55 protein-coding genes (1 of these 55 running past the window's edge) are annotated in these 57,671 nt (G+C 33.4%); 32 read left to right on the forward strand and 23 right to left on the reverse strand.

The features are described from left to right. Positions 1-256: 256 nt before the first annotated feature. The 3 genes from H6589_07610 (at position 257) to H6589_07620 (ending at position 8,823) form a co-directional block, all read left to right on the forward strand. Positions 257-4,288 carry a T9SS type A sorting domain-containing protein gene (locus tag H6589_07610; protein MCB9174460.1) on the forward strand — a complete coding sequence of 1,344 codons (4,032 nt, stop codon included), beginning with the start codon at positions 257-259 and terminating at the stop codon, positions 4,286-4,288. A gap of 108 nt (positions 4,289-4,396) precedes the next feature. Next, entirely contained in the window at positions 4,397-7,435 is a 3,039-nt protein-coding gene (locus H6589_07615; GenBank protein MCB9174461.1) for an amidohydrolase family protein, read from the forward strand. Between the two features lie 89 nt (positions 7,436-7,524). Continuing rightward, positions 7,525-8,823 (forward strand): amidohydrolase family protein, encoded by a 1,299-nt coding sequence (locus H6589_07620; GenBank protein ID MCB9174462.1) that lies wholly within the window; start codon positions 7,525-7,527, stop codon positions 8,821-8,823. 57 nt (positions 8,824-8,880) lie between these two features. On the opposite strand, the gene H6589_07625 is transcribed toward H6589_07620, so the two are convergent. The 4 genes from H6589_07625 to H6589_07640 form a co-directional block, all read right to left on the reverse strand. Then, positions 8,881-9,636, reverse strand: a complete 756-nt coding sequence (locus H6589_07625; protein MCB9174463.1) for a hypothetical protein — start codon at positions 9,634-9,636, stop codon at positions 8,881-8,883. A gap of 137 nt (positions 9,637-9,773) precedes the next feature. Beyond that, entirely contained in the window at positions 9,774-10,361 is a 588-nt protein-coding gene (locus H6589_07630) for a YceI family protein (protein ID MCB9174464.1), read from the reverse strand. Between the two features lie 177 nt (positions 10,362-10,538). Next, a complete protein-coding gene (locus H6589_07635) occupies positions 10,539-10,856 on the reverse strand; it encodes a hypothetical protein (protein ID MCB9174465.1) in 318 nt (105 codons plus the stop codon). 38 nt (positions 10,857-10,894) lie between these two features. Continuing rightward, the gene (locus tag H6589_07640; protein MCB9174466.1) at positions 10,895-11,434 is read right to left on the reverse strand and encodes a CvpA family protein; all 540 of its coding nucleotides are present in this window, start codon (positions 11,432-11,434) and stop codon (positions 10,895-10,897) included. Between the two features lie 99 nt (positions 11,435-11,533). On the opposite strand from H6589_07640, the gene H6589_07645 reads away from it, so the two are divergent. Continuing rightward, on the forward strand, positions 11,534-11,866 hold the full coding sequence (locus tag H6589_07645; GenBank protein ID MCB9174467.1) for a hypothetical protein: 333 nt from the start codon (positions 11,534-11,536) through the stop codon (positions 11,864-11,866). Between the two features lie 2 nt (positions 11,867-11,868). On the opposite strand, the gene H6589_07650 is transcribed toward H6589_07645, so the two are convergent. Continuing rightward, positions 11,869-12,291, reverse strand: coding sequence for a hypothetical protein (locus tag H6589_07650; protein ID MCB9174468.1), 423 nt, complete (start codon positions 12,289-12,291; stop codon positions 11,869-11,871). A gap of 81 nt (positions 12,292-12,372) precedes the next feature. Here H6589_07650 and H6589_07655 point away from each other — a divergent pair, with 81 nt between their 5' ends. The 6 genes from H6589_07655 to H6589_07680 are packed head-to-tail and all read left to right on the forward strand — an operon-like array spanning position 12,373 to position 18,481. Then, positions 12,373-13,062, forward strand: coding sequence for a peptidylprolyl isomerase (locus H6589_07655; GenBank protein ID MCB9174469.1), 690 nt, complete (start codon positions 12,373-12,375; stop codon positions 13,060-13,062). A gap of 54 nt (positions 13,063-13,116) precedes the next feature. Then, positions 13,117-14,139 (forward strand): phenylalanine--tRNA ligase subunit alpha, encoded by a 1,023-nt coding sequence (gene pheS / locus H6589_07660; protein ID MCB9174470.1) that lies wholly within the window; start codon positions 13,117-13,119, stop codon positions 14,137-14,139. Between the two features lie 7 nt (positions 14,140-14,146). After that, positions 14,147-15,979: a sensor histidine kinase gene (locus H6589_07665; GenBank protein MCB9174471.1), complete on the forward strand. Its 1,833-nt coding sequence runs from the start codon at positions 14,147-14,149 to the stop codon at positions 15,977-15,979. Positions 15,980-16,022: 43 nt separating this feature from the next. After that, positions 16,023-16,676 (forward strand): response regulator transcription factor, encoded by a 654-nt coding sequence (locus H6589_07670; GenBank protein ID MCB9174472.1) that lies wholly within the window; start codon positions 16,023-16,025, stop codon positions 16,674-16,676. 55 nt (positions 16,677-16,731) lie between these two features. Beyond that, on the forward strand, positions 16,732-17,691 hold the full coding sequence (locus H6589_07675; GenBank protein MCB9174473.1) for a DUF4271 domain-containing protein: 960 nt from the start codon (positions 16,732-16,734) through the stop codon (positions 17,689-17,691). Positions 17,692-17,731: 40 nt separating this feature from the next. Further along, positions 17,732-18,481, forward strand: a complete 750-nt coding sequence (locus H6589_07680) for a uroporphyrinogen-III synthase (protein MCB9174474.1) — start codon at positions 17,732-17,734, stop codon at positions 18,479-18,481. Between the two features lie 7 nt (positions 18,482-18,488). Here the strand turns inward: H6589_07680 and dusB are convergent, their stop codons facing one another. Then, positions 18,489-19,475 (reverse strand): tRNA dihydrouridine synthase DusB, encoded by a 987-nt coding sequence (gene dusB / locus H6589_07685; protein MCB9174475.1) that lies wholly within the window; start codon positions 19,473-19,475, stop codon positions 18,489-18,491. A 103-nt stretch (positions 19,476-19,578) separates the two neighbouring features. Here dusB and H6589_07690 point away from each other — a divergent pair, with 103 nt between their 5' ends. Next, on the forward strand, positions 19,579-20,061 hold the full coding sequence (locus tag H6589_07690; GenBank protein MCB9174476.1) for a hypothetical protein: 483 nt from the start codon (positions 19,579-19,581) through the stop codon (positions 20,059-20,061). A 1-nt stretch (position 20,062) separates the two neighbouring features. Here the strand turns inward: H6589_07690 and H6589_07695 are convergent, their stop codons facing one another. Both H6589_07695 and cysC read right to left on the reverse strand, forming a co-directional pair. Continuing rightward, positions 20,063-20,359, reverse strand: coding sequence for a TM2 domain-containing protein (locus tag H6589_07695; GenBank protein MCB9174477.1), 297 nt, complete (start codon positions 20,357-20,359; stop codon positions 20,063-20,065). Between the two features lie 68 nt (positions 20,360-20,427). Next, the gene (gene cysC / locus H6589_07700; GenBank protein ID MCB9174478.1) at positions 20,428-21,036 is read right to left on the reverse strand and encodes an adenylyl-sulfate kinase; all 609 of its coding nucleotides are present in this window, start codon (positions 21,034-21,036) and stop codon (positions 20,428-20,430) included. Between the two features lie 111 nt (positions 21,037-21,147). Here cysC and deoC point away from each other — a divergent pair, with 111 nt between their 5' ends. From deoC to cysQ, 5 genes are all read left to right on the forward strand, one after another. Beyond that, a complete protein-coding gene (gene deoC, locus H6589_07705) occupies positions 21,148-22,059 on the forward strand; it encodes a deoxyribose-phosphate aldolase (protein ID MCB9174479.1) in 912 nt (303 codons plus the stop codon). 3 nt (positions 22,060-22,062) lie between these two features. Beyond that, positions 22,063-23,529 carry an aldehyde dehydrogenase family protein gene (locus H6589_07710; protein MCB9174480.1) on the forward strand — a complete coding sequence of 489 codons (1,467 nt, stop codon included), beginning with the start codon at positions 22,063-22,065 and terminating at the stop codon, positions 23,527-23,529. Between the two features lie 110 nt (positions 23,530-23,639). Next, positions 23,640-24,008, forward strand: a complete 369-nt coding sequence (locus H6589_07715; protein MCB9174481.1) for a four helix bundle protein — start codon at positions 23,640-23,642, stop codon at positions 24,006-24,008. 48 nt (positions 24,009-24,056) lie between these two features. Beyond that, the gene (locus tag H6589_07720) at positions 24,057-24,935 is read left to right on the forward strand and encodes an aldehyde dehydrogenase family protein (GenBank protein ID MCB9174482.1); all 879 of its coding nucleotides are present in this window, start codon (positions 24,057-24,059) and stop codon (positions 24,933-24,935) included. Between the two features lie 144 nt (positions 24,936-25,079). Then, positions 25,080-25,862 carry a 3'(2'),5'-bisphosphate nucleotidase CysQ gene (cysQ, locus tag H6589_07725; GenBank protein ID MCB9174483.1) on the forward strand — a complete coding sequence of 261 codons (783 nt, stop codon included), beginning with the start codon at positions 25,080-25,082 and terminating at the stop codon, positions 25,860-25,862. 157 nt (positions 25,863-26,019) lie between these two features. On the opposite strand, the gene H6589_07730 is transcribed toward cysQ, so the two are convergent. The 9 genes from H6589_07730 to H6589_07770 all read right to left on the reverse strand — a co-directional run bounded on the left by H6589_07730 (position 26,020) and on the right by H6589_07770 (position 31,620). Continuing rightward, entirely contained in the window at positions 26,020-26,673 is a 654-nt protein-coding gene (locus H6589_07730; protein MCB9174484.1) for a YdeI/OmpD-associated family protein, read from the reverse strand. Positions 26,674-26,697: 24 nt separating this feature from the next. Continuing rightward, the gene (locus H6589_07735) at positions 26,698-27,183 is read right to left on the reverse strand and encodes a hypothetical protein (GenBank protein ID MCB9174485.1); all 486 of its coding nucleotides are present in this window, start codon (positions 27,181-27,183) and stop codon (positions 26,698-26,700) included. A 13-nt stretch (positions 27,184-27,196) separates the two neighbouring features. Then, entirely contained in the window at positions 27,197-27,619 is a 423-nt protein-coding gene (locus tag H6589_07740; GenBank protein MCB9174486.1) for a hypothetical protein, read from the reverse strand. A gap of 44 nt (positions 27,620-27,663) precedes the next feature. Continuing rightward, positions 27,664-27,876: a hypothetical protein gene (locus H6589_07745; protein ID MCB9174487.1), complete on the reverse strand. Its 213-nt coding sequence runs from the start codon at positions 27,874-27,876 to the stop codon at positions 27,664-27,666. A 48-nt stretch (positions 27,877-27,924) separates the two neighbouring features. Then, positions 27,925-28,497, reverse strand: coding sequence for a pentapeptide repeat-containing protein (locus tag H6589_07750; protein ID MCB9174488.1), 573 nt, complete (start codon positions 28,495-28,497; stop codon positions 27,925-27,927). Positions 28,498-28,520: 23 nt separating this feature from the next. Beyond that, positions 28,521-29,033: an acyl-CoA thioesterase gene (locus H6589_07755; protein MCB9174489.1), complete on the reverse strand. Its 513-nt coding sequence runs from the start codon at positions 29,031-29,033 to the stop codon at positions 28,521-28,523. 28 nt (positions 29,034-29,061) lie between these two features. Next, positions 29,062-30,324, reverse strand: coding sequence for a M20/M25/M40 family metallo-hydrolase (locus H6589_07760; GenBank protein ID MCB9174490.1), 1,263 nt, complete (start codon positions 30,322-30,324; stop codon positions 29,062-29,064). Positions 30,325-30,511: 187 nt separating this feature from the next. Beyond that, positions 30,512-31,156 (reverse strand): hypothetical protein, encoded by a 645-nt coding sequence (locus H6589_07765; GenBank protein ID MCB9174491.1) that lies wholly within the window; start codon positions 31,154-31,156, stop codon positions 30,512-30,514. Between the two features lie 83 nt (positions 31,157-31,239). After that, complete coding sequence (locus tag H6589_07770) at positions 31,240-31,620, reverse strand: VOC family protein (protein ID MCB9174492.1); 381 nt, start codon at positions 31,618-31,620, stop codon at positions 31,240-31,242. Positions 31,621-31,834: 214 nt separating this feature from the next. On the opposite strand from H6589_07770, the gene H6589_07775 reads away from it, so the two are divergent. The 4 genes from H6589_07775 (at position 31,835) to H6589_07790 (ending at position 38,012) form a co-directional block, all read left to right on the forward strand. Then, positions 31,835-32,419: a thymidine kinase gene (locus H6589_07775; GenBank protein MCB9174493.1), complete on the forward strand. Its 585-nt coding sequence runs from the start codon at positions 31,835-31,837 to the stop codon at positions 32,417-32,419. Positions 32,420-32,475: 56 nt separating this feature from the next. Then, positions 32,476-33,534, forward strand: coding sequence for an alanine racemase (gene alr, locus H6589_07780; GenBank protein MCB9174494.1), 1,059 nt, complete (start codon positions 32,476-32,478; stop codon positions 33,532-33,534). A gap of 111 nt (positions 33,535-33,645) precedes the next feature. After that, positions 33,646-36,648 carry a T9SS type A sorting domain-containing protein gene (locus H6589_07785; protein MCB9174495.1) on the forward strand — a complete coding sequence of 1,001 codons (3,003 nt, stop codon included), beginning with the start codon at positions 33,646-33,648 and terminating at the stop codon, positions 36,646-36,648. A 92-nt stretch (positions 36,649-36,740) separates the two neighbouring features. Continuing rightward, on the forward strand, positions 36,741-38,012 hold the full coding sequence (locus H6589_07790) for a hypothetical protein (protein ID MCB9174496.1): 1,272 nt from the start codon (positions 36,741-36,743) through the stop codon (positions 38,010-38,012). On the opposite strand, the gene H6589_07795 is transcribed toward H6589_07790, so the two are convergent. Beyond that, positions 37,950-40,091 carry a YfhO family protein gene (locus tag H6589_07795; protein ID MCB9174497.1) on the reverse strand — a complete coding sequence of 714 codons (2,142 nt, stop codon included), beginning with the start codon at positions 40,089-40,091 and terminating at the stop codon, positions 37,950-37,952. The two genes, H6589_07790 and H6589_07795, sit on opposite strands and share 63 nt — an antisense overlap. 16 nt (positions 40,092-40,107) lie before the next feature. Further along, positions 40,108-40,851: a glycosyltransferase gene (locus tag H6589_07800; protein ID MCB9174498.1), complete on the reverse strand. Its 744-nt coding sequence runs from the start codon at positions 40,849-40,851 to the stop codon at positions 40,108-40,110. 79 nt (positions 40,852-40,930) lie between these two features. On the opposite strand from H6589_07800, the gene dprA reads away from it, so the two are divergent. After that, complete coding sequence (gene dprA / locus H6589_07805) at positions 40,931-42,040, forward strand: DNA-protecting protein DprA (protein ID MCB9174499.1); 1,110 nt, start codon at positions 40,931-40,933, stop codon at positions 42,038-42,040. Here dprA and H6589_07810 read toward each other — a convergent pair. Both H6589_07810 and H6589_07815 read right to left on the reverse strand, forming a co-directional pair. Beyond that, the gene (locus tag H6589_07810) at positions 42,037-42,915 is read right to left on the reverse strand and encodes a hypothetical protein (protein MCB9174500.1); all 879 of its coding nucleotides are present in this window, start codon (positions 42,913-42,915) and stop codon (positions 42,037-42,039) included. The two genes, dprA and H6589_07810, sit on opposite strands and share 4 nt — an antisense overlap. A 6-nt stretch (positions 42,916-42,921) precedes the next feature. Further along, entirely contained in the window at positions 42,922-44,076 is a 1,155-nt protein-coding gene (locus tag H6589_07815; protein ID MCB9174501.1) for an SAM-dependent methyltransferase, read from the reverse strand. Between the two features lie 113 nt (positions 44,077-44,189). On the opposite strand from H6589_07815, the gene H6589_07820 reads away from it, so the two are divergent. The 10 genes from H6589_07820 (at position 44,190) to H6589_07865 (ending at position 54,655) form a co-directional block, all read left to right on the forward strand. Further along, on the forward strand, positions 44,190-44,960 hold the full coding sequence (locus H6589_07820; GenBank protein ID MCB9174502.1) for a DUF475 domain-containing protein: 771 nt from the start codon (positions 44,190-44,192) through the stop codon (positions 44,958-44,960). Positions 44,961-45,016: 56 nt separating this feature from the next. After that, positions 45,017-45,421 (forward strand): hypothetical protein, encoded by a 405-nt coding sequence (locus tag H6589_07825; protein MCB9174503.1) that lies wholly within the window; start codon positions 45,017-45,019, stop codon positions 45,419-45,421. A 54-nt stretch (positions 45,422-45,475) separates the two neighbouring features. After that, complete coding sequence (locus H6589_07830; GenBank protein ID MCB9174504.1) at positions 45,476-49,768, forward strand: CusA/CzcA family heavy metal efflux RND transporter; 4,293 nt, start codon at positions 45,476-45,478, stop codon at positions 49,766-49,768. A 10-nt stretch (positions 49,769-49,778) separates the two neighbouring features. After that, positions 49,779-50,630 (forward strand): efflux RND transporter periplasmic adaptor subunit, encoded by an 852-nt coding sequence (locus tag H6589_07835; GenBank protein ID MCB9174505.1) that lies wholly within the window; start codon positions 49,779-49,781, stop codon positions 50,628-50,630. 89 nt (positions 50,631-50,719) lie between these two features. After that, entirely contained in the window at positions 50,720-51,487 is a 768-nt protein-coding gene (locus H6589_07840; protein ID MCB9174506.1) for a hypothetical protein, read from the forward strand. After that, a complete protein-coding gene (locus tag H6589_07845) occupies positions 51,484-51,966 on the forward strand; it encodes a hypothetical protein (protein MCB9174507.1) in 483 nt (160 codons plus the stop codon). Before H6589_07840 ends, H6589_07845 begins: the two co-directional genes overlap by 4 nt. 3 nt (positions 51,967-51,969) lie before the next feature. After that, a complete protein-coding gene (locus H6589_07850; GenBank protein MCB9174508.1) occupies positions 51,970-52,461 on the forward strand; it encodes an N-acetyltransferase in 492 nt (163 codons plus the stop codon). A gap of 60 nt (positions 52,462-52,521) precedes the next feature. After that, a complete protein-coding gene (locus H6589_07855; GenBank protein ID MCB9174509.1) occupies positions 52,522-53,469 on the forward strand; it encodes a T9SS type A sorting domain-containing protein in 948 nt (315 codons plus the stop codon). A 13-nt stretch (positions 53,470-53,482) separates the two neighbouring features. Beyond that, positions 53,483-54,103 (forward strand): LysE family transporter, encoded by a 621-nt coding sequence (locus H6589_07860; protein MCB9174510.1) that lies wholly within the window; start codon positions 53,483-53,485, stop codon positions 54,101-54,103. A 9-nt stretch (positions 54,104-54,112) separates the two neighbouring features. Next, the gene (locus H6589_07865) at positions 54,113-54,655 is read left to right on the forward strand and encodes a glutathione peroxidase (protein ID MCB9174511.1); all 543 of its coding nucleotides are present in this window, start codon (positions 54,113-54,115) and stop codon (positions 54,653-54,655) included. Here the strand turns inward: H6589_07865 and mgtE are convergent, their stop codons facing one another. Then, positions 54,656-56,020, reverse strand: coding sequence for a magnesium transporter (gene mgtE, locus H6589_07870; GenBank protein ID MCB9174512.1), 1,365 nt, complete (start codon positions 56,018-56,020; stop codon positions 54,656-54,658). Between the two features lie 67 nt (positions 56,021-56,087). After that, the gene (rsmA, locus tag H6589_07875) at positions 56,088-56,912 is read right to left on the reverse strand and encodes a 16S rRNA (adenine(1518)-N(6)/adenine(1519)-N(6))-dimethyltransferase RsmA (GenBank protein MCB9174513.1); all 825 of its coding nucleotides are present in this window, start codon (positions 56,910-56,912) and stop codon (positions 56,088-56,090) included. 89 nt (positions 56,913-57,001) lie between these two features. On the opposite strand from rsmA, the gene H6589_07880 reads away from it, so the two are divergent. After that, on the forward strand, positions 57,002-57,671 hold the 5' portion of the coding sequence (locus H6589_07880) for a hypothetical protein (protein MCB9174514.1). 602 nt of this gene lie beyond the right edge of the window; the window shows 670 of its 1,272 coding nt (coding positions 1-670); the start codon lies at positions 57,002-57,004; the stop codon falls past the right edge of the window.

The following is a 57,671-nucleotide window of genomic DNA, read 5'->3' on the forward strand; positions in this document are numbered from 1 at the left end:
AAAAGGGCTTTATGTAGTGCAAATAAAAGGCAATAAAAGTTCGACTACTTTAAAAGTCATCAAACAATAGCGTTTATTGTAACGTCATTAGTTTTTATTAGCTTCATTCCTGCGTAGGCAGGAAACCTGCATTCCTATGAAAATAGGAAACCAGTTGATATTTTTAGAACTGGATTCCTTGTCTTCACTGCGTTTCGCAAGGAATGACGTAAACGAGGAACAATAAACGCAAAACATTCATTTAAAACTTAACAACATGAAAAAATTTATACCCCATTGTCTTACGGCAATGAAGACCACAGCATTACTTATGCTGTTGATGGTGTTTTTGCTAAATAGCAACACCATAAAAGCACAATATACCGACGAGTGTTTCGTAGATTCTACCATGTTTCCGCCTTTAGATTCTACAGCACGATTAACTGCTTACAGCCCCAATGGAAGCGACTTTACCCCGCATGGCGAAATGAAAGTACTCATTATTTATGCAGGATTTACCAATGATAGAGAAACTAATCCAGATACATCTCTTGTATGGCCATACGTTGACCCAGCAGGGATACTCCCAAACGGAAAAACTTTCCCGAAAAATACTGGTGATTTGTTTTACGACGATTACAGCGATTTTTCGCCAAGCAATACTGATAAAAGCATTTCCAATTTTTATTACCAGATGAGTTTACCCAGTGGTAATCCCTTAAAAATGATAGCCAGTGTTTTTCCTGAGCGAATTAATGTTTTTGTAGACAGTGCTGATTGTAGCGATTATTATGTTTGGAACAATCTTGCTACAAGGGTTTTCGATAGCATACAGGCAAAATATCCTGGTTACGATTTTAGTGCATTCGATAATCGTAAAAATTGGCCGTCCTACCAAACCGACAACAGTTCTTCCAACCACGATGATCAAATTGATTACGTAGTTCTAATTTGGCGTTATTCACAAAACTGGAGTAAAGACCCTGCTGGCGATTCTACACTTTTTAACAAATGGTTATCTGGTGGGTCTGTAGCGGATATAGCTGGAGGATATCAGTTTACCGATGCTTTAGGTAACCCTACTTTTGCTGTTAATGCAGGTTTTAGAACACAAAAAGGATTTTGGGGTATCTCAAAAACCACCTTTACCCACGAAGTGGCACATACCAACTACTGGGCTCCACATTGCAACAATGCCAACAATGCTGTTGGAAGTTATTTTTACGGCAATTACGGTTGGGGCATGATGAAAAGTGTTGGTTCTCCAAATGTTTACGATTGTGCCAACGGTTGGGAACGTTGGTACACAGGGTGGATAGAATTAACCGCAAACAACAACACGGTATCATCTGATATTAAAAGTGTAAGTGATTTACAAAATGGTGGTGTGTATACACTACACGATTTTATTACAACGGGCGATGTTATACGGGTTCGTTTACCACATGATACCACTCAATTTTTATGGTTGGAAAACCATGCAGGTAAAAACATCTTCGACCACCGCAAAGATTATGAGACTGATGCACTCGGAACACCTTTACCCATTGCTCCAAGAGGCTTGGTAGCTTATATTGAAGGCACAAGGTATTCAAGAAATTATACTGCACCGACTGGAACAGGAGTAAATACCATAAAGTATTTGAATGCATTGGGTAATCATGACTTTACTAATCAGTACGCCAACCCTGAGCCTAGAATACCAGAATATTGGGATATCGCTTACGATTTTCAAAAAGGATTATCCAATCCCTTAGGCTGTCATAACCAATTAACAAAAATCAGAAACGACTTTTATGGTGCTACTGATTCAATTGTTTACATAAGTTACACAAATGGAGATAATAGAAACGAGCATCGTGATTTTGTAAAACAAAATGGTGTGCTAACTTTTGGTGATTTAGGCTTTGGCATGAACTTTCCGCAAGGTGCAAAAGTAGATTTAGGTTCAAATCCTGTAATAACGAACTTACAAATTTACAATACTACTACAAAAAAACTAGCACCAATACATTTGAACGGCATTTCGTTCGAGGTACTGAGTTACAATGCCGACAGTAGTATTACAGTAAAAATACGGTTAGATGATTATGATGTGAGAAACAATACCAGATATACTGGGGAAATTGAATTATATCCAAATATCGTATCGTCAGCTAATTATTCCTTAAATATTATAGGTGGTCAATATTTGGATATTGATAAAAGTGGAACCCCAAATAGACATAGATTAACAACACAAGGAGACTTTATCAATCCAACCAAACTTACTTGTTTAAACGGTTCTTATGTTCATTTAGAACAGGAGTCTATGATAAATGTAATTAATGGTAGTACTTTACATCTGTTAACCGGTTCAAAATTAGAGGTTGAATTTGATGCAACTTTGCACATTGGAGCAAACAGTACATTGATAGTAGAAGACGGGGCAGAAATTAATTTAAAACCAGGTTCATACTTGGTTATTGATGATGGAGCAACGGTAATTTACAAAAACAAGACTGCCAATAAAGGCTTTTTAGTAGGTTCAACATCATATACAGGTATTCCTGCAAAAGTGTTTGTTTCGGGTAACATTACTTTTGATGCTACTGCTAAATGGGAGCATTATCGTGATGGTTTTTACAAATTTCATCCTACTCATAGTTTAACTATTCCAAATGCTGTTCCTGTTAAGTTTACAGGTAAAGGTAAAACACGTAAGTTTGTCGAATTAGCAAACAACACTACATTAACCCTAAGTAATGTTGATGATGTAGATTGGAACAGTGGTTTGGTACAATATGGAAGTAATTCAAAAATTGTATTGGATGATGTAAATTTTACTTCTATAAATGCTACATACAATCCATCAAGTAATCCTCAAACTACAGCTACTGCCTTTGAGATTAACAATCCTCTTCCTACTTTCTTTAACAGTTGTGATTTTAATAACTTAGGAAAAGGTGTTAAAGTAACCAATGCCAGTTCATTGGTACACATTCAGACAGGTAAATTTACTACCATGAGTACCTATGGTGTTGAAGTTAGTGATGCTGCTAATTTCAAAATGACTAATGGTTTTGTAAATGGTGCTCAAACAGCATTATATGTGCAAAATTCAAATGTAGTTGAAATTTACAGTACTGAATTCAAAAACGCTACTTACGGTGTTAATTTAGAATACGTTTCGGGAGCTTATTTTAGTGGTGCTAACATACAAAGTAACACTACTGGTTTAAAAGCTTTAGCCTCACTTGTTTTTTTACGTAATGGTGCCAGAATACATCAGTCGAGTAATTATGGTGTTGAAATCTATGGTAATTATGATGCTGGGCTTGGTAGCTACAATGCCATGTTAACGATGGGAGATATTGGATGTGGAGCAGTTTACAACAACACCAATGTAGGTATTTTTGGTATTGATGCTTTATTAAACATTGATGCGGTTCAACATTCTATTGATAGAGGTGACAACATTATTAAACCAAATCGTTTTGATAACAATGGTGGATTCACTTTTGAATTTTGTTATGGAAGCAGTACTGTAGCTCCTTCACAAATTAATGCTAAAGGTAATTTTTGGGGAGTTAATCCTGCTGATATTCAATCTAATGAATACGTATTTGTAGCAAATGCTTGTACATCATGGGGTGGAACACCAGTTTACTTGCCATTAATCCATACCGATTATTCTACTTGTGTACCAAACAACACTTGTATGGAGTGTAGTATTGGTGGTGGTGGCGGAAGCTCATCATCCATGATGTCATCAAGTTCTTCAACCCCAGCAAATTTAGCTGTTCAAACTTCGTTTAAAGAGGCTAATGTACTTTTTGTTGAAGAGGATAATGCTGCTACAAGAAATGAGTTTACAGATGTTTCTGCCGTATCATTAATTAAAGATACGCTTACTGATACTTGGCAAGGACGTTCGGTTAACGATGTATTGTTTAATTTAAATAAAGAAACTGTTCATTTGGTTCAGGTTTCAAAAGCTATTAAGGCGAAAGCCAACAATAGTAACTTAAGAACTATTCAAGTTGTGGATGATATATTTAAAAATATTCAACCTGAACATGTTGGTACAACATTAACTGTTGCTCTTTATCCAAATCCAACAAATGATAAGTTATTTGTTGATTTAGAGAATGAAGGTAATTATTTGTTAGTTATTTATAACATTTCAGGACAAAAAGTAATTGAACAATTACTTACTGATAAACACAATTTGGTTCAAGTGAATCAATTGCCTGATGGTTTATATATTTATGAACTTTCTGCTCCTAACAGCAATATTGTTAAAGGGAATATTACTATTACCAAGTAATCTTCTTTAAAGGAAAGGCTGCTCAAAAGAGCAGCCTTTTTTTGTTTCCATAAGTGTATCATATACAACATAAAAAGTTATTTTTGGAGTCTACTTAACTAAAACACCATGAAAAAATATTTGTTGATGCTTGTTTTATTGGGTTTTGTTGTTGCAACAAAAGCTCAAGAAACCTTTGTTACCAATGGAACAAAGAATAAAATTCAAAATTTTTATGCGTTTAAAAATGCCACCATTTTTAAAGATTATCAAACCAAAATCGAAAATGGTATTTTAATCATTCAAGATGGAAAAGTAATTGAGGTTGGCGATGCAGCTTCGGTAAAAATTCCAGCTAATGCTGTGGTGTATGATGTAAAAGGTAAATTTATTTACCCTTCGCTAATCGATTTGTATTCGGATTATGGAATGCCAAAAGCAGAAAAAGACTCAAAACCAAATTTCCAGCAACAATTCGACTCGAACAAAAAAGGAGCATACAACTGGAATCAAGCAGTTCATCCTGAAATTGAATCGGGACAATTATTTACTGTTGACAATAAAAAGGCTGAAGAATTAAGAAAATTAGGGTTTGGTACAGTATTAACTCACCAACAAGACGGAATTATTAGAGGAACATCTGCTTTAGTAACCTTATCGGATGGATTGGCAAACGAAGTAGTTATTAATGACAAGGTTGCTTCACACTTATCCTTTGATAAAGGAACTTCTACCCAAGATTATCCTGGTTCGTTAATGGGAACAATAGCGTTAATTAGACAAACTTACTACGATGTTGATTGGTATTTTAACAACAAAAATTTACCAGAATACAATATTTCATTAGCCAAAATGGTTGAAAACTGGGAGTTGCCTTCAATTTTTGAAGTTAAAGATAAATTGGACATTTTACGTGCCGATAAAATTGGCGATGAGTTTGAAATGCAGTACATTTTTAAAGGAAATGGCGATGAATATGAAAGAATAAGTGAAATAAAAGCGACTGGTGGAAAGTTAATTGTTCCAGTAAATTTTCATGAAGCGTATGATGTGGCTGATCCTTATGAAGCGATGTTGGTTCCATTAAGAGATTTAAAACATTGGGAATTGGCACCATATAACTTAGGAATTATTGCGAGTAATCAAGTAGAATTTTCGATTACGATCGCTGGATTAAAAAACCAAAAAGATTTTTTTACCAACTTAAGAAAAGCGATAAAAAATGGTTTATCAGAGCAAGATGCGTTGAAAGCATTAACCTATTCGCCAGCAAATTTTATTAATGCGTACGAAACGGTTGGTAGTCTAGAAAAAAACAAGTTTGCTAATTTCATCATTACATCATCAAACCTTTTTGATGAAAAAAATGTGCTATATGAAAACTGGATTCGCGGCAAAAAATTTATGATAAATGACTATAATACCATAGACGTAAGGGGAAACTATCATTTAAAAATTCAAGATAAAATATACGATCTTAATGTAAAAGGAGAAATTGAAAAACCAAGTGGAGAAATTAAGTTGGTTGCAAAAAACGATAGTGCTGGTTTTGATACTACCAACATTTCGGTAACCATTAAAGTACAAGACCATAACATTACGTTAAGCTTTAACCCGAACGATGAATTTTCAAAAAACATCATCAGATTGAGTGGGTATGTAAATCACAATAGTGTTATTTGGGAAGGAAAAGGACAGCTGAATAATGGTGAATGGTTAGGCTGGTCGGCAATTAAAGGCGACAACTTTAAAGATAAAAAAGAAGATAAAAAAGAAGAAACCGATTCATTGGTTGTACCTAAAATGTATTTTCCAAACATGGCTTATGGCTTTGATTCAATACCCAAAGCTAAAATGTTGCTTATTAAAAACACTACCGTTTGGACAAACGAGCAAGAAGGTATTTTAAAAAATACTGATGTGTTATTAAAAGATGGAAAAATAGCTCAAATAGGAAAAGGTATAGTTGCCGACAGTGCTGAAGTGGTTGATGGCACAAACAAACACTTAACAGCTGGTATAATTGATGAGCATTCGCACATTGCAATTAGTAGAGGTGTAAACGAATGCACTCAAGCGGTAACTGCTGAGGTTAGTATTGCTGATGTGGTAGATTGTGATGATATAAATATTTATCGCCAATTAGCTGGAGGAGTTGTTGCTTCGCAATTGTTGCATGGCTCATGTAACCCTATTGGTGGACAGTCGGCACTAATAAAGTTGAAATGGGGAAGTAGCCCAGAAGAAATGAAGATTAAAGATACCGATGGGTTTATCAAATTTGCTTTGGGTGAAAATGTAAAACAATCGAACTGGGGACCATTTAATCGTTCTCGTTTTCCTCAAACCAGAATGGGTGTAGAACAAGTTTATTTCGATGCGTTTATTCGTGCAAAAGAGTACCAATCTATTTGGGATAAATATGCAGGCTTGACTCCTGCACAAAAAAATACAGTAATTGCTCCAAGAATTGATTTAGAAATGGAAACCATTAACGAAATTTTAAATAAAGAACGATTTATCTCGTGCCACTCTTATGTGCAGTCAGAGATAAACATGTTAATGCATGTTGGCGATTCGATGGGTTTTAGAGTAAATACGTTTACACATATTTTGGAAGGATATAAAGTTGCTGATAAAATGAAAAAACATGGTGCTGGTGGTTCAACATTCTCTGATTGGTGGGCCTATAAGTTTGAGGTTAACGACGCTATTCCGTATAATGGTGCAATTATGCACAAACAAGGGGTTTTAACTGCATTTAATTCTGATGATGCAGAAATGGGGAGAAGGTTAAATCAAGAAGCTGCAAAAGCTGTAAAATATGGAGGGGTAAGTGAAGAAGAAGCATTAAAATTTGTAACCTTAAATCCTGCTAAACTGTTGCACTTAGACGATAAAATGGGAAGTATTAAAGTTGGTAAGAGTGCTGATGTAGTTCTATGGACAGACAATCCTTTATCGGTTTACGCAACGGTTGAAAAAACCATTATTGAAGGTGTGGTTTATTTTGATAGAAAGACTGATGAAGCACTTCAAAAAAGGAATGCACTCGAAAAAAATAGATTAATAGAAAAAATGTTGGACGTTAAAAAAGAGGGTGGTAAAACTAAAAAACCTCAGGCTAAACCAAAACTATTGTATCACTGCGATACTGTTGGAGAGTAACTCCCCTCCTAACCTCCCCAAAGGGGAGGGACTTCCCCTCTTGAGAGGGGTTAGGGGTGTGTAAAGAGATGTTAAATAAATTCAAAACCATGAAAACAAAATATAAAATACGAGTAACTACTTTCTGCTTTCTTCTTTTAACTTTCAACTGTATTGCACAAGTTGAAACTCCAGCTCCAAAACACAGTAAAACGGTGTTGTTAATGGGAGGAATAGCACACATCGGAAACGGGACAGTTATAGAAAATTCTGTTATTGCCTTTAAAGATGGTAAGCTTACTATGGTTGCTGATGCACGAGTTGTAAAATTAGATGGAAGTGCTTTTGATACTACCATTAGTATTTCTGGCAAACATGTATATCCTGGTATTATTGCACCAAATTCAACCTTAGGATTGGTAGAAATAGATGCGGTTAGAGCAACAGAAGACATGAACGAAGCAGGAAATTATACGCCCCATGTTCGTTCTATAATTGCTTATAATGCGGAATCTAAAATTACTACTACAGTTAGAAGCAACGGAGTTTTAATGGGACAAATAACCCCTCGTGGCAATGTTGTTTCTGGAACATCATCTATTGTTCAATTCGATGCTTGGAACTGGGAAGATGCTGCTTACAAACTTGATGACGGCATCCATATTAATTGGCACAACATGTTTAACCGTTGGACTGGTAAAGCAGATGAAAAATATACCGAACGTATCAATGAATTGAAAGATTTTTTTACTGATGCTTTGGCTTATTCTAAAGTAAAAAACCACTTAGAAAAAAACTTGCGTTTTGAATCTATGCGAGGATTGTTTAATGGAACTCAAACATTGTTTATTCATACCAACTATGTAAAAGAGATAACAGACGCCGTTTATTTTGCAAAAGAAAACAACATTAGTAAAATGGTAATTGTTGGTGGCTATGATGCTTGGATGGTGGCTGACATGTTAAAAGATAATAAAGTAGCTGTAATTTTAAGAAGAGTTCATGAATTACCTGTGAGCGAAGATGATGATATTTATTTGCCATACAAATTGCCAAAAAAATTGGTTGATGCAGGAGTGTTGGTTTGTTTAGAAAATTCTGGAGATATGGAGGCTATGGGGACACGTAACTTGCCTTTTTATGCAGGCACAGCTACTGCTTATGGGTTAAGCAAAGAAGAAGCTTTAATGTTAATTACGCTGAACACAGCAAAAATTTTAGGGATAGATGCTACAACAGGTAGTTTGGAGCCAGGTAAAGATGCCACATTTTTTATCTCTACTGGCGATGCCTTAGATGTTAAAACAAACAATGTTGAGCAAGCTTATATTCAAGGTCGATTTATTGATTTAGACAACCACCAAAAGAAATTGTACCGAAAGTATAGTGATAAGTACGAAACTAATTAAGCAACAAAAAAGCAGGAAGAATTCTTCCTGCTTAATCGTCTTTAGTTAATTAATCTATTACTGAATGGTTGCTGTTTTACTCTGAACAGTTTCGTTTCCGTAATAAATATTTTTACCACCAAGCGTTTCGTTGGCGAATTTATAAGCTGCTACCTGAACAACAGTTGAACCATTATTTAAACTGCTTAATTCGCTTGCGCTAAAAGAACAAGAAGTAGCATTTCCTGCTAGAGTTTTAGAAACACCACCAATTAAAAATAGCACGGAATCAGCATTTGTAACGGTATTAACAGTTAAAGTATAACCACTAGCTTTTGTAATTGTTGCAGAACTTGTTACCTCACTAACAGTAGGAAATCCTAATGTTACAGATTTGGTAAATGCTCCGAATCCATTTGCCCCTGAAACATCCCAATTTACACCTGAAGAAAAATCTATTCCCGTAGGATTACTTGCTCCAATTGTATAAGAGTAGGAGTTGTTGGAATTTAACGTAAGGGTGTTGGTATTTAATTTTACTGTTCCAGCACTTACTAGGCTTGTACCATTATTGAATGCTGCAACACCCAAGCCAATTGTTGTAGTAATAGGTGGTAATCCTGTTATATTGGTAACAGATAATGATTTAACTGCCCAAAGTGATGCGTCAGCTCCTGCAAAGTTAGGTTGAGCATTACCAGTTGTATTTCCTGTTGGTGTAGGAGTAGGTGTTGTTGTAGGAGTTGTAGTTGGTTCGGGTGCACTTTCATCTTTTGAGCATGAAAAGGCTACAGCTGCTGTTAATACAAATGCGAATAAAGTTTTTTTGTTCATGAGTTTTTATTTAAAGTTTATAACTTCAAAAGTATAAGTAGAAAAACATAAACTCAATACGTCAAATGACGTAATTCTATAAAACAAAAAAGCAGGAAGAACTCTTCCTGCTTTTAACCCTATCAATCGTTTAAAAATTACTGTGCAGCAATTTTAAACTTAATGGTAAACTCATCGTTTATCATTTTGTCGCCTAGTCCTTCAAAAAATTTGCCGGAACCGTATTTAATATCATAAAGCGTTCTATCTACGTTTACTTCAGCGTAAGCGGCTAATTTACCGTCTTTCACTTCAATTTTTGCAGAAAACTCGATTGGTTTTGTAATGCCTTTTATGGTTAAATTTCCAGAGATTATGGAGTTTCCATCTTTACCTGGTGTTACTTTTAAAATATCCAATACTGCAGTATTGTGCTTTTCTACATCAAAAAAATCAGCATTTTTTAAATGTCCTACTAATTTGTCTGCCCACTCGCCTTTAAGGTCGGTACATAGTATTGATGTCATATCAATAGTAACTTTTCCTTTTTCTAGTTGACCATCGTGCAAGGCTAGTTTGCCTTCTTTTATCATTATGGTTCCAGTATGTTCGCCTGTTACTTTTTTTCCAATCCATTCAACACTACTAACTTTGTTGTTAATGGTTAATTCGCCATGATTATGAGCGTTTACAGAAAATGTAGTTGCTACAACCAATGCTATACTTAAAATAATTTGTTTACTCATGGTATTAAATTTTAGATTTTTGTATTCGTGAGATTTCGTGTTCATAATTTTTAAATTTATTAATTCGATACAAATGTATGTATATACATTTAATGTTAATACATTTTAACAAAAAATTAACGAAATAACAATTAGAAATTTAATAACAAATTGATTATAAGCAGATTAATAAAAAAATTATTTTTTTATTTTTTTCTCCCAAACTTGATATTTATAAACCGTATCGTTTGCATTAATGTAATAGATGTGCTCTATTGCTACGGTTTTTTTTGGTTTAGATTCTGGAGTGGTTGGTTTATTGCCAAAGTATTCTTCAATGGTAGTGTAGATGTAAGCTTCAGAGTTGTCAAAAATCATAATTTTTTTAGCAACCCCTTTTTCTTTAATCAGTTGAGTTTTAGTTTTCCCAACAAGAGGTGAAGAATAGGTAATAGGACCCTTGGGAGAACACCCAAAAACAAAAAGCACTATTAATATGAAATATAGAAACTTCATATCATAAAGGTAATTAAAGAAATGAATATTAAAAATGACTATTTAGCAATTTCATGTTCTATTACTTGTTCAGTAATGGTTGAGGTGTCTAACTTTAAGTCTTTAATTCCTGGAATTAACAATTGCGAAAGTTTCTCGATGGGTTGATACAACAACGATGCTTCTTTTTTTTCATTACTTATAAATTCTATTTCGTTGTTAAACACATTAATTAAATTTAACACAATACTTAAAATAAAAGCAAATTTTAACACACCAAAAATTAACCCAAACAATTTATTTACAAAGCCCAAGGCAGCCTTCTTTAAAATACCTTGTAACAACTTTGCTAATGCAAAAACTGCAACAACAATAATTATAAAAGTTAACGAAAATGAAATAATCGGCATTAGTTTGTTCGAGATGTCAAACAATTTACTCAAGTATTCTGCTGATAGATATGAGAATTTTAAACCACCCCAAACACCCAGTCCTAAAGCAACAAATGAGGCTATTTCTATTACAAAGCCTTTGGTAAAGCCTTTGTAAGCACCCCATAGCAGCGGAATTATAAAAATAATGTCGAAAAAATTCATCATTTCAAAACTAAAGGTTTGAAGATATCAACTAACAACTAATAATTCTTTTTTATCAAAAGAACATTGTTTATACCGCAATTATGTACTTAATTTTACGGTATGGAAATGGATTTAAATATTGAATGGGTAAAAGTGCAATTGTTTATGCGGAAGCGTTTTGATGAGGTTTTAGATGTTCAAACTATTTTGTATATGATTGGGCTTCAAGAATTAGGTAAAAACCACCAGCTATTTAAAAAAGAGCAAAAAATTGATATTATTCATATAGGTGTGTGTACCGTTTTAATGCCTTATGGCTATTATCAAAAACTTGGATTGGATAATGAAGGTTGGCCACATTTTAAAAACATAAAAAAACTCCCCAACCATTTGGTAGGAGAGTCTCAAGATAATTTTATGAAAAAGGCAATTATAGAATACCTTAAATTATAATATTATTTTAAATATAAGTTTTCCTTATAGTCGTTATCTTCACTTCTTTGTCTTACACTTTCAATTTTAACTACTTTGTGTCCGCTTAAAGAGTCTGTTACTGTATAAAGCGCACCCAAAGAATCAACCAATTGTGTAGACCTATAGTAAACAACGTCCACATCTAAAACAGCAGAAAATTTAAAGTCAAATTTTACATAACCAGCTGCATCTGTAGTTCCTGTTTTGTCCATTTCAGCTTCATTAACAGTTCCTCCTAAGGCATTGTCGCCAGGCCAAGCATGAACTATAGCACCAGAGGCGGGCACACCTTTTTCATCAATTACAGTAATATGTAAACTTGGCGAACGTTCTTTAGCACACGAAAATGCAAATACTCCGATTAGCATTAACAATACAAGTCTGAAATTATTTTTGTGTATCATTTTGTTTTATTTTAGTACTCAAAGATATAATTATATATAATTATTAGCTTTGTAACTAACAAATATAATAATAATTAGTTTATGAATAAATTTTTTTCCTGCATCATCTTTGCTCTTGTTTTACTTATATCCTCTAATACTTTTGCTCAAAAAAGTGAGAAACAAACATTAATTCTAATTTCTACAAGCTTTGGGGATATTAAAATTAAGCTTTACAACGAAACACCAAAACACAGGGATAATTTTATAAAATTGGTAAAAAATGGAACACTAAATGAAACATTGTTCCACAGAGTTATAAAAGATTTTATGATCCAAGGCGGAGATCCAGATTCTAAAAATGCTGAAAAAGGGGTTGCTTTAGGTGAAGGAGGTTTAGGTTATACTATTCCGGCAGAGTTTAATTCCTCATTAATACATAAAAAAGGAGTTTTGGCTGGAGCTAGAGAAAGTGATGATGTAAATCCAGAAAAAGCATCTTCAAGTTGCCAGTTTTATATTGTTCAAGGCAGAACATTTACAAGGGCAGAAATTGAAAAAATGCTCAAAGGAAAAAATGCAAAACGCGAAGATAAAATTGAATATACAGAGGAGCAGTTTAAAACCTATGAAACTATTGGTGGAACTCCACATTTAGACATGGATTATACCATTTTTGGAGAAGTAGTTGAAGGGTTAGATGTTGTGGATAAAATAGCTGAAGTAAAGAAAGATAAGAGAGATAGACCTATAGAAGATGTAAAAATGACCATTAAAATTGTAAAGAAATAAAGCCCCCAACCTCCCCGAAGGGGAGGAGTTATGGGTTAACGAAATAAAAAACAAATGAAAACACGTTTAAACGAATTATTACAAGAAGTAGAAATTTTCTCTGCTCAATCGTTAGACCAAGTGGAGCAATTCCGTATTAAAATATTGGGTAGCAAAGGGGTTTTAAAAGAGTTGTTTGCTGATTTTAAAAATGTGGCTAGCGAAGAAAAAAGAGAAGTAGGTCAATTAATTAATCAGGTTAAAGAGAATGCTCAATCAAAAATAGATGAGTTTAAAGCTTTATTGGAAAATACAACAACCGTTGCAGAAAATATTGATTTAACCAAACCTGGTTTTCCCTACAATGTTGGTAGTCGACACCCTATTTCATTGGTTAAAAATGAGATTATTGAAATTTTTTCTCGCATTGGTTTTACTGTTTCCGAAGGTCCAGAAATTGAAGATGATTGGCACAATTTTTCAGCATTAAATTTCCCACCAGAACATCCTGCAAGAGATATGCAAGATACTTTTTTTGTGGAGGCAGAAACTGGTGAAATGGCATTAAGAACACACACTTCGTCGGTACAAGTTCGTATTATGGAAAATTCAAAACCACCCATTCGTACACTTTCTCCAGGAAGAGTTTACCGTAATGAAGCTATTTCTGCTCGTGCGCACTGTTTTTTTCATCAGGTAGAAGGCTTGTATATTGCAGAAAACGTTTCGTTTGCTGATTTAAAACAAACCTTATTGTATTTTGCTAAAGAAATGTTTGGCGAACAAACCGAAATTCGTTTGCGTCCATCCTATTTCCCTTTTACAGAACCTAGTGCTGAGGTAGATGTTTCGTGTTCTGTCTGCAACAGTAAAGGTTGTAATGTTTGTAAGTATTCTGGGTTTCTAGAAATTTTAGGATGCGGAATGGTTGATCCAAATGTGCTTGAAAATTGTGGAATAGATAGCAAAAAATATTCAGGATTTGCTTTTGGTATGGGGGTTGAACGAATAGCCATGTTAAAGTATAAGATTAACGATTTACGTTTATTTTCTGAAGGCGATGTCCGCTTTTTAGGCCAGTTTAAAGCTGCTCAATAACATTAAAATGATAAGAAGCTGTTTAATCTTCTGTTTATTGTTTTTTGCTAGTTTTTTAATTGCCCAAACCAATTATTTAGATAGCGTAGAACAATCAATTCAAAATTTATCTGCAGAAGACCAAATTAAAGCGGTTTTAAATTTACCTTATGATAAAGTAGTTGCTAATACAACCAAAGCAGAGACAATATATCTAGAAGCGTTAAATAAATCAAAAAAATTAAATAATCAAGAATTTGAAGCAGATGTATACAATCAATTGGCTCTGGTTTATGGATTTTTAGGCAATTATGACAAACGTATAGGGTATAATATTAAAGCCATTAAAATTTATGAAAAATTAGGCAATAAATCGAAAGCTGGTTCAACTTATGGTGGGCTTGGCTTTTCAATGTACAGAAGAGACATTGAAAAAGCTAAGATGTATATGCAAAAAGGAATGAAACAATTGGAAGAAGCTAAAGACTATGAAGCTTTAAATCCAACTTATGACAATTATGGAATTGTGCAAGAAGTTTCTGGTAATGTTGATAGCGCCATATTTTACTATAATAAGGCATTAGTTTTAAAAAGAAATCAAAACGACAGTATAGGTATACCTTTTGCCCTAGGACATTTATCTGGAGCTTATCTGGTAAAAAAAGATTTTGCAACTTCAAAAAAATACTTAGACGAATCATATAGTATTCGCACAAAAAGAAATGACACATATGGTATTGCTGAATGTATGGTGCTTTATGCCGACTTTTATTATGCCCAAAAAAACTATAAAGAAGCTGCCACTTGGTTTACTAGCTGTTATAAAACTGCAATTGAAAACAAGTATATTCATTTAGCACAATATGCAGCTGAATTTTTATCCATTTGTCACGAAAAACAGGGGCATACTAGTGAAGCGATTAACTATTTAAAAATTCAACAATCACTAAAAGATTCTTTGATTAATGAAAACACTAATAAAGCTATTGCTGAATTAGAGATTCAATTTGAAACAGAAAAGAAAGAAAAACAAATTATTGAACAAAAAGTAAAAATTACTGAACAAGAATTAAAACACAAAAAAAGGACCAATCAATTAGTAATTCTCATATCCATTTTATTATTGGTAATCGTAGCGAGCTACTTCATATACAAGCAGCAAAAATTAAAGCAGCAAAGGTTAATTGAAGAAAACAGGTTAAAAGACCAATTGGCTAAAGTGAAAATACAAAACGAATTGCACGAAGAACGATTAAGAATTTCTCGTGATTTACATGATAACATTGGTTCGCAATTAACTTTTATTATTTCTTCGGTAGATAATATGAAGTATTTATTTAAAAATACTGACGAAAAGTTGAACAACAAACTAGTAGATATCTCAATTTTTACACGAACAACCATTACACAATTGCGTGATACCATTTGGGCGTTGAATAAAGACGACATTACCTTCGACGATTTAAAATCGAGGTTGTACAATTATATTGAACAAGCTAAATCTGCTCAAGAAAAAATTCAATTTGAATTCGATAATCAATTAAACAATAACTTTTCGCTCAATGCTATTCAAGGGGTTAATTTGTATAGGGTTGTACAAGAAGCCATTAATAATGCAATAAAATATTCCGTAGCATCAAAAATCACCCTTAAAATTACCGAAACAAACTCCGAAATTAATATTGAAGTAATTGATGATGGAATTGGGTTTGAATGGAATAAAATAAGTGCTGGTAATGGATTACAAAACATGAAAAACAGGGCAGAAAAAATCAACACCATCATAAGAATTGAATCTAAACCTAGCGAAGGAACGAAAATTAGCTTAACTTTAAAGAAAGATACGCTAAATGCCGTATAGTTTCAGATGGTATTCGAGCGTACTTTTGATTAAAAATTAAATTATGCAAATTAAAATAGCCATTGCTGAAGATAATGCTTTTTTAGCTCAATCCATTCAAGAACGTATTTCGTTTTTCGACGATTTAAAATTTAAATTTAGAGGTGCTAATGGTGCTGAACTGATTGGAAAGTTAGAGGCCGACCATGTTATTGATGTTATTTTAATGGACATTCAAATGCCAGAAATGGATGGTATCAGAGCTACAGAATTAATTAAAAACAAGTATCCTCACATTAAAGTTGTAATGTTAACCGTAATGGATGACGACGATAATATTTTTAATTCAATTAAAGCTGGTGCTGATGGTTATTTGTTAAAAGAAACGAATCCAGAAGAATTGCACAACAGTATTTTACAAGTTATGGAGGGAGGCGCGGCAATGACTCCATCAATAGCCCTAAAAACATTGAATTTATTACGTTTCCCCGAACGAATGACAACCGATAAAATACAACTAGAAGAAATAGCTTTAAGCAAAAGAGAAGTGGAGATTTTAGAGCAACTTTCTAAAGGGTTAAACTACCAAAATATTGCTGACAATCTAGTTATTAGTCCTTCAACAGTGCGTAAACATATCGAAAACATTTATAAAAAATTACAAGTACACAACAAAATAGAAGCTATTCAAAAGGCAATGAAACACAATATTTTGTAAATAAATAGCTTGTTTTTTTTCTGCAATACTCTGCAAATAAACTATTTTTGTAGAGATGCTTGTTTTTCATAATATATCTCAACAAAATGATTCTGTTAATGTCGTAAAAAAAGACAGTAACAAACCTATGTTAGAGTTGATGAAAGTCGAAGATAGCTCAGGGTTAGTTGTCAAAAAAAAAAAGACACCTCAAACAGCTATTGCTACTCCTGTTACACAAATAGTTCAAAATGACACTTTAGTTCAAGATAGTATTGTTACTGACAGCAGTACGTTTCAATTAGGAAATACTACAGCTATTCCTATTAGAAAAGCAATTGTAACAAAGAAAAATACAACGGCTGCAGAAACTAAAATTGCTTTTGAGCCTACGTTAAAAAAAACCACAGAAACTTTTTGGCCATCTGTTGTTTTAACAACAGCGTTATTGTTGCTTGGATTTACTAAAGCATTTGGAGCTAAACGTTTTACACAAATTTACAAATCACTTTTTTCCAGTTATTCAGCTCATGAGGTGGTTCGTGAAGAAAAGGTTTTTTTTCATCGGGTAAACCTGATGTTGTTCTTTGTTTATGTGTTTATTATCTCACTCTTTATCTATTTTGTTTCAACATTAATAAACCCTAACAGTTACAATGCGCTGTTGTTTCCAATAATTATGCTTGGTGTAATTGTAGCTTATTTAGTAAAATTTGGGGCAAACGCCATTCTTGCTTTTTTGTTTGCACAGTCGCCAATGGTTCCCTACTATTCTTACAATGTATTGTTGTATAATTATGTGTTGGGTATTTTATTGTTGCCTTCTATGGCATTGATTTATTTTTCTGATTTTCATAGCAATGCTATACTAATGTATGTAATTTTGCCATTAATTGGTTTAATTCTGCTAATCAGGTTTATACGATTTTTTGCCATTGGAATTTCTAACAATCTTTCTATATTATATATTATTTTGTACATTTGCACGCTCGAAATTTTACCATTGGTCGTTTTAGGGAAGTTTTTTATCCCTTAAAATTGCTGATTCGACTAATAAACAAAAAGTTAGGAAGATGTTGAAAGTAAAAAGTGTTTTAGTTTCTCAACCAAAACCAGAAACAGAAAAATCACCATATTTTGATTTAGCAGAACAGTGTAAAGTTAAAGTTGACTTTAGGCCGTTTATTCATGTTGAAGGAGTACCTGCAAAAGAGTTTCGTTTACAGAAAATTAACTTACAGGAACACGATGCAGTTATATTTACCAGTAGAAATGCTGTTGATCATTATTTTAGAATTGCTGAAGAAATGCGTGTTAAAGTTTCGGAAGAGGTTAAATACTTTTGTATTTCTGAATCTACAGCGTTATACCTTCAAAAATACATTGTTTACCGTAAGCGTAAAATCTTTTTCGGACAACAAACTTTTGCCGATTTAATTACGGTTATAAAAAAACACAAAGAGGCTAATTTTTTGTTGCCTAGTGCTGATATTTTACGTCAAAATATTCCAGATTTGTTAAACGAAAATGGAATTAAATATAAAATTGCAACATTGTATCGCACTGTTTGCAGCGATTTATCTGATTTATCTGATGTAAATTATGATATATTGGTATTTTTTAGCCCTTCTGGTATAAAATCATTGTTTGAGAATTTTCCAAAGTTTAAGCAAAACAATACACGAATTGCTGTGTTTGGACCTACTACTGCTACCGCTGCCGAGCAAGCAGGGTTAAACATAGATATTTCTGCCCCACAACCAGAGTCGCCATCAATGACTAAAGCACTAGAGCTTTACATTAAAAAGGCGAATAAAGGAAAGTAGTCATCGGTTAAATTTCTGCAAGAAATTTTTCTTTAATAGCGAGGAACACTTCATCTATTTCTTCCAAGCTGTTTCGTGTAACCAGTTGTGTACGGTATTCTTTAAAATCAGGAATTCCTTTAAAGTAATTGCTGTAGTGTGGACGCATTTCGAGCAAACCAAGTTTTTCTCCTTTCCAATCAACAGCCATGTCCAAATGTTGTCTTACAGCATCAAATCGTTCCAATAAAGTTGGTTTTGTTAAATGTTCGCCAGTATTTAAATAATGTTTTATTTCGTTAAAAATCCAAGGATAGCCAATACTCGCTCTACCAATCATAATTCCGTCAACACCAAAACGTTCTTTATAGTCTTTCGCTTTTTCGGGAGTAGTGATATCTCCATTACCAAAAACAGGGATTTGCATGCGTGGATTGTTTTTTACATCAGCAATTAAGCTCCAGTCAGCTTCTCCTTTATACATTTGTTTTCGTGTGCGTCCGTGTATGGAAATACCTTTAATACCAACATCTTGCAGGCGTTCAGCAACTTCAACAATGTGCTTACTGTTTTCATCCCAACCTAAACGGGTTTTAACAGTAACGGGTAAGTTGGTCGATTTAACAATTTCGGCAGTTAATCGAATCATTTTTGGAATGTCTTGCAAAATGCCTGAGCCAGCACCTTTGCAAACCACTTTTTTTACTGGACAACCATAATTAATATCAATAATATCGGGGTTTGCAGCAGCAGTAATTTCGGTGGCTTGTTTCATTGATTCGATATCGCCACCAAAAATTTGAATGCCTATAGGGCGTTCGTATTCAAAAATATCAAGTTTTTGTAAACTTTTTGCTGCATCTCTAATCAATCCTTCGGATGATATAAACTCGGTGTACATTACATCGGCACCATGTTTTTTACACAATGCACGAAAAGGCGGGTCGCTTACATCTTCCATGGGAGCTAAAAGTAACGGGAAATCACCCAATTCTATGTCGCCTATTTTTACCATGTTGGTGCAAAATTATGGTTTTAATTTTCATAAATACCAAACTACCTAGCAACATAAGATTTATACATTACAATAAGAGTTATAAAACATCGTTTATTTCACTATGAATTTTAAAAAAATAGAGGAAATAATATATACTATTTTATTAATTCCTCTTGGGTTAGTTTTTTCTCTCGTTATTCTATATTTAGCTGTTTTAGGATACTGGTATATAAAATATCCCGATCCTGACTGCAAAAACACAAATAAAATTTTTAATGAATATTCTCCAAATACCTTAGAATATAATACTGAATTAATACGGTTGTTGAAGAAGACAGAAAGTTTAGAAACAAGTTATTGGTTAGGAGGCTACTTAGATCCTGAACATATTTCAATTTTTATTCAAAATGATAGTATTTGTACAATAGCACTTATAACAATTAATGCACATAAACTCAAAAATGACGGTGGTTTTTTGACTCATTTAATGCAAGTTAATGGAGTTTCTTATAATGGACCTTTAACGGGTGTTAAATTTGAATTTAGTAATAACAAAAATAATCCTGAAATTTTTTTAATAGCTGTAGAAGATATTATTGATTAAACTACTTATCCTCTCCACCCCACATGATAATTTTTTGGTTTTGTTCAAATGTTGAGATGTCTTTTTTAAAGATTAAATGCACCAAATCAATAACGGGTAAAATACCAAAACCACCTAATGTTACCGCATAAATAATAGGTGCTCCAGGGCGTGTGCCTAAATATACTCGATGCCCTCCTAAAGGACCTGTTAACACGGTAAATATTATGGCTTTTGCACGTACGTGTTTGCGTTTGGGTAAATCTTTAGTTGTTTGCAGTGTATCTACCACAATTGAATCTTGTAGTTGAATGGGCACGGCAAAATTAGCTTTTGAAAAAAATGAAAATAACCAGAAAATAACCAGAAGAAAAACCCTTCTAAACATTACTTGGGTTGAATTTTTGTTAAAACCTTGTCCAAAATTTCTTTCACCGATTCTTCAACCGTTCTGTTGGCAGTTTTAACATCTAAAAACGGATTTGTAGGAGCTTCAAAAGGAGAACTTATTCCTGTAAAATCTTTTATTTCACCAGCTCTAGCTTTTTTGTACAAACCTTTTACATCGCGTTGCTCACAAATTTCTATAGGTGTATTGATAAAGATTTCTAAAAAGTCGTTTTCGCCAATAATGGTTTTGGCTTGCTCTCTTATTTCGTTTGTTGGGCTTACAAAACAGTTTATGGTAACAATGCCGCAGTTTAAAAACAATTTGGTTACTTCAGCAATTCTACGAATATTCTCTTTACGGTCATTTTCGCTAAAACCTAAGTTGTTGTTTATTCCTGCTCTAATGTTATCGCCATCCAACACCTGAGTTAAAATACCTCGTTTGTTGAGTTCTTTCTCCAAGGCAATAGCAATAGTGGTTTTACCAGAACCAGACAAACCTGTAAACCAAATTACTACCGATTGTTGTTTCAATAAGGCTTGTTTGTCTTTTCGTCCTAAAATAGAATCGAAAACGGGATGGATATGGTCTGGAATTTTACTCATGTGTAACACAAAATTAGCCTTTTAGTTACAGAAAAATTAATTTTTTTGTCGGTAATTAAATTTAACAAAAACCCTATAGTTTTCCTTAAATTTGAACTTCAATTGATAAAAATGGTAAAATCAACATTAAAATATTCAAACAATCCCTCACCAACTGTAGACCAAGTTGGAATAATTGATAGGATTGATCGAATAACCAGTCGAAGTATTAAAGACGAATCAAAATTACAAGGATTAAAAATGGCATTGAACATGGTTGATTTAACCACGTTAGAAGGTGCTGATACAGTTCGAAAAGTGCAACAATTGTGTAACAAAGCACAACATTTGCATGATTCTTATCCAGGATTACCAACAGTTGCAGCGGTATGTGTGTATCCCAATTTTGTAAAAACAGCTAAACAATGTTTAAAAGGTTCGGGTATCAATGTGGCGTCGGTTGCAACAGCTTTTCCAAGTGGGCAATCGAGTTTAGAGGTTAAGTTGTTAGACACTAAAATTGCCATTGATGGTGGAGCCGAAGAGGTGGACATGGTAATTAGTAGAGGTAGATTTCATGAAGGCGATTACAATTTTGTATTTGATGAAATTGCAGCTATTAAAGAGGCGTGTGGTAACGCTCGACTGAAAGTAATTTTAGAAACAGGTGAATTAGGCTCTTTTGATAAAGTAAGAAAAGCGAGTGATATTTCTATTGAGGCTGGGGCAGATTTTATCAAAACATCAACTGGAAAAATTAGTCCAGCAGCTACTTTACCAGTAACCTTGGTAATGCTTGAGGCCATAAAAGACCATTACTACAAAACGGGAATACAAGTAGGAATGAAGCCTGCAGGAGGTATTTCGAATGCTAAATTGGCTTTGCAATATTTAATGTTGGTAAAAGAAACATTGGGGGCAGCTTGGTTAACGAACCAATGGTTTAGGTTTGGTGCAAGTAGCCTTGCCAACGACTTGTTAATGCAGATTGTAAAACAACAAACGGGTGTTTATCAATCGAAAGATTATTTTTCAAAAGATTAAGAAATGACAAAAAAAACGATAAAAATTAATTTTGATACAGGGTGGGATTTAGCTCCTGCACCAGAAAGTACCAGCCACATTCAGCTAAACGAACAATACGAATTGTTTATTGGCGGAAAATGGGTAAAACCAAGTTCGGGCAAGTATTTTCCAACTATAAACCCTGCAACAGAAGAAAAAATTGCTATGATTGCTGAAGCCAACGAAAAGGACGTGGATAAAGCAGTTAAAGCAGCAAGAAAGGCTTATACCGATGTTTGGAGTAAAATGCCTGCAAGCGAAAGAGGTAAATACATTTATCGAATTGCTCGATTGATTCAAGAAAAAGCGAGAGAGTTTGCGGTTATTGAATCGATGGATGGTGGTAAACCAATCAGAGAATCTCGCGATGTTGATGTGCCGTTGGCAGCAGCCCACTTCTTTTATTATGCTGGTTGGGCAGATAAATTAGATTATGCTTTTCCAAACAGAAAACCTCAATCGTTAGGTGTTGCAGGTCAAATTACTCCTTGGAATTTCCCATTATTAATGGCTGCTTGGAAAATTGCTCCCGCTTTAGCAACAGGAAATACCGTAGTATTAAAACCTGCTGAAACAACTCCATTAACAGCATTGAAGTTAGCAGAAATTATACAAGAGGCAGGCTTGCCTGATGGAGTGGTAAACATTATAACTGGTGCTGGCGAAACAGGTGCTGCTATTGTTAACCACAACGATGTAGATAAAATTGCATTTACAGGGTCAACGGGAGTTGGAAAAATTATCCAAAATGCTGTTGCTGGTACAAACAAAAAAGTAACGCTAGAATTGGGTGGTAAAGCTGCTAACATTATTTTTGAAGACGCTGCTTTAGACCAAGCAGTAGAAGGAATTATCAATGGTATTTATTTTAATCAAGGTCACGTTTGTTGTGCGGGTTCTCGTTTGTTTGTGGAAGAATCCGTCTATGGTATTGTGTTACGAAAATTGAAAGACCGAATGGATAACTTGATTGTTGGAAATCCGTTAGATAAGAACACAGATATTGGTGCAATTAACTCTAAAGAACAATTAACTACCATCAACAATTATTTAAAAATTGGTGCAAAAGAAGGTGGCGAAATGTATCAATCCAACTGCTCAGTTCCAAAAAAAGGATTTTGGTGTAAACCAACTTTATTTACCAATGTTTCTCAATCAAATCGTATTGTTCAAGAAGAAATTTTTGGACCTGTTTTAGCGATTCAAACATTTAGAACAGTTAGCGAGGTAATTGAAAAAGCAAACAACACTCCTTTTGGTTTGTCGGCAGGAGTTTGGACTGATAAAGGCTCTAAATTGTTCAACCTCTCGTCGCAATTAAAAGCTGGAATTATTTGGGGTAATACCTATAATAAATTTGACCCAACTTCTCCATTTGGAGGTTATAAAGAAAGTGGGTTTGGTAGAGAAGGTGGTTTACATGGATTGAAACCGTACCTTAAGTTTTAATGAGATATTAAGCTAATTTGATAATGTCATAATTAAAAAATTAATAACTAAAACTAAAAAGCAAACATTAGCTAATTAATTTAATATCTCATTAGCCAATTAGTAAAAAGATGCAGTTTACAGACAATCCAAAATACAAAGATAATGTTATTCTTAAATTAACTTTTGAGTTTGCAGTAGGTATTGTTAAATATTCTGAGGAGTTAGATGCGGTTCGAAAATATAGTATTGCGAATCAAATTTTGAGATCAGGAACTTCGATTGGAGCGAATGTTAAAGAGGCTCAAAATGCAGAAAGTAAAAAAGATTTTATACATAAATTAAAAATAGCACTTAAAGAAGCTGATGAATTAGAATATTGGTTGTTTCTCTGTAACGAAGTAGAATCATACCCATCTTCAAATGAATTGCTTGAAAAATTAGTAGAAATAAAAAAGATACTGAATAAAATTGTTTCATCCTCAAAATTAAATGTGTGAATTGAAACAATTAGCTAATTATCACATCAACCAATTATCTAATTAATAATGAGAATAGAAATATTGAAAACCTACAAAATATATATCGGTGGTAAATTTCCAAGAACAGAATCGGGGAGGTTTTACACGCCTAAAAATGGACTTACTCCATTAGGTAATATTTGTTTGTCGTCGCGAAAAGATTTTAGAAACGCAGTAGTTGCTGCTCGAGCTGCTTTTGATGGCTGGTCGGGTGCTACAGCTTACAACCGTAGTCAAGTTTTATACAGAATTGCCGAAATGCTGGAAGGCAGAAAAGCACAATTTGTTGATGAATTGATGAAACAAGGCTCTACAAAAGCTGCAGCCGAAAAAGAAGTAAACGGTTCTATTGATAGAATTATTTACTATGCTGGGTGGTGCGATAAGTATATGCAACTATTTAGTGCTGTAAATCCAGTGGCAACTTCTCATTTTAACTTTACTGTTCCAGAGCCTACAGGTGTGGTTTCAATTTTAGCTCCCGAAGACACGAGTTTAATAGGGTTAGTTTCAAGTATAATTCCTGTAATTGCATCGGGTAATACTTGTGTGGTGTTGGCTTCTGAAAACAAACCCTTGTGTGCAATAACTTTTGCAGAGGTTATCAATTCATCTGACGTGCCGGGTGGCGTAATTAATATTTTAACTGGAACAAGAAAAGAGTTGCGTTCACACATGGCGTCGCACATGGATGTAAATGCACTGCTTTATACTGGTGGTGATAAAAAAGAATCGTTAGAAATAAAAAAATTAGCGGTTGATAATTTAAAGCGAGTGGTGGTAAGAGATTTTACAGCGGTTTATGATGCAACACACAACAATCCATATTACATGGAAGATTTTGTAGAAATGAAAACAACTTGGCACCCGATTGAAAAAATTGGTGCATCGGGAAGTGGATATTGAGAAGATGGAAGTTGGAAGACGGAAGTCCGAAGTTGGCTATGAGCGTTGGCTTCCCCTCTTGAGAGAGGCAGGGGTGTGTTTTTGAATTAAAAAGAAGTAAGTTACGATTTAGAAAAATAAAAAATGACAAGAGAAGAATTATTGATGACTGCTATTAAAGCAGCTTTAAAAGGTGGAGAGGAAATTCTTGCCGTTTACGAATCGGAATTTGCTGTAGAACAGAAAGAAGATAGAACGCCTTTAACACAAGCGGATAAAAATGCGCATCTGGCCATTGCTAAATTATTGGAAAAAACTGCTTTGCCTGTGTTGAGTGAAGAAGGGAAACAAACCGCTTACGAAACCCGAAAGTCGTGGAAACAATTTTGGATGGTTGACCCTTTAGATGGTACTAGAGAATTTGTAAAACGCAACGGTGAGTTTACGGTAAACATTGCCTTAATTGAAAACGGCGAAGCTACCATGGGCGTAATTTATGTGCCTGTAACCGAAGAATTGTATTTTTCTGATATGGCTATTGGAGCCTTTAAGTGCAACTCTAACCCCTCCACTCAACACCCATCACTCATCACTCTTATTGCAAAATCAAACAAACTTCCTTTAAAGCAAGATAGAAAAAACTTTGTAGTAGTTGGTAGTCGTTCGCACATGAGCCCAGAAACGGAAGCGTACATGAACGAACAAAAAACCATACATGCCGAAGTAGATATGCTTTCGAAAGGTAGCTCGTTAAAACTGTGTATGGTTGCCGAAGGCAGTGCCGATAGTTACCCACGTTTTGCACCAACCATGGAGTGGGACACTGCTGCAGGACAAGCCATTGCTGTTGCTTCTGGTGCTGAGGTAATTAATTGGGAAACCAAAAAGCGTATGCAGTATAACAAAGAAAATTTGTTAAATACGTGGTTTTTGGTAGCTAGAAATTAAAAAATTAATTGATTATTTAACCTGAGTTCGATATAACTTATTACTAAATCTTTCTTCTAGCATTCCTGCGGAGGCAGGAATCCAGCTTTAAAACTGATTTTAGTTTAATTTCTGGTTTCCTTGTCAAGCAAGGAATGAAATTAATCTAAAACCTGTACTAAGGTTTTTTAAATCCCTCGATGTGCTTGTGCGAACCATCACAGTTGGGTTTCTTTTTGGTAAAGCCACAGGTGCAATCGTTAAAGCCAAAACCATCAAGGATTTGTTGTGTATATTTTTCTATTCGTGTTACACGAGTGGCAGATTGTTTTGGAGCAGAAAAATATAAGTTGTAGGCTCTTTGTCTGCCTGGGGTTAATGCCTCAAAAGCAGTTTTAAAAGCACTATTTTCATCTAATTTCTTTTGAAATTCTTCAGGATAGGTAAGGTCTGTACTCTTTTTAAAATCTATTTTTAAACCCAGTTTTTCTACTTCTATGGCTTCAAAAATGTAGGCTTTTAAAATGGGTTTTAGCTCCATTATTTGTTGAGCATTGGTAAACCGAATTTGCCTGCCCGACTGGACATTTTCTGTTTGTTGAATTAAAATATTTTCGGTGTCTTTTAGTAAAACACCTTTCATAAACAGTAATGCACAGTATTCTTTAAAACCATGAATTAAAACAATGTTACTGCCTTTAACCGTATAGCAAGGGTGCATCCATTTAAAATCCTCCTCCAACCCACATTCTAAAATAATGGACCTCAAGAGCGCTAATTCTTTTTGCCACTTTTTGGTTTTGTTTAAAAATTCATCAACTTTTGGGTTCATAAGTTTTGTTGGGCAAAATTATTACTACTTTTTGTTTTGAATATATATAAACCTCTCTAAACCATCTTTATTCTTAACAATCTCACCATCAGGTAAGTAATATTCATTAACCGCTTTGTTTTTTCCAAATTTGAATTCTTTAGAACGTAATTTACCATTATCATAAAACCTAATTTCAGATATTATCACACCTTTATGGTTGGAGGTAATAATTTCACTTATAATCCCATTTTTATAGTAAATCCATTGCCCTATGCGCAGAGGGTATTTACCTTTTTTTGTGACAACCCCTTCTATTGCTAATTCTCCAGATTGATTATAAATTCTATTAAAGCCATTTTCTAAGGCATAAACGCATGAAATATTTATTTGTGAAAATTCTCCGTCAGTTCCAGTGGAATCATTTGAACAACTCATTGTGTCAACATGTATTATTTGTTTTTCAAAATTCTGACAATATAGTGTCGAACAAAGAGTAATAAATAAAAAAAAGAAAACAGATTGTTTCATATATAAGGAAATTTTATCCTTTGTTTGTGGTTTTCATTGCTAATTTACCCGCTAAATACGCCATGGGTATATAAGCACCAATTAAATCAACACAAGTAAACCACATTGGAGAAGGGAGCATTAAAACATTTATAGTACCGCCCAATAAATACCAAGCACCTACACCTAAAGCAAAGTACATTTTTTTAGTTGAGGCAATTAACGCGGCTATGTAAGCACCAACCAATGTACCTATGGCATGAGCCAAAAAGGGCATCAAAAAATGCTTGGGTTCAAACAAGTGCATGGCTGCTTCTAAACCTTCCATGGTGGTAACATCAGCACCTTGGGGTGGAGGAATTACTGAGCCACTAATTAGTATTATACCCATGTTTACTGAGCCTCCAGCTACTACTCCAGCTATTACTCCAAGTATGTTTTTTACGGTTGTATTCATTGTTTTTAAATTTAAAATTTCCTTCGACAAGCTCAGGATGACAACTATTTTAGTTTAGCATCAATGGCAGCAATTCTTTTATTGTTTAACACAATTTGGTCTTCAATGTAGCTGTGGTAATGTTTTTTCAATTCTTTATTTGCCGATGTTTTTAATTGGTCGTTTAAATACTTGCCGTATTGTAACAAGCCTTTCTTTTGGCATTCCAATAATTTTTGAGAAAATTTTTTCTTGTCGGTTGAAGAAACTGTAGCCATAGTTTTAAAATTTGGGTTACCCAAATATAACTAAAAAAGTTAAGGTTATCAGTCAATAATAATGTCAAAACTATCTAACAATCCTTTTAATTCGCTAGCCGAAAACTTTGCTTTTTTAATGTTGTTTTTTTGAGGATTAATGGAGTAATGGTATGACGAACGAAAATCTACTTTTTCTAATACTGTTTGGTCAAAAATTGCGTTTGCCAAATCGCAGTTGTGAAATGTAGAACCATTTAGGTCGGCTTCTGTAAAATCAACTTCTTGCAGGTCGCAATCTTTAAACCTAGTATTATTTAACTTTAATTTGTAAAACGAAGCCAAATTGAGTTTGCATTTCTCAAACGAAAACGACAATAAAAATGGATTGCACTCATCAAAACGTAAGCCGAGCATTTTACAATTTTTAAATTCTACTTCTTTAAAAGAGGTGTTCCCTATTTTGGTTAAGCTAAAATCGCAGTCGTTAAAAATACAAGTTGTAAAAGTCGTTTTTGATAAATGAGCATTGGTAAAAACAACATTAATAAAGGTGCAGTTTTGGTAGTTAACCTCTTCGGTTGTTTGTTCGCTAAAAGTTATGCCATTAAAAGTCTGGTCTTCAATATAAATTCTACCCATCACTTTGTTTTTAATGGCAATTTTTAAACAAATAATTTTTTTAATTCGGTAGCTTCTTTTGGGTCCATTTTTCCAGCTAAAATTAAGCTCAATTGTCTTCTTCGTAAAGCGCCGTCGTATCTTTTTTTCTCTTCTTCGGTTTCAGCAATTACCTCAGGTACACTTATCGGATTACCAATTTGATCAACTGCTACAAAAGTGTAAATCGCGTTGTTACATTGTTTTCTAACACCAGTTCGGTGGTCTTCTACAAACACATCAATAAATACCTCCATTGATGAGTTAAATGTTCGAGAAACCTTGGCTTCAAGTGTTACAATATCGCCCAAACGGATAGGGTGAGAAAACGAAACATTGTTTACCGATGCAGTAACCACCACTCGATTACAACAACGATGTGCCGAAATTGCCGAAGCAATATCCATCCAATGCAACAAACGTCCGCCCATTAAGTTGTTTAAGGTGTTGGTGTCGTTGGGCAACACTATTTCTGTCATTATTGCTTTAGTTGATTCTGCTGTTTTTGTTTTACTCATAATAATGGTTTTTATGGTGTAAAGTTAACTACAAATCATTAACAAAATCTGTAATTAACCTGAAACAATCTTCAAATTCGGTGAGTGGTAAAGTAGCAGCTTTATCATCAATATCGTGATAGGCTTTTATCCCGCCCAAGGTATAAATAAATACAGCTGGAACGCCTTTTTCGGAGAACCAATAATGGTCGCTGTTAGCTGCTTTACCACGAATTTTAATGTCTTTTAAATAATTTTTTTGTTGGTTGATGGCTACTAATTTATCAAAATGAGATTGATAAACTGAGCCATTTACTACTTGAATACCATCATCACCCGTTCCAAGTAAATCCAAATTGATTAAAAAATTGATTTGATTGAGTGGAAACAACGGGTTTTCGATATATAACTTTGAACCAATAATACCCGATTCTTCGGCACCAAAAGCCATAAACACGATGGTTTTTTCTGGTTGATTTTTACTGTAATGCTCAGCTAAATTTAACAACATGGCAACTCCACTGGCATTATCGTTTGCTCCAGGAAAATAAACGCCTTTTCCCATTCTACCAAGGTGGTCGTAATGTGCAGAAAAAACTACAACAGAATCGGGGTATTTAGAACCAACCACTTTTCCGATTACATTTTGCGATTGATAGTTGGGTAAAAATTGTTGATCGAGATGAATAGATAAAATTTTAGCTTGTTTTTTTAAGGAATTACGCATTATTTTTAACGTTACGTAATCGTCGAGCTTAGTAGATAAGCTGTGCGTTAATTTTTCGTTTTCCAATAAAACAATTCCCGAAGCACCAATACTGTTTGATTTTAGCAACTCAAATTCAGTTTCTTTACCTGCAATATCTATATCGTCGATTACCACAAATTTGTTTTCAAAAAAGCGCTCGTTAGCTAATTTCTTTAATTGTTTTTTTGTCGGAATATTTGCTTTGTTGTACCAAATCAAATTAAAATTACCTTCCATTTTACACGATTTTGGCATCACTAAAAAATCAACACCAGGGGTTAATTTGTTTTTATCGATAAAAACGGTGGTTAGGTTCGGGAATGTATTGATGGGGTAGCTGAATGGCTGAATAAAATTATCTTTAATTGGCTTAAGGGTTAATCGAGTAAATTCCTTTTCAATAAACTGAGCGGCTCTTTTTTCACCATCATTTACAACACCTCTACCATCAAAACTAGCAGAAGTTAAGGTGTCAATAATTTGTTTGGCGTAAGCAATGTTTTGAGCATCAACACGCTGTGTGAAAATGATTATTAGAAGTAAGAAAAATGATTTAGTATTCAAGTTAACTCATTTTGTTATAATTTATAAAAGAAAGGGCTAGCCACATAGTTTCATAGTTTGTTCAATATAGTAGGTTAAATAAAAAAGGAGAGAACAATAGGTTTCTCCCGATTTATCGGGAGAAGTATGTGAAACTTGCAAAACTCTTTTTTGGTCATAGTAAGCTATGTTTCTATGTGGTTAAAATTTACAAAAACCTACGTTCAACCAATTGGTAAAAACTAATTACACGTTCGTTTTCAGTATCCCAATTTAATGTAGCATTCGTTTTAGTTAAAATTTCTTGAGCTTCAATTAGAGAGCTACAAGAATCTATTGCTTTAACAGTATCGTTGAATAATGCCATGTCTTTTTTAAACAATTCGTTTGCAAACAAGTAGCGGTCGTTTAACGAAAAAGCGTCTTTTAATGAAGAGATAGGGGTATGTAAAAACTTATCGCTTACCGACGATTTAGTGGTTTTTGTTGGCGATGTTTTTTCAATTTTTATTTCTTGGGCAACTGGTCGTGATTCAACAACTTGTTCAGTTTCAGCTTTTAATTCTTGCTCAAGCGTATCCTCTATAACAGGCTCAGGTGTTTTTTCAATAATAGGAGTGGGTTCTTTAATCTCAACGGCTTGTGGTTGCTTGTTTGAAGAGCGCCTGTTTTCTTCTTTTTGTTGAATTTTATATTTTAACACAGCTGACAACTCCTGCAGTTTGTTAATTTTAGACATTAACACACTTACTTCCAAAGAAGGTAAATACTCTTTGCCCGTAAATCGCTCAGAATGCTCTGTAATATTCGCTAAAATTTGATTGATTTCTTTACGTAATTGTTCGATTTCCATGATACTTAACAAGAGTTATTTCAGACAATAAAATTAACAAATTAAATGGTGTTTTAAACCGCTACAAAGAACAAGTTTTATAATTATCCCATTGAGTGAATACCAACAACACTGCCTTCGGTATCCATAATGTAAGCACAAAAGCCATTAGCACCAATACTAAATTTGGGTTGAACTATTTTTCCGCCTGCTTGTTCTACTTTAGCTAAAACATTATCCATTGCAGGGTTGGCATTTAAATACACAAATGTACCTTGTCCGCTTGGAACGTGGTATTCCCCTTCTGCAATTGCTCCAGATGCTTTTCCTGTTCCTGGCTCAAAAGGAAACATGGCAAATTTTGCTCCGTCCATTTCCATTTCTACCATTTCTATATCAAAAATAGTTTCATAAAATTTTTTGCTTCTTTTTAAATTTGTGGCAGGTATTTCAAACCAATTTAATGCATTTGTAGTGCTGTCCATTTTGTAGTTTTTTCGATTAGTGTTTAAATTTAGGAAAAAGGAGTTAGAATTTTAAAAAACAGTCAAGGTTTTGTTAAAAACCAACATACTATTTTGTTAGTGAATACTTCATTAATTTCTTGTTGTAATTGTTCAATTTCCATAACTTCGACAAGTTTAAATTTAACAAAAAAGAATTCGATAGTTTTTTGCTGTTGAAACCAATATTTAGCACATGTTTTTAGAAAACGCCATAAACCCTTCACAAAAAAGAGGATGGATTGAAGTAATCTGTGGCTCTATGTTTTCTGGAAAAACCGAAGAGTTGATTCGTAGAATGAAACGTGCTCAATTTGCAAAACAAAACGTAGAGATTTTTAAACCCGAAATAGATACTAGGTACGACGATGAAAAAGTAGTTTCGCACGATGCCAATGAAATACATTCAACACCAGTTCCTTCATCGTCGAACATTATTTTACTAGCTAACAATGTAGATGTAGTAGGGATTGACGAAGCTCAATTTTTTGATGATGGCTTGGTAAATGTTTGCAATCAATTAGCGGCAAGTGGAGTAAGGGTTATTGTTGCTGGGTTGGATATGGATTTTAAAGGCAAACCTTTTGGACCAATGCCTGGCATAATGGCTTGTGCTGAATACGTAACCAAGGTTCATGCTATTTGTGTAAAGTGTGGCGAGTTAGCTCATCATTCACATCGAATATCGAGCGAAGAAAAATTAGTACATTTAGGAGAAACAGATGCATACGAACCACTTTGTAGGCATTGTTTTAATAAATCTCAAATTAAAAAACCATAAAAAAACTAAAGTACGATACCATTCTCGAAATCAACACTAAAAATTTGATTTCTAATTTGAACTATTTTAGGTCGAAATTGAAGCCCACAACCAAAATTATGGCAATGGTTAAAGCTTATGGGTATGGTTTGGGGCCAACAGGAGTTTCTAAAATAATGGAAGCCGAAAAAGTTGATTATTTGGGTGTGGCTAATATTTTAGAGGGAGTAGAATTACGCAAAGCTGGAATTAAATTGCCCATTATGGTAATGAAACCAGAGTTGGAAAGTTTTGATTTAATTATTGAACATCAATTGAGCCCAGTAATTTTTTCGTTTCATTCTTTAAAAGCACTTATAAAAGCACTGGAGAAACATCCTAAAAAATTTAAAGCTTATCCCATCAATATAAAACTCGATACAGGTATGCATCGTTTAGGCTTTTACCCCAACGAAGTTTCAGAATTAATTCATCAATTAAAAAAGCATCCTAACATCAAAATTGAAAGTGTTTTTTCTCATTTGGCTGCTTCCGACCAAGCAGAACACGATAATTTTACTCGTCACCAAATTAAGTTGTTTGATGAATTGTTTAAGGAATTTGAGCAACAGTTTAACTATAAAATTGAAAAACACTTGCTTAATTCTAACGGGGCTTTACGGTTTCCAGAAGCACAATATGACATGGTTCGTTTAGGCATAGGGTTGTATGGTTTTATTGCTGATGCTAAGCACGATAAGCACATAAAAAATGTTGCTGTTTTAAAAGCTAAAATTGCACAAGTAAAAACCATTCAAAAAAGTGAAACTGTTGGTTATAGCAGAAAAGGATTGGCAGTTAAAGAAACCAAAATTGCCACCATTCCTATTGGTTATGCTGACGGTATGAGCAGACTATTAGGTAATGGAAATTGGCAAATGAAAGTAAACGGTAAACTTGCTCCAACCATAGGTTCGGTTTGTATGGATATGGTAATGCTTGATGTTACTGATGTGCCTTGCAAAGAAGATGACGAAGTGTTTGTGTTTTACGATAAAACATCCATCTTAAAAATTTCGGAATTACTTCAAACCATTCCGTACGAGATTTTAGCCACCATTTCTCCGCGTGTAAAAAGGGTTTTTACAGCGATATAATTATTCAAATCGTCGAATAATTGTTATAAAACTGCTCAGTATCATAATTTTTCATTAATTTTTTAAAGAATTTTATCATTCTATTCATATTATAAACTAAATAAAAAAACTATGAAAAAATTTTACAAAAATTTAATGATACCTATTTTGCTTTTTTGCACAATGGGGTTAAAAGCACAGCAGCCAGCAGGCAATTATGCTTTTAGCGAATCAACGGAGGCTTATTCCCCTGTTGTTGGAACTGTCTCTACTGCAACAGGAGATGATGGTAGCCAAAATACTATCACCATACCTTTTACCTTTAAATTTGAAGGAGTAACTTACACTAATTTTAGCATCAACACCAACGGTTTTATTCGTTTAGGAAATGTCATTGCTGCTTCTCCTTGGACAAATACTTTAGGAAATACAGCTACGCAACGACCACTCATTGCTCCTTTTTGGGATGATAATCATAGAAATACTGGTTCTATTCAGTACGCAGTATCTGGTGTCGCCCCTAACAGAATTTTTGAAATTGGTTGGGACTCTATTAATATAGGTGGTAGTGGAACTACAAGTTCAACTTTATTTGCATCATATAAAATCCGTTTAAACGAAACTACTGATGTTATTGAGTTTATTTATGGACCAACTATGGCAAATGCTGGAACATTAACAGCATCAGTTGGGATTAACGGAACAGCAACTTTTTTAAGTGTTACTCCTGCTGCAAGTTCAACTGCATCAAATGCAACCGCAAACAATGGTATATCAGCCACAACTAATCTAGTAGGAAAGAAATTTATTTTCACTCCTCCTGCGCCTCCATCTTGTCTTATGCCCACTAGTTTGAATGTTTCTGCATTAACTGCTTCTACAGCAAGTATAGGATGGACAAGTTCAGCTGGCACATGGAACATTGAGTTTGATACTGCAGGGTTTACTCCAACGGGAACACCAACAATTACTGGAACAACCACTAATCCGCATACCTTAGGAGGTTTATCTCCAAATACTTCATATCAATTTTATGTTCAAGCAGATTGTGGAGGTGCTGGTACAAGCACTTGGGCTGGACCATTTACTTTTACAACTCCTTGTAGTGTAATGGCTGTTCCTTTTACTGAAGGATTTGAAGCCGCAAGTACTTCTTTATCTTGTTGGTCTCAAATACAAGTAGTAGGAACATCAAACTGGACTTACGCTACAGGTGCTGGTGGTGGTGGAATTACTACTGCTCAAGCAGGAACAAGAAATGCAAGATTTGTGAGTATGAGTGGAACAAATTCTCCGATTACTAAATTAGTTAGTCCAACATTTGATTTAACTACTTTAACTACTCCAGAATTAAGTTTTTACTATGGACAAGAATTTTGGTCGCCTGATCAAAATAGATTAAAAGTTTATTATAGAATTAGCTCAACAGACCCTTGGGTAGAAATTTTACACGATTCTACCAATGTTGCTACTTGGACGAAGAAAACAATTCTATTACCTAATCCATCAGCTACTTATCAAGTTGCTTTTGAAGGAATAAACAATTATGGAAGAGCAAATGTTATTGATGAGGTAGAAATAAAGGAAGCCCCTGCTTGTATTGCTCCAACATCATTAACTGTATTAAACCTAACAGCTACTTCGGTAGATTTGGGATGGACAAGTTCAGCAGGAACATGGAATATAGAGTGGGATACTGCAGGGTTTACTCCAACGGGAACACCAACAATTACAGGAACAATGACTAACCCTCATAATTTAGGAAGTTTATCTCCAAACACATCTTATCAATTTTATGTACAAGCAGATTGTGGAGGATCAGGAACGAGTACTTGGGCTGGTCCGTTTACGTTCACTACACCTTGTGTTGCTCCTGTTATCTCATCTTTCCCTTGGACAGAAAATTTTGATGGAGTTTCAACTCCTGCAATACCTTGCGGATGGATTGTTGACAACGTAAATGCTGATGCTTACACTTGGGTAACAGGTTCAAATCTTGCAAATTCAGCTCCTAATTCTATGGAAGTTAGATGGAATTCAGCTCAAGCTGCAAACGATTGGTCGTTTACTCCTGAATTGGTTTTAGTTGGAGGACAAACATATGAATTATCTTTTGCTTATGCTGTTGCTGGATCTTCATTTCCAGAAAAATTAAAAGTGATGTATGGTACTGCTCAAAATGTTGCAGGTATGACTACTTTGCTTTTTGATAGTACTTTGACAAATACTACCTACAATACTGCTTATGCAACTTTTACACCAGCAACTTCTGGTTCTTATTTTATTGGTTTTCATAACTATAGTGATGCTGATATGTTTAGAATCTATGTTGATGATGTAACATTAAAAGAAGCGGTTCCTTGTTCTTTACCATCAAACTTAACGGCATTTAACATTACACAAACATCAGCTATGTTAGATTGGACAGAAAATGGAACAGCAACAGAATGGAATATTGAGTGGGGTTTCCAAGGTTTTACATTAGGAACAGGTACCCCTGAACATGTAACAGCAAAACCATATTTATTAAATGGTTTAATGCCTGCTACTTCTTATGATTACTATGTACAAGCTGATTGTGGAACAGACTCTAGTGCTTGGGTTGGACCGTATACTTTTATGACGCCTCCTTGTATGCCTATCGGGTTAGAATTAGGAGCTGATACTACATTGTGTTCAGGTCAGTCATTAACCTTAAATGCTCCAACAGGAGGCCCTTATGGATGGACTTGGTCAACAACCGAATCTACTCCATCAATTACAGTTGATACTGCTAGTTTAGGTGGTAATGGTACCTATAACATTACTATCAATATGATTGATTTTTCAACCACGTGTACGTATAATGATAACATTAATGTAACATTTACTGTTTGTACTGGTGTTAATGAAATTACTTCTGCGCCAAGCTTTACTGTTTATCCAAATCCAACTACTGGGTTGTTTACTGTAAGTACTACACATATTGAAAAAGCAACCATTGAAGTAATCAACTTACAAGGTAAAGTGGTTTATAAAAACAACATCAACAGTAATAATCAAGTAATTGATTTGAGAGAGAATGCTAAAGGTGTTTATTTTGTAAGCATCACTTCTACTAATGGAGTAGATGTACTTAAAATTATTGTTCAGTAAGACATTAATTTAGCTTAGTTAAAAGGGTTTGAAGATATCTTCAAACCCTTTTTTATATGTATAAATTACATTATATTGCATAAAAAATTAGAGTGATTTCAATTAAACAAATAGCTGGAGCCGTATTAATCTGTTTGGGATTAACTCTCTTTAGCTTTTGTCTTCATATTTTACCAGGTACAAATACGATGGTTAATTATGTTGATGCTAACCACCCAAAAGATGATAAACTTATTGTTACGGATGGATTTTTGCCCTGGGCTGTTGATTATCACCACTATCTGTTAGAAAATAAAAAAAGACCTATAACGGTATTTTTAATCGAAAAATTAGCACAAGCATTTAATTTAAGAATTAGCTTGTCTTATGTATATGTTAATTTTTTTCTCCTTTTTTTAGGAGGTTTATTAGTGTATTATTTGGCTCTTTTGTATCAACTTCGGTATAAAATTGCTATTTTAAGTGTAGTTGCTTATTTCTTTAGTTTTTCAATACTGTTAGCTTATTTTATTCCAATAGCAACAGTAGACGAGCCAGCTCAATATGTATTTATTTTAATCTCGTTTATTGCTTTAGCTAAACAAAGACTAATAATGTTTGTTGTAAATTTTATACTAGCAATAATTACCAGAGAGACCTCTTTTTTATTGTTACCAGGAATGATGTTGTTTTTTATGGGAATAGATTTTAAGAATGTACTCAAGGAAAAATTAAAAATAATAAGAGCAGGGGTTATTGGACTGTTTTTTGTTTTGTTTTATATTGGCTATTTGTCTTGGTTCTATAAAATGAATCCAGAGCTTATCAATGAATCAAAAATTTGGATTTCTGAAAAATTTTTAAATTACAAAAACAAAAATTTTCTAGATTTTGAACATACTATTCAAACGCTTATGTCAATTATTTCTGTTAATCTTCTTCCAATTTTTTTAATTATTTATTATAGAATTAAACATCAGGTTTCACCCTCAGAATCAAAATTGTTTTACGCATTTTGGATAACCTTTGGTATCAATTTCGTTATGGTAATACTTTCTGCATATGCCGAAGAGAGTAGGGTTTTAACGCTTCCTTACTTAATATTATTTCCAATTTTTGGAAAAATTTTAAACGAAGTTATTCAGTTTAATAAACCCTTTTTTAAGTATTTAATGAATTGGAAGAACATACTCTTACTTCTAGCTGTTACAACATTATCATGGAAATTATTTAAACTTGGTTCCAAATTAACCAATTATAAACCTCACGAAAATTTAAATTTATTTGTTGAATACAATACTTTAGCTGTGCTCTTTATTGTTCTAGTTCTCCTTTACAATCGGTTTTCTGTTAAAACCAAATTGCCACAACAAGAAAATAGTTAAATAACTTAAAAAGCTTATTAATGCTGAATAAATTAGGAAAGGAGAACTGTATTCAAATCGAATTTTACCTTTACTGTTTTTTGGTATTTCAATACCCATCACCATTTCATTAACCTTATTTACTGGTAACGCTTCTTCGTTATAATATGCCGTCCATAAATGATGGTAGTTTTGATTTAAAATCAACCATTGTGATTCGTTTGCTGAATTTTTAACTTCTGCAGAAAAACTATTATAACCTACAGTTACATTATTAATTGAAGTACTTCCAGCAACAATGTTAATTTTTGTTGGTGTTGCCCAAATCAACCCTTTTTGTAAGGTATCGTTACCTTTAAATTCTTTTGTTGGAAAAAATAGTAATTCATTTTCCATATTTCTATCCAACACACCATTTTCTATGGCGGCGTCAAAGCTGTTAAAACGCAGGGGATTGTAAGCTACACTTGAAATACATTTATTAAATGTGGCAATGTTTTGCCAAAATCCATCTGTAGTTTTTAAGCCTTGTGTATCATTTAAATGTTTAAATGCAAAATGATTGTATTCTTGATTTATCTCGTTCGGCAGATTAACGAAATATTCTTTTACACCTTTATACTTAACATTAAAATGTAGTGTTGATGGAGCACTTAATCTGGTTTGAATACATAAATCTAAAATGATAAAAATAACTAGTGTTGTAAACACTGAAAATTTAAACACTGATTTTATTAAGAAACTAAACCAAATTATAACAACTAAAACTATACTATTTATAATAAAATGGCTGTAAAATGAATTGGTTGAAAACTCCTTTAAAGATAGAATTTCGTTAAACGTTTCTTGCAGTTGAACCACAGTGGTTTTTGAGAAAGCAAAAAAAGTAAGAATGATTAAAGATAATCCAAATATCAAAAAAACACCTTTTTCTGTTTTTGAAACAACACCAGTTTGAACAATTCTTTTCAGCGAAAAACCTGCAAGAATAAGCATACAAAACATGGCATAGCCCCTAAAAAAAGAGGGATGTCGGAATAAACCAAAACCGGGCAAATGATACACATATTTGTAAACAAAAAATTCGCCCCCAAAGGCAAAAATTAATGATGAGAAGATACAGATTATTAGTGGGAAGTAATATTTATTTCGATTTTTGTATTGAAGCAATGTTAAAACAAACCCTATAAACCCTATTATTCCAATGTAGGCATTTCGAAGAGATAAATCGGTGATGTTAAACCATTCTGAATTTGAAATAACAGTATAAGGTAAAATAAAAGAGAAGTAATCAGCAAAAACAAAAGGGTTTTCAATCAAAAACGCTTGATACTCTAATTTCTCACCACGGTTGAAATAAGGTAAAAACTCTAAAAATGATTGGATATAGGGTAATAAAAGTAATAATAGTGAGAAAACTAAAAAAACACCACCTAAAAAACCCTTTTTTATGGATATAAATTTGCTTCTGTTTTTCCAGAAAAAGTAGATAAACATACCAACAAATATATAAGCTAGTATAATAGTATAGGCAGGACTTGCACCAGTAGTTTGCATAGCCACAAAAACCGCCGTAGCTAACACATATTTGTAATTTAAAGTATTAAAAAACTTAAGTAAATACAAAATGCACCAAGGAAGCCAAGCAACGCCAATTAAAAATACCATTAATTGAGACGAACCAACCATAAACCCGCTCAAGGCATAACTTAAGCCTAAAATAAAGGCTGTTTTTTTACATTGATGAATGTAGCAACTTAACTTATACATTCCTAATCCAGCAACTAAAAAAGTAATTAATAACTCTATCATTAACGAAGTAATGTCGTACTTTCCGAACAACATTAGAAACCAAACAACTGGATACCAACATCCGCCTTGTAAATCAGCATATCCAGGATAACCAAAGCGTTGAAACGGATTCCATAAGGGTAAGTGTCCATTCCAAAGATAATCGCTAATAAAAAAACGGTAAGGCAAATACCCATTAATGTTATCCCATTTTGGGATATACATGAAAAAGCTAATGGGATAAAGAACACCTAAAATAATTAAAACCAACAACAACGAGTATTTGTGTTGCTTTAAAAAGTGTAGCACGGTTTTAAATAACTGATTAAACATTATCTACCCTTTGTTTTTTGTAGTAGTTATTTATTTTACAAAGTTCAAAAGGAACTTTAATTAAAGCCATAAAGTTTAGTTTCGATCCTTTTACTTCCTTCCATTCTAAAATGGGTATTTCCAACACATTATTTAAAACGGATGATTTACCAACCAACAATTGGTAACGAGCCAATAGTTCAACATCGAAAAGCCATTTAGTAATAAATTTTTCATTGAACAATTTATCAATTAAAGAAGCATCAAATATTTTTGCTCCACATTGCGAGTCGTAAACTGGTAAGTCTAAAATAATACTTGTAAATGTCGCAAACACCCTACCTGTTAAATGTCTGAATCTAGTACGTTCAACTACTGCTCCCAATCTTTTTAATCGTGACCCCATCAAAAATTGGATTTGCCCATCAAAAAAAGTTAAAAAACGGACGATTTCACTCAAAGGTGTAGAGAGGTCTGCATCCCAATAACCAACATAATTGTAATTCAATTTTTTACAATGGAGCATACCAGTTCTCACAGCTTCAGCTTTCCCCTGATTTGTGGCTAAGTTTAAAAAATTAATTTGGTTATGTTGTTCACTTAGTTGTTCAAGTATTTCTGCGGTATCATCGGTACTTCCATCATTAACAAAAAGAAAATCAATAGCAGGGTTTTTGTTCACAAAAGCTAAAAATACTTCCTTTAGAATCCTATCTGATTCGTTATAACAAGGAATTATTACACAGCATTTTTGCATAAATGATAGGATATTCTAAAAGAAAAAAAGTTCTTTTTTAAGCTGTAAATCTAATTATTATTTTTACCATTCTAAATTAATGCTTTTGGATAAAGACTTAATATATTACATTGCACTTACAGCCATTCCAAATATTGGAAGTATTACTGCTAAAAAATTGATTGCTTATACAGGTTCAGCAAATCAAATTTTTAGTGAAAAAAAATCGGCCTTAGAAAAAATACCCGGAATTGGCGCTGTAAATGCTCAAAACATTATTCAAAATAAAGATTTTGCTTTAAACTTAGCAGAACATGAATTGAATTTTATTGAAAAAAATGACATAAAAGCACATTCCTTTTTACAAGATGGTTACCCGAAACGGTTAACCCATTGCGAAGATGGTCCGCTGGTGGTTTTTTCTAAAGGCGATTTTAATTTTAACAGTCAAAAAGTAATTAGCATAGTTGGAACTAGAAATGCAACTGATTACGGCAAGGATTTTTGCGAAAAATTGATGGCAGATTTAACTCCTCACAAACCTTTAATTGTTAGTGGATTGGCGTTTGGTGTTGATATTTGTGCCCACAAAGCTGCTTTAAAAAACAATTTACCAACCATAGGTGTGTTGGCTCATGGTTTGGATAGAATTTACCCAGCTGTTCATACTTCTGCTGCAAATCAAATGGTAGAAAACGGTGGACTAGTTTCTGAGTTTAGAAGTGGAACTAATCCTGATAGAGAGAATTTCCCAAAACGAAACAGAATAATTGCAGGATTGTCGGATTTAACCATTGTAATAGAATCGAGTAATAAAGGTGGCTCTTTAATTACTGCAGAGCTAGCCAATAGTTATAGTAGAGATGTTTTTGCCTTGCCAGGTAGAATAACAGATGCTCAATCGGAAGGCTGTAACGCACTAATAAAACAGAATAAAGCTCATTTAATACAGTCGGTAAAAGACATTGAATACATTATGGGTTGGAAAGCTGAGGAAACGGTAAAGCTAAATCAAACCAAGTTGTTTGTTGAATTAACAAGCGAAGAGAAATTGCTTTTTGACATTCTTCGGCAACAAGATAAAATGGCTATTGACAATATAGCCTTAACGGCTCAATTACCCATGAGCAAAACTGCAGCGCTTTTGCTAGAAATGGAGTTTAAAAATGTGGTAAAATCCTTACCTGGAAAAATGTATAAAGTGGTTTAAGGTTTCTTATGGTAATTCTTGTACTTATACTTTACAATATAATCTAAATCATCATTAAAAAAATGTTTTTCTTTTCTTACTCTAAAAAAACTTCCTTTGTACTCGGTTCGATTTAAATAGCTATTTATTTTAAGATATAATTTCCATTTCGGCTTATATTTAAACCCTTCAAACTCTTCAACACTTTCTAGTTTATTATTATTATCATAATGAAGAGTTGTTTTTCTGTCAAAATCGTAAATATATTCTTCACGATATGTTTGTTTACCTTCATAAAATCTTATCAACTCAATAACACGATTGAGAGAATCATATGAGATTGAGGTTTTTAATGACCCATCTGGATATTGGTTATATGAATAGCCTGATGAATCAACTTTGTCTATTAAAATACCCTGTTCGTTGTAAATATTTTTTTCATAATGATAAATTAAAGAATCTTTATCATACCATGTTTCAGTGTCTAATTTGTTAAGTTCATTGTATGAATAGATAATGTATCGTTGTAATTTTTCAGGTAAATTATTTTTATAATAGATTCTTTTCTCTGAGATTAATTTTTGGGATTTATCATAGTTGAAGAAGTCGATAAAATAAATTTTTCTAAAATCTTGACCACAAACATCCATAATACTACTATCCTTAGTTATTATGGTTTTTCCCCAACGTTCCCCATACTCACCTTTTTCAATTAAATTTCCACCCCAATATTTTTCAAAACCTACTTTTTGTTTTGTTCTTTTAAAAATAGATTTTCTATAGTTCTTTGTTCGTCCGATATAAATAGAATACTCCTCTTTAATATAGCCATATTGTGCAGAACAAGCGTTGTACAACAAAAAAAACAATATGATTAAAATCAAACGTACTTTCATATATAATTACAAAGGTAATTTCTCCAAATAATGTTCGTCTATACCGAACCCTTTTTTAATCTCTTCAATTTTTGAATTAAGTTTTTCAATATCTGCTTTTTTACTGGTTTTTGTGCCAACCAACATTACATTTTTACGCGTGTGTTCGTTCGATACAAACTCAAAAATATGAGCATCGTATTGCTGTTTTTCCATAATTAAAGCTCGCAAGGTATCCGTTACCATTTCGTATTGGCGTTCTTTAAAAATACCATACTTTAAAATAGGGTTTTGTTGCTCTTTGCCTTTTAATTGTTGGCGAATTTGTTTGTGGCAACAGGGTGCAGTAACAATCAATGTAGCATTGGCTTTCATTCCCTTAAAAATAGCATCATCAGTGGCTGTATCGCAGGCGTGTAAAGCAATTAAAATATCTATCTTTTTAGTATTAAACTCTTGTATGGTTTTGTGTTCAAACTTCAAATTTTCGAAACCACATTCCTGAGCTGTTTTGTTACAAAAATCAACCAAATCTTGTCGTGCTTCAATACCAATAATGGTTGCTTCCATTTTTCGTTGGTTCACCAAAAAATCGTACAAAGCAAAAGTTAAATATCCTTTTCCTGAACCCATATCCACCACCTTAATAGTTTTAGGCAAATTGGCGTTTTTTAATAAGCCATCAATAATTTCGAGGTATTTGTTAATTTGTTTAAACTTATCTGCCATTTTAGGAATAACCGTACCGTTTTCGTCGGTAACACCCAACAAGAACAAATATTGGCCCAATTTGGCTCTTTTAGCCTTTGGTTTATCGTGACTTTCAGGTGGTTTTTGCTCAAAACTTGGAGCAGTTTTACGTGTGCTTGTTTTACCTTTTTTAGAAAATTGTATGGTAAAATCCTCTTCCAACGTAAACAAGGTGGCAATTTTAAATTTCTGACCCAACAATTCGGTAAGTACTTGTTTGGCTTCTTCTAAGCTGTAATTTTTGACTTGGTCGTTGGTTTGGTAGTGGTATGTAAAAGAAAAAACTTGCTCTTCTTTTAAAGTTATTTGACGAATATAGATATTCAACAAACCATCGCTTTTAAAAGCTGGTTTGCTCAATGTTATTTTTACAAAAGAGTTGTTTTTGGTACTTGTTGTAAGCTTTTCGAAAAATTGATTCAGGTCGTTCATGTTGCAAAGGTAATTAAGTTTTAACGGCATGTAGCAGCCTATGATTAATTATATATCAATTTAAAATAATGATTGCTATATTAATTAATTTTGATAGCCTAAATCCAACCATAATGTACGAATTAATTCAACAAATTATTGACAATCCTTATGCCTCGATGGCAATTGTTGGAAACTTAATTATTATCGAAAGTTTACTATCGGTTGATAATGCTGCTGTACTAGCAACAATGGTAAAGGATTTACCAGAAAACCAAAAAGTAAAAGCCTTAAAATATGGTATATGGGGAGCTTATATTTTTAGAGGAATTGCCATGCTTTTTGCATCACTTTTAATTCAAATTTGGTGGCTTAAACCTTTGGGAGGACTGTATTTATTGTTTATAGTTTTTGATTATTGGAAAGGTAAGAAAACCAAAACGAAAAAAGATGATTTACTTGACAAAAAAAGCAATTGGTTGTATAGAGTTACTGTTGGAACAATTGGTAATTTTTGGGCAACGGTATTTATGGTAGAGTTAATGGATATGGCTTTTTCAATCGACAATGTTTTTGCTGCCGTAGCATTTACTCCAAATATTATTTTGGTTTGTATTGGAGTTTTTATAGGTATTTTAGCCATGCGTTATATTGCTCAATGGTTTGTAAAATTAATGCAACGATATCCTTTTCTAGAAACGGCTGCTTTTATTGTAATAGCGATACTTGGAACCAAATTAACCTTGTCTGTTTATGAGCATTTTTATCCTGAATCAGAAATGACAAAATTTTTAACTAGTCATTACGCTGATGCGGGTATTTCTATTCTTACTGCTTCAATTTTCTTTGTACCTATTTTAACCAGCATTATCTTTAATTATCCTACTAAAAAAAGGAAGCATTAAATGTAATTATTCATTATCTCAATAAAGGTGTTTATTAATTTGTTAACTTTGTATTGATGTTAAAATCAATAAGATATAGTTTTTTGTTTTTTGCTGCTTTTGTAGTATTGCTTCACAATATTATTCCTCATGTTCATGAAGAAAAATTGAGCGAGTTTGAAGACCAAAAGTTTCATGAGAAAGAAAATACATTGCCTTTTGGGTTATTGGTATTGGCATTTCATGAGTTTACCGAAGATGGTCAAATGGAAGATTTTGTTTCTCAACACCATCACATTAATTTAGATTTTAATGTTGTTAAAGAACTTATTTCTCCCTTTAAGTATTTTTCGTTAGATGTTCAATCTATTATTTTTGAGAGTTCTCTTCATAAATTTGAGCAACTCATTTTTAATGAATCCATTGATTTAGATACTGGTATTAGAACATCTTGGGGTGTTCGACCTCCTCCAGTTGCTTAATTGTTTTTCCCTTATAAAAAGGGTCTCAATTAAGTTTAATTAAAATCACAATACATGTTTGAAAAAATAATTGCTTATTCGCTCAAGAATAAGTTGATAGTGCTAATAATGATATTAGCATTAACGGGAGGCGGAATTTATTCGCTTCAACATATTGCAGTTGATGCAGTACCTGACATCACAAACAACCAAGTACAAGTGGTAACAACTTCAGCAACATTAGCTGCCGAAGAGGTAGAAAAATACATCACTTTTCCAGTTGAAATGGCTGTTACCAACATTCCAGATGTAACTGAAGTACGGAGTATTTCTCGTTATGGATTGTCGGTAGTAACCATTGTTTTTAAAGATAACGTTGACATTATGAAAGCCCGACAATTTGTTGCCGAGCAGCTTTCTATTGCTAAAGAAGAAATTCCTATAGAATTTGGAACTCCTCAAATGATGCCTATTACAACAGGTTTAGGTGAAATATACCAATATGTTTTACAAGTAAAATCGGGTTATGAGAGCAAGTTCGATATTATGGAAATAAGAACCATCCAAGATTGGATTGTAAAACGACAATTAGCAGGTTTACAAGGTATAATAGAGGTGAGTAGCTTTGGCGGTAAAGTAAAGCAATATGAGGTTAGTGTAAATCCACAACAACTGATGGCATTTAACACCACTATAAATGAAGTGGAGGAAGCTTTAAAAGCCAACAACAGTAATAGTGGTGGTAGTTATATCGAAAAAGGCGATAATGCTTATTACATTAGAATTGAAGGTAGAGCGGAGCATTTTTCCGACATCGAAAACATCGTAATAAAAAACAATGGGAGTCCAATTCGGATAAAAGATGTGGCAACTGTAGGTTTGGGTAGCCCAAAACGCTACGGAGCAATGACCATGGACGGAAAAGGCGAAGTAGTTGGTGGAATTACATTGATGTTTAAAGGAGCAAACTCGTCAGAAGCGGTAAATAATGTACGCCAACGAATGGAACTGATTACAAAATCGTTGCCAGAAGGGTTGGAAATATATCCTTATTTAGATCGGTCGGTTTTGGTTGGAAAAACCATTTCAACGGTTGTAAAAAACTTGGTTGAAGGTGGCTTAATCGTAATTTTTGTACTGGTCTTGTTTCTAGGAAATTTTAGAGCAGGGCTAATCGTTTCCTCTGTTATTCCTCTTTCCATGTTGTTTGCATTAATTTTAATGCACTTGCTTGGAGTATCAGCCAATTTAATGTCGTTAGGAGCAATTGATTTTGGTATTGTTGTAGATGGAGCAGTTATTATTGTTGAAGGAGTTTTGCATGTTCTCCATAAAAACCATAAAGGAAAAACACTCTCTAAATTACAAATGAATAATGAAATTAAAGAAGCGAGTGGTCAGATTTATAATACAGCAGCGTTTGGAGTATTAATTATTTTGGTGGTTTTTGTTCCCATTTTTACATTGGAAGGCATTGAGGGAAAAACCTTTTTACCAATGGCTCAAACCGTAAGTTTCGCTATTTTAGGTTCATTGTTATTATCCGTTACCTATGTACCTGTTGCTTCAGCATTGTTTTTAAATAAAACGATTAGCAATAAAGAAACCTTTTCTGACAAAATTGTAACAGCTTTGCAAAAAAGATACATTCCGAGTTTGGCATTTGTTTTAAAAAATCCAAAAAAGGTATTATCAATGGCAGTGCTAGCCTTGTTTTTATCAATAGTCGTTTTTGCATCTATGGGTTCAGAATTCATACCAACGCTCGAAGAGGGAGATTTAGCCATGCAAATGGCTGTTGAACCTGGAAGTTCGTTAGAAAAAAGTATAGCTACGTCAACTCATGCAGAGCAGATTTTAAAAGAAAATTTTTCGGAAGTAAAACATGTGGTTTCTAAAATTGGAACAGCTGAAGTGCCTACCGACCCAATGGCTATTGAAGATGCCGATATTATGATTATTTTAAAAGAAAAAGGCGAATGGGAAAATGCAAAAAGCAGGGAGGAATTGATTGATAAGATGAAAGCTAAGTTAGCTGAAATTCAACACGCCTCGTTTGAATTCTCACAACCCATTCAGTTAAGGTTTAACGAACTGATGACGGGGGCAAAAACAGATATTGCCATTCAAATTTTTGGTGAAGATGTGAAGCAGTTAAAAGAATTGGCAGATCAAACCGCGTCGGTAATTAAAAACATAAATGGTGTTGGCGATGTTAAGGTGGAGCAAACCGAAGGGTTAAAACAATTGAGCGTAGTGATAGACCGTTCAAAACTTTCGCTGTTCCATATTAATATTGATGATGTAAATAATGTGATTAAAACAGCTTATGCAGGTTCTCAAACGGGTTCGGTTTATGAAAACGAGCGAAGTTTTGATTTGGTAGTTCGTTTAGATTCGGCTAGTATTCAAACCTTGTCGCTAAATACACTTTTTGTTCAGGATGCCAATGGAAAACAAATTGCATTAGCCGAAGTTGCCACCATTAAAGAAGACATTGCTCCTATGCAAATTTCTAGAGAAGACGCAAAAAGAAGAATCTCGGTAGGGGTAAATGTTCGAGATAGAGATATTGCTTCGTTGGTTCAAGAAATTCAAACACAAATGGATGCGAAAATTAAATTACCACCTGGTTATTTAATAAAATATGGCGGTCAGTTCGAGAACTTACAAAATGCCATTAAACGACTTCAACTTGTTGTTCCAGTGGCACTATTATTAATATTGTTTTTGCTTTATGTTGCTTTTGGTTCAATCAAAGAATCAGCCATTATATTTATGGCAGTACCCTTAGCTTCAATAGGTGGTATATTAGCATTATGGTTGCGAGGCTTGCCTTTTAGTATTTCGGCTGGAATAGGTTTTATAGCTTTGTTTGGTGTGGCGGTGTTAAACGGAATTGTGTTGGTTAATGAGTTTAAACGATTAGAAAAGTTAAAACAATTTAGTTCGTTAAAAGAATTGATTTTGGCTGGCTCAAGTTCACGATTACGACCTGTGCTTATGACTGCTCTAGTTGCTTCGTTAGGATTTTTGCCAATGGCGTTGGCAACATCTAATGGAGCAGAAGTACAACGACCACTAGCAACTGTTGTTATTGGGGGTCTAATTACTTCTACATTATTGACTTTATTGGTTTTACCAGCCTTATATTTTATGCTTGGGAAAAAGAAAAAAGATAAAACCATAAGAGTAACACCCTTATTAATTTTATTAATTGGAATGACTTCATTCACGGAGTTATCAGCACAAAATCAAGTGGGTTTATCGGAGTTGTTGGAAGCTGGAAAACAAAACCGAATTGAGGTTAAAATGGTTGAATTGGAGAAACAGCAATGGGAGAGTGAAAAGCGAAACACCTATGTTGTAAGTCCTTTACAGTTTGGTGTGCAACATGGTCAAATAAATAGTGCTACTAACGATACTTATCTAGAAGTTATGCAAGATATTGGTAGTCCGTGGAGCATTAAAAAACGAAAAGATTATGCTGTTTTGGGTGTTGATTATGCTTCGCAAAAAAGCAAAACAATAACTCAAGAAGTTATCTACAACATTACATCTACTTATTACAATTGGTTGTTTTATAAAAACGCTTATCAGTTGACCAGTCAAATTAGCGAGGCGTTAACTCAATCGTTACAGCAATCGCAAAAGTTGTTTGATGCCGGAGAAATAAGTTATTCCGATTTGTTGATGATAAAACAGTTGCAAAATAGTGTTCTCCAAAAAACTCAGCAATGTTACAGTGGTTTTAGCTCTTTTCAAACCGAATTGTTCTATTTATCAGGATTAAAAGAGGTACAACTAAAAGATACCTTATTGGAGCCATTAACTTACCAGAAAAATCAACCAATAAGTACTACATTGTTTCAAGAAAATGAATTACTGGTAAAACAATTGGAGCAAAAACAAAAAGTGATTCGTTCCGATTATCAGCCTACTTTTCAAATTGGATATTTTAATCAAACTTTAGAAAAAACGGGTGGATTTCAAGGTATAAAAGGTGGATTAGCAATTCCATTAATTTTTGGTGGAAAAAGAAATGAGTTAACAAAAAATCAATTACAGATTCATGCAGCTCAACATCATCAAACCGATTTAAAACTAAAACTCGAAAATGAATTGTTAAACCTCCAAAACACTATTGCTTTACTAGAGGGTAATGTAAAGGGAATAAAAACAGAACAGCAACAATTGCTTTTGGGTATTGAACAATTACAACAAAAACTGAAGTTGAGCGAAATCAATCACATTGATTTTATTCGGTTGAGTTCGGTTATCATTGATGGTGCTATTAGTGAGCTAGAAATGTTAAATACCTACAATCAATCTATTATTAAATACAATTACTTAACTGTTAATTTTTAAAATCGAAATCATGAAAAATAGAATATATATCGCTTTAACCTGCACCATTTTAATGGCTTGTGGAGATAAAATAGAAGAAAATACAGCGGAAGAAACGCAAAAAAATGTAGAGACAGAACAAGCAAAAGAGTCCGCCCCAATTACGCAAAATATTGAGTGTTTTGGAGTAATAGATGTTCCTCCATTTTCGGTTTTAGAAATTTTTGCTAAAACCAATGGATATATCACTGATTTATCCGTTTTAGAAGGACAACATGTAAAAAAAGGAGAGGTTATTGCTGAAATAGAATCGCCAGAATTTGCCCATTTGCAAAAAGAATACAAAACGGCAAAAGCGAATTACGATTGGCAAAAGTTGAATTTTGAACGAAATCAAAAACTCTACGATTCCAAAACCATATCAGACAAAGATTTTCAGTTTATTGAAAAGGAATATTTGGTTGCTAAATCTACTTTTATGGGTTTAAAAGAAGAAATAAGAGCCATAGGTTTTGATGATGAACAGTTTTTATCGGCAACAAGTAGTCGTTTAAGTATTAGAAGCAAAACACACGGAACGGTAGTAAAAATCAATGTTAAAAACGGAACAAAAGTTACTCCTGACACCCATTTATTTACTGTTTTAGATAAATCGCATTTGCACGTAGAAATGAAAGTTTCGGCATCGAATATTTCTAAAATAGCATTAGACCAACCCTTTTTTATGATAAATAGCAATGACACGATAAAAGGTACAGTTCATTTAATTAATGATATGATAGAATCGGACAATACAGTAAAAGTTCATGGGCATTTTAGCAATCCTGCTGATGAAGAAAAATTAATTGTGGGACAAAAGGTTTTTGTGCAACTTTTACCCTAGTTCGAAATTTTTAGTATAAAATTAAAAATGTGTAACCTATGAACAATTTGTAAAGTATATATTTATCAATAAATTTGTATTTTAGTAAAGTGGAAGAACAAGGGTATATAGAATTAAGAATTGATAATAAGGATAAAAATTTATCCCCGAAGGATATTGATATTTCTGATGTTAAGGAATTAATATCTGATATTGAATCCTTTTTATATCCGACACGACAAGAAAAAAAAGATAGGCCTCACATTTCTTATGATTTAGAGGAAGGCTCTGCAAAACACAAGTTTTTTTTACCTATTTCTGCTGTATTACTTTTTAATGGGTTGACGAATGAGATAAAAACGAGAAATAATTTAGATTTTCTTGATTATAAACGTCAATCTATTATTGATAAATTCCAAAAGAAAGTTTTAAAAGAAGGGCTAGTAATAGAGTTTAATAATTCTATATCAAAAGATAATAATTTAGTCATTGATTCTTCAACAAATTTTGAAATAGTTTCCGCACCTTTTTATGAAGGAGAATTTTACCTTTACGGAGAGATATATCAAGAAGGTGGTAAAAATCCCAATGTACATATTAGTAACTCTAAATATGGTAATTTAACTATATCTGCTACCAAAGAACAAATAATGGAAGGAGATAAGAGAACTTATAAGGTTTACGGATTAAAAGTGAGAGGAAAAAAGAGTTTTGAAGACAATAAATTATTTGATTTAGAATTAATAGAATATATAACTTACAATCCCGTATTTAATAAATCGCTTTTGAATAAAGCAATTAGTAAGGCTTCAGAAAATTTAAGTAAGATAACCAATGTTGATGGTTGGATAAATAATTTAAGAGCTGAAGGGATATGAAGGGAATAAGGAGTGTTCTAGTTGATAATTCTTTTTGTATAAGATTATTAAAAGCAGATGACGAGTACCACCAGAATACAGTCGATTATTTAGAGTATTTTTTAGAAAACAACATTGAGATATATTTATCCACAATCGTTGTAGGAGAATATGCCGTTGGAGATAATCCAGACCATCTTTTATCTTTGAATGTGTTTAAACTTTTAGAGTATGATTATTTAGATGCAAAAATATCTGGAGATTTTACATCTGAATTAATCCATAACAAAGAATTAAGAGAACTCGAGCAGAGACAAATTGTGATAAATGACATTAAATTATTTGCCCAAATAAAAAATAGAGGGATAGATGCTTACATAACTAAAGATAGAAAATCTTTAGATAAAATGATTAAACATTTAAAAAAATCACATTCTTTTCAAGTAGAATTCATTGATTTATCCATATCACTTAACGATAAACTTGGCAGGTTGTTTTAGTTTATGATAATTGACTTTAAACCCATAGAAAAAGCTGATTTAACGAAAGTTACTGCCATCTATAATTATTATGTAGAAAATTCTACCGCTACGTTTCATTTGGATAAAGTAACTGAAGCGGAAATGGAAGCTACACTTTCGTTAAATCATCCACTTTACAAATCGTTTGTGGTTTTGTATAACGATGAGGTTTGTGGCTTTTGTTATTTGGGTCAGTTTCGTAAAAAAGAAGCTTACGACATTACTGCTGAGGTAACACTATATATCCAACATGATTTTACGGGCAAAAAAATTGGACCAGAAGTGTTGAGTTTTATGGAAAAAACTGGGAAAGAACTGGGGCTAAAAAACTTGGTGGGGGTTATAACTTCCGAGAATTCAGGTAGCTTAAAACTGTTTGAACGAATGGGATATTTTAAATGTGGTCATTTAAAAAACATTGGTATTAAGTTCGGTAGAGCGTTAGATGTTATTTCTTATCAAAAAGAAATATAATATTGTTAGTATGTTTTTTATTATCTTTATGAAACAGTTTTGTCTACAAAATTAGGTCAAATGAAAAAAATTCTTGTTTTACTATTAGTTCTTATTTCATTAAGTTCAAATGCTCAACTAAATTATGGCTTACAAGGATTATTGCCTAACGACAGTAATAACTTTGAATATACTGGGTTAAAAATAAATATTGACACAACTAACGTTAATAATGATTGGACTATAGGCTCAACCATGAAACCATTTTTTGGACAAGCAAACTCTTTTCCAAATGCAATAATGACAGATTCACTAAATCCATATTCATCTAATAATCTATCTTATTTTGATGTTGGGGTAAATCAAAATACATTTTCAGGTTATGGATTTCCTTACAATTTGTATTTTCAATTTGATCACAAATATGAAACAGATTCATTAATTGATGGAGGTTACATTACTTTGTCATATGATAGTGGACAAACCTGGGTGAACGTTATTAATGATTCAACTTGTATTATGTGTTGGCCAAACATCAATTCAGAAAACTTATATACAACGAATGATACATTAGTGAATGGTGAATATGGTTTTTCAGGAACTTCTGATTGGAAAACTTCAACTTTCCAATGGGTATGGGTTTTACCAGTAAAATATATGGCTTCAGATTCTTTAATTATTCGATTCAATTTTGTTAGTGATAATGTTCAAACAAATAAAGATGGATGGATAATAGATAATATCGTTGTTGGAGGTATTGATTTAGGTAGTTCAGTAGAAGAAATTCAGAATTCTATTAAAGTGATATTTTATCCCACAATTACAGCAGATTATTTTAATTATAAAATAGAGAATGATGAAAAAATAGAGTCTATTGTAGTTGTCGATATTTCAGGAAAACAGATTTTAACTATTGCCCAACCAAAAAATGAAGATAGAATTGATGTTTCTAATTATCCATCAGGAAATTATTATGTAAAATTTTCTTCCAAAGAAAAACAGGTGATAAAAAAATTAATTATTAATTAATAATTTGTCTTAATTGGAATACCTTCCTCTTTTTGGTTCTGTTTTGCTTATTCATTTAATGGCTGTAATGAGTCCTGGTCCAGATTTTATTATGGCATTGCGTAACTCGTTAACTTATTCACGTAAAACAGGAATTTATACAGCTGTAGGTTTTGGTTTGGGTATTGGTGTACATGTTTTTTATTGTGTGTTTGGATTAGCATTAATTATTTCTACTTCCGAAATAGCCTTTAACATTATAAAATATTTAGGTGTAGCATATTTGGCATATATTGGTGTAATGTCAATTGTTTCAAAAAGCTCGAATATTGAAGTGGGCAAAGAAAGTCATTTGGCAGACATCAGCCCTTTAAGTGCAATACGAATTGGTTTTTTAACCAATGTGTTAAACCCAAAAGCCACGTTGTTTTTTTTAAGCTTGTTTACCTTTGTTATTGGCCCTAATGTTCCTACTTCGGTTTCGTGGATTTTAGGATTAATGATGATGATTAATACTACCATTTGGTTTAGTTTGGTAGCCTTGTTTTTTACTCAAGCTCGAATCAGAGCTATTTTTAACAAGTATCAAAACATTTTCAATACCATATTTGGGATACTTTTAATAGGAATCGCCATTAAAATTGTTTTTACGTAAATTTATCAAATGAAAAATATATTTATCGTGCTATCAATCTTGACAACAACTGTTGCAAATGCTCAAAACATGAAACAAAGTATACACCAATTTAAAGTAACTGATTTGAATGGTGCTGAATTTGATTTTAGCACATTAAAAGGTAAAAAAATAATGGTGGTGAATACGGCTTCCGAGTGTGGGTTAACTCATCAGTACGAGCAATTACAGGCGGTTTATGAAAAATATAAAGACCAAAATTTTGTGATAGTTGGGTTTCCAGCAAATAATTTTGGTGCTCAAGAACCAGGTACTGACGAGCAAATTGCTGCCTTTTGTAAAAAGAATTTTGGGGTTACTTTTCCAATGATGAGTAAGATTTCGGTGAAAGGCGACGACATGCATGAAATCTATCAGTTTTTAACACAACAAGCAAAAAATGGGCTGGAAGATTCAGAAGTGTTATGGAATTTTCAGAAATACTTGATTGATGAAAATGGGTTTTTAGTTCAAGTAGTTCATCCAAAAAAATTACCCAACGATGACGAAATTATCAAGTGGATTGTTGAGTGATTAAAAAACGGCGTACAACAAGTGCCCTACATAAAAGTAGAGGAAAATCCCAAAAATATCGTTAGTAGTGGTAATAAATGGACCTGTAGCCAAAGCGGGGTCAATTTTATACTTGTGCAACGCCAAAGGAATTAAAGTTCCAAAAACTCCCGCAAAAATAATAACGGCAAATAAAGCAATACTTACTGTTGAGGTTAAAGCATAGTTAATTTGATCGGGGAAAAATACGTTGTACATCAGTAATAAGCCCGAACAAACAATTCCGTTGGTTAGGCCAATCAACATTTCTTTTAAAATTTTTGTCCAAACACCATCAAAACCTAATGATTTGTTGGCTAAACCTTGCACAATTAATGCCGAAGATTGTACGCCAACATTACCGCCCATTGCAGCAATTAATGGAATAAACAATGCCATTTCGGGGTGAATCCCAATTTGATGTTCAAATTTCCCAATTACATTTGAGCTGACAATTCCTCCCATTAACCCCACCAATAACCAAGGCAAACGAGCTCGTGTTTGTAGCCAAATATTATCGGTCGACTCAACATTCTCTGAGATACCCGAAGCCATTTGGTAATCTTTTTCGGCTTCTTCTCGCATTACATCAACAATGTCATCAATGGTAATTCGTCCGAGCAAACGCCCAATATCATCAACAACCGGAACAACAACTAAGTCGTATTTTTCCATAATTTGCCCCACTTCTTCATCGTTTAAGTCGGCTTTTACAGAAATTACATCGTCATTATAAATGTCTCTAACTTTCTTTTTGTCGGGGGTTAAAAATAATCTTCTTAATGAAATAATGCCTTGTAAAACATTCTGATCGTCAACTACATATACCGTGTAAATGTTGTCTACTTCGGTAGTTTGTCTGCGGAGCTCATTAATGCACGTTTTTACATCCCAATCAATATTCACTTTTACTAGCTCCTTTGCCATTAAACCACCCGCAGTGTCTTCAGGGTAATTTAATAAGTCGATAATGTCGCTCGCTTGTTCAATATCAGCAATGTGCGATAATACCTCACGCTTCTTCTCTTCCGATAATTCTGCTAATAAATCGGCAGCATCATCTGAGTCTAAGTTGTCAATAAATTGCTTTGCAATTTGCTCTGATGATAAGGATTTTAAGAAACGTTCTCGAACATCTTCATCAAGTTCAATAAGTACATCAGCTGCTTGTTCTTCGGTTAAAAACTGGTAAAAAGCAATAGCTTCATCCATGTCTTGTTCGTTGATAATTTCTGCAATATCAACAGGACGCATGTCTTCGATTAACTCCAATACCAAAGCCTCATTCTTGCTTTCAACAGCAGAATTTAAGTCATCTAAAAACTTTTTGGTTAATTCGAATTGCATGAATTCAGGGGTTTATTTCGAACCTTGCGAAATTAAGAATTAAAACCGAGCTTTTGTTAAGCGTATATTAACTCTTTGTTGGTTCTAATAGATTAGTAATAGTAATAAATTGCTCTACCGAAAGTTGTTCGGGGCGTAAATTAAAAATTTCCAATTCAATGGTGTCTTCTGTTAGAAAAGGTCTTAACGAATTTCTTAATGTTTTTCTACGTTGATTAAAACTTGTTTTTACTACTGTTTTAAAAAACGATTCGTTGCAGTTTAATTGCTCAACGCTATTTCTGGTTAAACGAATAACTCCCGATTTAACTTTTGGAGGAGGATTAAACACGTTTTCGTTTACTGTAAACAAATATTCCACATTGTAAAATGCTTGTAAAAGCACGCTGGTAATACCATATACCTTGCTTCCCGGAGGCGCCGCTACTCTTTCGGCAACTTCTTTTTGAAACATTCCTACCACCTCAGGCACTTTATCTTTAAAATCGAGTACTTTAAATAGTATTTGAGTGGAAATGTTGTAGGGAAAATTTCCAATTACTGCAAATGGATTGTTGTTGGTTATTAAATCTAAATCCATAGCTAAAAAATCGCCATAAATAAAGTTTTTTTCAAGTGTTTGAAAATGTTTTTTTAAATAAGTAATGGAATCAAAATCAATATCAATGGGATAGAGTGTGAAATGTGGATTGTCTTTTAAGAACTGAGTTAAAACACCCATGCCTGGTCCAATTTCAACCACATGTTGGTAATTTTTGTGTAGGGTTAAAGCATCGGCAATTTGTTTTGCTATGCTTAAGTCAGTTAAAAAATGCTGACCTAAATGTTTTTTTGCTTTTACATCGTCTTTAGATCGTTCATCACTTCGTTTAAAGGATGAATTTTTCTCCAAATTTTGGTTTCTATTGTGTTTCTTAAATTTCAAGAGTTCAATATAATTTTTACTTTCGCGTTGTTACAAAAGTAACGAAAAGCTTTGCGATGAAATGGTTTCCTTTTTTTGTTTTCTTGATTTTTACCAACCATTTGTTTGCTAATCAACTGGAACAGTTGGTTAATGCCACAGTAATTGAGCAAAACAAAGTTGATTTAAATAAGCTATTACCAAATCAAATAGCTATTTCCATGCCTTTTGCCAATCAGTTAATTTTAAATCCTGAGCAAAAAATAGCACTTCAAGAAAAGGTAGTGATTAAAATAGAATTAGTGTATACCAAATATCGAACATCGCCTACTTTCGACCAAAAATTACTCAACCATAACCGTTTAGTTGAACTTAAAAAATTAGCACCACATTTATTCGAAAACCCCTTGTGGGATTTTGAATTGATTAGCCAAACCAATGGAAATTCTCAAGCTGATTGTACTCCAATGTTTCATGGATTTATTATTACTTTCCGCCCCAACTCTTCAAACAATACTTTGTTGCAAGAAGCGGAATACTTGGATAAAGTTGTTGCTCAATTGATTGAAAAATCAAAAAAAGACTCCATACCTGACAAATTAACTTACGACATAAAAACTAGATGGGATAACGTAATTGGCTATGTGCATGATACTGTTTGGAAAATAAATGAAGAAGAACAAATTCCTCCTCCCGATTTTTTTTACAATCACGAGTTGTTTAAAGATTCTACAGTTATCAATGCAT

It is taken from the genome of Flavobacteriales bacterium (assembly GCA_020635795.1).
Taxonomy (GTDB): domain Bacteria; phylum Bacteroidota; class Bacteroidia; order Flavobacteriales_E; family Vicingaceae; genus Vicingus.

Coding starts and splice junctions, on each gene's coding strand:
- pheS (MCB9174470.1), top strand. CDS start 13,117: ATGAAAACACGTTTAAACGAATTATTACAAGAAGTAGAAATTTTCTCT.
- H6589_07715 (MCB9174481.1), top strand. CDS start 23,640: ATGCAGTTTACAGACAATCCAAAATACAAAGATAATGTTATTCTTAAA.
- H6589_07865 (MCB9174511.1), top strand. CDS start 54,113: ATGAAAAATATATTTATCGTGCTATCAATCTTGACAACAACTGTTGCA.
- H6589_07640 (MCB9174466.1), bottom strand. CDS start 11,434: ATGATGAATTTTTTCGACATTATTTTTATAATTCCGCTGCTATGGGGT.
- H6589_07800 (MCB9174498.1), bottom strand. CDS start 40,851: ATGCAAAAATGCTGTGTAATAATTCCTTGTTATAACGAATCAGATAGG.
- H6589_07655 (MCB9174469.1), top strand. CDS start 12,373: ATGAATAAATTTTTTTCCTGCATCATCTTTGCTCTTGTTTTACTTATA.
- H6589_07765 (MCB9174491.1), bottom strand. CDS start 31,156: ATGGAAATCGAACAATTACGTAAAGAAATCAATCAAATTTTAGCGAAT.
- H6589_07675 (MCB9174473.1), top strand. CDS start 16,732: ATGCTTGTTTTTCATAATATATCTCAACAAAATGATTCTGTTAATGTC.
- H6589_07730 (MCB9174484.1), bottom strand. CDS start 26,673: ATGAACCCAAAAGTTGATGAATTTTTAAACAAAACCAAAAAGTGGCAA.
- H6589_07815 (MCB9174501.1), bottom strand. CDS start 44,076: ATGAACGACCTGAATCAATTTTTCGAAAAGCTTACAACAAGTACCAAA.
- H6589_07690 (MCB9174476.1), top strand. CDS start 19,579: ATGAATTTTAAAAAAATAGAGGAAATAATATATACTATTTTATTAATT.
- dprA (MCB9174499.1), top strand. CDS start 40,931: ATGCTTTTGGATAAAGACTTAATATATTACATTGCACTTACAGCCATT.
- H6589_07755 (MCB9174489.1), bottom strand. CDS start 29,033: ATGAGTAAAACAAAAACAGCAGAATCAACTAAAGCAATAATGACAGAA.
- H6589_07645 (MCB9174467.1), top strand. CDS start 11,534: ATGGAAATGGATTTAAATATTGAATGGGTAAAAGTGCAATTGTTTATG.
- H6589_07710 (MCB9174480.1), top strand. CDS start 22,063: ATGACAAAAAAAACGATAAAAATTAATTTTGATACAGGGTGGGATTTA.
- H6589_07615 (MCB9174461.1), top strand. CDS start 4,397: ATGAAAAAATATTTGTTGATGCTTGTTTTATTGGGTTTTGTTGTTGCA.
- H6589_07720 (MCB9174482.1), top strand. CDS start 24,057: ATGAGAATAGAAATATTGAAAACCTACAAAATATATATCGGTGGTAAA.
- H6589_07835 (MCB9174505.1), top strand. CDS start 49,779: ATGAAAAATAGAATATATATCGCTTTAACCTGCACCATTTTAATGGCT.
- H6589_07770 (MCB9174492.1), bottom strand. CDS start 31,620: ATGGACAGCACTACAAATGCATTAAATTGGTTTGAAATACCTGCCACA.
- H6589_07750 (MCB9174488.1), bottom strand. CDS start 28,497: ATGGGTAGAATTTATATTGAAGACCAGACTTTTAATGGCATAACTTTT.
- cysC (MCB9174478.1), bottom strand. CDS start 21,036: ATGAGTAAAATTCCAGACCATATCCATCCCGTTTTCGATTCTATTTTA.
- H6589_07650 (MCB9174468.1), bottom strand. CDS start 12,291: ATGATACACAAAAATAATTTCAGACTTGTATTGTTAATGCTAATCGGA.
- H6589_07620 (MCB9174462.1), top strand. CDS start 7,525: ATGAAAACAAAATATAAAATACGAGTAACTACTTTCTGCTTTCTTCTT.
- cysQ (MCB9174483.1), top strand. CDS start 25,080: ATGACTGCTATTAAAGCAGCTTTAAAAGGTGGAGAGGAAATTCTTGCC.
- H6589_07665 (MCB9174471.1), top strand. CDS start 14,147: ATGATAAGAAGCTGTTTAATCTTCTGTTTATTGTTTTTTGCTAGTTTT.
- H6589_07845 (MCB9174507.1), top strand. CDS start 51,484: ATGAAGGGAATAAGGAGTGTTCTAGTTGATAATTCTTTTTGTATAAGA.
- H6589_07830 (MCB9174504.1), top strand. CDS start 45,476: ATGTTTGAAAAAATAATTGCTTATTCGCTCAAGAATAAGTTGATAGTG.
- H6589_07610 (MCB9174460.1), top strand. CDS start 257: ATGAAAAAATTTATACCCCATTGTCTTACGGCAATGAAGACCACAGCA.
- mgtE (MCB9174512.1), bottom strand. CDS start 56,020: ATGCAATTCGAATTAACCAAAAAGTTTTTAGATGACTTAAATTCTGCT.
- deoC (MCB9174479.1), top strand. CDS start 21,148: ATGGTAAAATCAACATTAAAATATTCAAACAATCCCTCACCAACTGTA.
- H6589_07625 (MCB9174463.1), bottom strand. CDS start 9,636: ATGAACAAAAAAACTTTATTCGCATTTGTATTAACAGCAGCTGTAGCC.
- H6589_07635 (MCB9174465.1), bottom strand. CDS start 10,856: ATGAAGTTTCTATATTTCATATTAATAGTGCTTTTTGTTTTTGGGTGT.
- dusB (MCB9174475.1), bottom strand. CDS start 19,475: ATGGTAAAAATAGGCGACATAGAATTGGGTGATTTCCCGTTACTTTTA.
- H6589_07855 (MCB9174509.1), top strand. CDS start 52,522: ATGAAAAAAATTCTTGTTTTACTATTAGTTCTTATTTCATTAAGTTCA.
- H6589_07820 (MCB9174502.1), top strand. CDS start 44,190: ATGTACGAATTAATTCAACAAATTATTGACAATCCTTATGCCTCGATG.
- H6589_07810 (MCB9174500.1), bottom strand. CDS start 42,915: ATGAAAGTACGTTTGATTTTAATCATATTGTTTTTTTTGTTGTACAAC.
- H6589_07775 (MCB9174493.1), top strand. CDS start 31,835: ATGTTTTTAGAAAACGCCATAAACCCTTCACAAAAAAGAGGATGGATT.
- H6589_07670 (MCB9174472.1), top strand. CDS start 16,023: ATGCAAATTAAAATAGCCATTGCTGAAGATAATGCTTTTTTAGCTCAA.
- H6589_07740 (MCB9174486.1), bottom strand. CDS start 27,619: ATGAATACAACCGTAAAAAACATACTTGGAGTAATAGCTGGAGTAGTA.
- H6589_07850 (MCB9174508.1), top strand. CDS start 51,970: ATGATAATTGACTTTAAACCCATAGAAAAAGCTGATTTAACGAAAGTT.
- H6589_07630 (MCB9174464.1), bottom strand. CDS start 10,361: ATGAGTAAACAAATTATTTTAAGTATAGCATTGGTTGTAGCAACTACA.
- H6589_07735 (MCB9174485.1), bottom strand. CDS start 27,183: ATGAAACAATCTGTTTTCTTTTTTTTATTTATTACTCTTTGTTCGACA.
- H6589_07785 (MCB9174495.1), top strand. CDS start 33,646: ATGAAAAAATTTTACAAAAATTTAATGATACCTATTTTGCTTTTTTGC.
- H6589_07745 (MCB9174487.1), bottom strand. CDS start 27,876: ATGGCTACAGTTTCTTCAACCGACAAGAAAAAATTTTCTCAAAAATTA.
- H6589_07825 (MCB9174503.1), top strand. CDS start 45,017: ATGTTAAAATCAATAAGATATAGTTTTTTGTTTTTTGCTGCTTTTGTA.